Here is a 57,671-nt window from a genome sequence, read left to right as displayed (position 1 = left end):
AGCTTATGGCCATGATCTCCACCACCCGATTTCCAAATATTCTTAAGATTGAGATGTTTATCTTTTAATAAAGTTGGTCCTTTAGGAATATGCCTGAATCGCATAAAGTCACGAATCAGATCATACATTGACCAATCACTGCTTGACACATAGAAAAGGGGTCTTTCACCGTTTCCTGTCAATTCTTTATAAAAGTCAGAGACACCAGGAAGAGGTCTCCTTGTATAGGCATTCTTTGAGATTGAAAGCCAAAACTTTTTCCCAAGGTCTGTCGCATGAGAAATGATAATTGTGTCATCTATATCAGAGATAACTCCTTCTTCCTCATCAAACCTTTGGACGTTTTTACTGACCCATACCGGCTTATTTTTTTCGATTGGCTCAAGCACCCTCAAGTTCACATGTTCAGGAATTTCCAAATTGGGATTTTCCACCTCAATTTGTTTCTCAAAAACCCCATCCTCATCAGTTCTGACCTTCAGGTTTTTATCATGAAACTGGATCTCCACTAAAGCCTCCGGAATGCTTTTTACAGAATACCTACGAATGGTGGCTAGAATATTTTTTATCCAGGAATTCCTAGAAGTAGGCTTTTTTCGGCTATAAGAGGTCACTACTCGGCCTTTAACAAAAACCTGCTGCTTGTTTCCAAACGCCAGAAACGGTTCTACTCTAATTTTATCTTTAGAGCTAATCTGTTTTTGTGGGACAATTTCAGTAATCATACGATGAAAAAATGCAAAAAAAAGGCCTACAGGGTTTAGCCTTCGGTTTTGCTAAGTATGAAAAAGAAAAAAGCCATCCCGATTAAATCGAAATGGCTTTGAAAGAATTTTCAAAAAATCAGTGTTTCCAATCGTACTGATCCACTTGCTCAAGACATGCTATCAATAAAGAAATAGAATCAGCAATATCTTGCTTATGTGCCATCTCAATCACCTGATGAAGATGTCTAGTAGGAATGGAAATCGCTCCGGCAATTGCTCCTTGCTTCCCCATTCTTTGCACACCAGCTGTATCAGTTCCTCCAGCTGTCAGGATCTCGGGTTGCCATTTGATCTTTTCCTTATCCGCAGTCTGCTTCATAAATTCCACCATACGATAATCACAGATCGTCATTGCATCCATAATTTTTATCGCAGTTCCTTTGCCTAATTCTGTCACTTTCTCATGAGCCTGCGCCCCGGGCACATCAAAAGCAATCGTTGTATCCAATGCGATTCCAAAATCAGGATTGATGCCATGTGCCGCAACATTTGCTCCCCTCAGACCAACTTCCTCCTGTACGGTAAAAGTCGCATAAACATCGTAAGCAGGATTCTTTAAGTTTTTAAGTGTTTCGATCAAAATAAACACTGCCACTCGGTTGTCAATAGATTTACAGTTGACACAATCACCCATTTCTATCAATTCACGGTCTCTGGTCACTGGATCTCCGATAGAAATGTATTTCACCACCTCCTCTTTTGACATCCCCAAATCAATAAAGAAATCAGTCGTTTTTGGCAGCTTGGTTCTTTCTTCTGCAGACATCACATGGATTGGTTTGCTTCCCATCACTCCTACCAAATCCTTTTTCCCATGGACGATAACCCGCTGTGCTGTTAAAGTCTTAGGATCAAATCCACCCAAGGTATGAAATCTCAAAAATCCGTTATCATCGATATGAGTGACTATAAATCCGATTTCATCCATATGAGCTGCTACCATCACACGCTTACCATCAGGATTATTCTTACCCTTTTTGATTGCAATCACGTTCCCTAGATTATCAATCTTCACCTCATCGGAAATTGGACTTACTAATTCTACGACAAGATCTCTCACTCTCTTCTCAAAACCAGGAGCTCCGGCTATTTCACAAATTTCTTTTAAGAGTGCTACGTTTATATCCATTATTTATTCTTCTGTTTATTTTGAATTACAACACTAATTTATTCAACCGAATTTTCAAAAAGAGAAAAGGCACAAGGAATATTCCCTGTGCCTTTTTATTTCTATTCAAATAAAGTCTATTAATAAGCTCTAACTGTCTTGCCTTCCATAAAGTTGGCAAAGGATTTATTCACCACTCGAGTACCACCTGTAGTTGGATAGTCTCCAGTAAAATACCAGTCTCCAATATGGTTAGGGATACATTTATGCAGGTTATCTACAGTTTGGAAAATCACTTGAACTTCTGCTTTAATGTTATCTCCAACGACAATCTGAGCAACTTTATCAGAAATTTCATCATCAGTAAATTGACTGTAAACTTCTTTTACAAAGTTTTCATAAGAATTAGGATGGCTTAAGCATGACTCGTGGATTTTATCCAAGATATCTTCCATTTTCCTTTCCTTTAATAAAGCCAATGCTGCTCTGAAGGCAATAAACTCCTTCATTCTTGACATGTCAATTCCATAACAATCCGGGAATCGGATCTGTGGAGCAGAAGAAACGATGATGATTCTTTTTGGATTCAATTTATCCAATGTTGTCAAAATGCTTTTCTCCAAAGTAGTACCTCTCACAATACTATCATCAATTACTACCAAGGTATCCACACCTGGTTTCACAACCTCAAATGTCGTATCGTAAACATTTGCCACCATGGTATCGCGATCGTCATCATTGGTGATAAATGTTCTCAACTTCACGTCTTTGCTAACCAATTTTTCTACTCTTGGTCTGAAATTAAGCAACTCATCCAGCTCGCCCATATGTGGCTTGCCATCTAAGAAAACTTCCCTTCTTTTTGCGCTTAGATAATCTTCCAATCCCTCGATCATTCCCAAAAATGCTGTTTCAGCTGTATTTGGAATGTAAGAGAAGACAGTGTTTTTAAGGTCGAAATCAATCGCTTTTAAGATTTGCGGAATCAATGCTTTACCCAAATCTTTCCTTTCCTGATAAATAGCTGGATCAGTTCCTCTAGAGAAATAAATTCTTTCAAAGCTGCAGGATTTCTTCTCTCTTGCCGGCAAAATCTCTGATTCTGCATAGGATCCATCTTTATTGATCACCAAAGCATGACCTGGTTTGATCTCTTGGATGGATTTAAAATCAATATTGAAAGCGGATTTGATTGCTGGCTTTTCGGAAGCTACGACCACTACCTCGTCATCAGCATAGTAATAAGCTGGACGAATACCGGAAGGATCACGAACAACAAATGCAGAACCGTTACCGATCATTCCTGCCATCGCATATCCTCCATCAAAATCTCTACAGGATCTTCTTAGGATTCTAGCCACGTCCAACTCATTTTCAATGACGTTGGTAATCTGTTCGTTTGAATATTGGTGCTTGTATTTATCGAAAATTCGCTGGTTTTCCTCATCCAGGAAGTGCCCGATTTTCTCCATCACCGTTACGGTATCTGTTTTTTCTTTCGGGTGCTGTCCCAGCTGAACAAGCTTACTGAAAAGCTCCTCAACATTTGTCATGTTGAAGTTTCCAGCCATTACCAGGTTTCTACTTCTCCAGTTGTTTTGCTTTAGGAAAGGGTGACAAGTTTCGATGCTGTTTTCGCCATGTGTACCATAACGAAGGTGCCCCAACCAAACTTCTCCTGTAAATGCGATATTTTCTTTCAGCCATTCTGCATCAGAAAGTGCATCATGACCACCTATTTTTTTAGCTTTTTTGTACTTCTTGTTGATCTTGTCAAAGATGAAATTGACCGCTGAAGGTTCAATCGACCGGTATCTACTGATATATCTAGTACCGGGATCAGTGCCGATTTTGATGTTGGCGACTCCCGCGCCATCCTGACCTCGATTGATTTGCTTTTGCATTAAGACATAAAGTCTGTTAGCTGCATAAGCTGCTGTTCCGTATTTGTCAATATAATATTGAACGGGTTTGCGCAGCCTGATCATTGCTATGCCGCATTCGTGTTTGATGGCGTCACTCATGGATTTTGGCGAATGTTATTTTGATGGAGCAAAGTTACTAGATTTTAAAAGAATTTTTCTTCAAAAAAGTTCGATTTTAGGATTTTAAATTTTGTAAAACAGCTCATTTCAGGCAAAGCTTCCAATTAGCAGAGATAGACAGGTTTTTGCCCCACTTTTTAAGTTCTCTTAAGAACAACTTGAGGGTATTCTCCCCATCAATACACTTGATCTTAATCAAAAAAGTGGGTTTTTCGCCTATTTGAGCACTTGGCATAACCTTCGCACTAAGTTTTTCAGATTCGAAACAGAAAGGTTTTGAATTTAAGAGTCCGGACTCTAACTATTATATAACCATTTTACACTAAACCAACTTATTACCATGAAAAAGGTTCTTTTAATGTCCGCAATGTTAGTAACAGGTGCTGCAATGGCAACACCACAGTTTATGTTGAAAAACAGCACTCCAATGGAAGTGATCACTCAGCAAGAAAAAGTTAAAATCGAGGCTGAAGCGCTTCCTGATGCTGTAAAAGCTACCATCTCACAAAGTGAAGAAGTAAAAGCACTTCCAATCGCGGAAGCTTACCAAATCACTCAATTAGATGGCAAATTTCACTTCGAAGTCATTTTTGATAACGGTTCAGAAGAAAAATTGACCAAAAAATATGATCAAGAAGGGAACGAAATAAAAGACTAGTTGCTTAAACCCTTATATTTAAAAGCATCGGGCACCTGTCCGATGCTTTTTTCGTTAAACTTGTATTGTCAACCGTGATTTTTACATGAAACAGATTTTATTAGTCGAAGATGACTTGACCTATTCCAGAATCGTTAAGACTTTTTTGGAGAAAAATGGCTACGCTGTTGAAACTTGTGTCAAAGTCAAAGATGCCCAACAAACATTGGCAACCAATAGTTATGATTTGATCATTGCCGATTTTCGCCTTCCTGATGGAACTGGCATGGAGTTACTCCAATGGTCTAAATCTAAATTCCCTGCCACTCAGGTAATTCTGATCACCCACTATTCAGATATCCGGATTGCAATCAAAGCCATGAAACTTGGCGCTTTTGAATATATCACCAAGCCTATCAATCCAGATGAATTGCTGGCGACAGTAAAAGAATCACTCTCTGCCAAAAGCACCGAACCGTCGATTCCCTCCAGCAAGCCACAAAAAACTTCTGAATCAAAAGTTGCCAAAAGCAGCTATGTGGTCGGAAGTTCAGCCGAAGCAGAAAAACTTGAAAAACATATTCAACTCGTTGCCCCAACTGATTTAAGTGTTTTGGTGCTAGGAGAAACGGGAACAGGTAAAGAATTTGTTTCCAGAAGAATTCACGATTTATCAACTCGTAAGGATGGTCCTTTCATTGCAATAGATTGTGGAGCCTTGCCAAGAGAATTGGCTGGAAGTGAGCTTTTTGGTCATGTTAAAGGCGCATTTACAGGAGCTTTGGATCATAAAACGGGTCATTTTGAGTCCGCCAAAGGAGGTACGATTTTCTTGGATGAAATAGGCAACTTGAGCTATGAAGTTCAAATCCAATTGCTTCGTGCCATCCAAGAGAGAACGATCCGTAAAATCGGTGGCAATAAGGAAATACAAATTGATGTGAGAATCATTGCCGCTACCAATGACAACCTTATTATCCAATCTGGAGATGGGCATTTCAGGGAGGATCTTTATCACCGACTCAATGAATTCACTTTGCAAGCCATCCCCCTTCGAAGAAGGAAAGAGGATTTGGAAGATTTTGCACAGCAATTTTTAGAAGAAAGCAACGATAGACTCGGCAAAAATGTAGGAGGTTTCACTCCGGAAGTCTGGGAAATTTTCTTGGCTTATGACTGGCCTGGAAACCTCCGTGAACTAAGAAACATCATCAAACGAGCAGTGTTATTGACTGCTGGAGGATTGGTAGAAAAGGACGCACTTCCTTCGGATTTATACGAGCCTTCTAGTCAAATGGCAAGTGCCAGTTTTGGAAACACTTCTAATTCTGTCATGAACGAGGAGCTCCCTTCTCCAAAAGATTACAAATCAAAATGGGTGGAACAGGAGAAAGAACTGATCCAAAAAGTTCTGAACGACACCAAATTCAACAAGTCAAAAACTGCCAGAATTCTGAACATGGATAGAAAAACCCTGTACAGTAAAATGGAAAAATACGGACTGGATTAATTAACCTTCGATTAGTAGCTCTCTGGGGCATAAACCACCTCTGAGAGAGCTGCTAATAGGTTTTTCACCTCAATATCCAAAATATTTAAGACTTCGTCTAGGCCATTTTGAGTTCCCAGCTTCAGACTGTTTTCCACTTTTCTGGCCAGTTCCCCACTCGGACTTTTTATTTGGCCCAGTCTACTTCCGAGTTGATGGCAAATTTCCAATACTTCGTCCCATCGATCATTTAACCTGGCTTTTTTCAGCCTGGTCATGTCTTTTTGAGTGTCTTTGATAAGATCTTTCAAAATATCCAACAGGAGCTCTTCATCTCCCATACAGAATCGACGCATGTCTTTCAGATCAAAATGATCATGGTTTTCCACTGAAACCTCAGATGCGATTGGTTGTCCTTTAGTAGCCCGATCTGGGAAAATTCTACTCAAGCAAGCTACAAGTGCTTTCTCTTGGAAGGGTTTGAACAGCAATTCATTAAATCCTGCCTTCATCATTTTTTCTTTTTCCTCAACGAATACATTGGCGGTCATGGCAAGTACTGGAAGTGATTTATAGGAATCATATGTCCTGATAGATTTCACCACATCAAAACCAGAAAATTCAGGCATTTGAATATCAATTATAGCCAAATCAATATCGATTTCTTCAAATTCATCCCGGAAGAAAGCACCTCCTGGATAGGCAATAACATTGGCTCCAAAGTATGAAAAAATAGTCTCCAGATATCTCAAACCAACCTTATCATCATCCACCAATAAAACATTCTTGTCTTCCAGATCGATGAAATTCATTTCTGAAGTACTTGGTTCGGCCTCATGAGCCTCCACGGCCTTCATCGGCAACGTGATTCTAAATTGAGTTCCAACCCCAACTTCGCTTTTGGTATCAATGTCCCCTTTCATCAATAAGACCAATCTATGGACGATCGCCAATCCCAATCCTGTTCCGCCGAATTTTCTGGAAATAGAATTATCCGCCTGATCAAATTCCAAAAAGACTTTTTCCAACACTTCCTCACTCATCCCAATCCCAGTGTCCCTAATTTCCACAATTAGCTGATTTTCTGCCCATTCTACATTGACACTGATTGAGCCCTCTTGGGTGAATTTAAATGCATTGGATAAGAGGTTATTTAGTATTTGCTTCAAGCGCAACTGATCCCCTTCCAGCCATTTGTCTTCTGGAAGTTTCAAAGCCCAGTGAAAACCTAGCTTTTTCTCGTCTGCCTGTAACTCAAAGAATTTCTGAAGTGAACCAAAAAGATTGAATGGGTCAAAAGGTCGGTATTCCAACTTGAGCTTACCTGCCTCTAGTTTTGAAAAATCGAGTACATCGTCCACAATTTCCATCAAAGTTTGAGAGGCAAATCCGATCATTCTCAAATAAGACTGCTGGGCAGTGTCTAAGGTGGATTTTTCTAAAACTGATTGATACCCCTGAATAACATGAAGTGGGTTTCTGATTTCATGGCTCATATTGGCCAGGAACTCCTGTTTAGAACGAGCTAGCGCTTCAGATTTTTGCTGAGAAATCAACAGATTTTCCTGATAGCTTTTATTGAGTTTAATCTCTTTAAGAATAGAATATACCAGCAATGCAGAACCCAAAACTGCCAGAACCACAACCATCAGCAAGAAAAAAGTCACATCATTCGCAAGTAAGAAAGCTGCGTCGTTTTGGGAATTAGAATCCTCGATTACCCGCCTTTGAAGAGTTGTCAGTAAACTTTGTATAGTACCGATGATCTCACTCTGCTTTTGAGAAAGCTCAGTTTCCAGAGATGCCAACTTCTGTCTTTGGTAGGCTTCTTCACGATAAATTCTGCTGATGACACCTCGGATATTGTATAGGATACTATCTAAGGTAATAGGTTGTGCCTCTGTAGAGCGACTATTTTGCTTTTGAAGATTTCGGAGGTAATTCACCAGCTTATCCTCTTCTTTGGTGATTTCTTCCGGAGTTAATCTACCTACCTGCAATTCCTGCCCTTTTGGAAGTTCCTGCCTCGTTGCATTCTGCTGCTTGAGTTCTTCCAATATAATATCTTTAGGCTGGAGCGTTCGCAAAGGTTCTGTTTCCAGATCTGCTGCTCTTCTCCGAATTCCAAGCTCAACTTTCCGAAGAGCTTCTTGGGTAAAATTCCGATTCGCAAGATTGCTTTTCACCTCAAAAAGATCCATATATCCAGTCACCAAGGTGGCCAGATTCTCTCGGATGCTTTGAATATTTGACTTCTCTAAACTATCAGTAGCCCATTCATCTAGCTGGGCAAGTTTCTCATCCAATGACTTTAGAGTGGAGTCTTTCACCCGAAAATCTCCTTCTTCCCCAAACTGCTCAATTTGTGAAATCTGAAAAATCTCTGTTTGAAGTTCATTAAGAAGATTCAATTTCTGATTAGGTTCAGCCAATTCAGCAACTGTATCCACCAAACGATTGAGGGTATAATAAGTCAAGCCTGCCACCCCTATTAGGAAAATGGCGGCAAAGAAAAAGCCGATAACGACTTTTCTCGCGGTCTTGGAAGGAGGATTGACTTTTTTCATTCTATCCTCCAAAATTACCAATAATTATTCCAAGTATTAGAATTTCAGCAGTGTGTAGCCCTGAGGCACGTAAGTAGTGATGGTGGTCAAAGCTGAATGTGCAATTTCAATAAGCGGAGAAATATCACTTTTACTCAAACTTCTAGCCCGCATAGATTGGCCACAAACATAGATATCAACTCCTGCATCCTTCAGTGCCTGATAAACCGGCAAGTTTGGATTATCCACTTGATACCGCTTCTGGTACTCTTCATTGTTTAAGATCGTAAAAATAGCACCTCCATGGACCACAACTTTTACGTGCATATTTTCTTGAGGCACCCCGGCAAGTCCATGCAGGTTCATCAATCGGGCAACATTATCCACCCATCTGCTGATTTGCTTTGGATCATCTGCACCAGTAGACATGTCAACCATGATCTTGTATTCCAGGGTTGGATCCGGTCTTTCAGTTGCATCAGGAACTTCATAAATCCCACCGAAACCTTTTACCAAGGGGAATTGAGCAGATTGAGCAAATGTCAAATGGGTAAACAAGAGTGCGGCTGAGAAAAGAGCTGCTTTCAATAATCGATACATAGGAAATTTAATTTGGCCGAAAATGTAAGGAAAATATGGGGAGAGAAGAGGCCATTGGTGGAAAAAGTAAATAGAATTCTTCTATTGAGGTTTTGATTACTAAAAATACAATTCATAAAAGAGATAAAGACACCTTTGCCCTTCTCTTTATTATCTCTGCGTCCTTTGCGACTTTGCAGTAAAAAAAAGAACTCCGAATAATTGGGAGCCTTAATGAAAAAAAGCCCTGAATAACTTCAGAGCTTTTTTGTGCGCACGAGAAGATTCGAACTTCCACACAACTTAATGCACCACCCCCTCAAGATGGCGTGTCTACCAGTTTCACCACGTGCGCGGTTAGGGTCAGCAAAAGTAGAAATGTTGCCTATTCGAAGCAACCCCTACTCTACAGCTTTTCCAATTATTTTTAATTTTATCCGTAAACCTTCTTCTCTGCCGCCAACAAGGTGTTGTAAAGCAAAGATGCAATCGTCATCGGTCCTACACCACCAGGCACAGGAGTAATCGCTGAAGCTTTCTCGGCAACTTCCTCAAACTTCACATCGCCTACCAGTCTAAATCCAGACTTCTTGCTAGCATCTTCGATTCTGTGAATTCCCACATCAATCACCACTGCTCCTGGCTTCACCATGTCAGCCGTCACAAAATGAGGTTTACCCAAGGCCACAATCAAAATATCTGCAGATTTAGCAATCTCTTCCAGATTCTTGGTTCGGCTATGCGTCAAAGTCACGGTAGAATTTCCTGGATAGCCATTTCTAGCCATCAAAATACTCATAGGACTTCCCACAATATGGCTTCTTCCGATCACCACACAGTGCTTACCTGAAGTTTCGATTTCATATCTTTTCAAAAGCTCCACAATTCCATAAGGAGTTGCTGCTACGTAAGCAGGCCAGTTAAGTGCCATCCGACCAACGTTTGCAGGAGTAAAGCCGTCCACGTCTTTCTCAGGCTTAATCTTATTGGTTACTTTCTCTACAGAGATATGCTTTGGAAGGGGAAGCTGTACGATCAAACCGTCTATTTCTGGATTTTCGTTGATATCCTCTACTACCTTTAGCAACTCTTCCTCGGAAACTGTATCCTCTAAACGGACCAAAGTTGACTCAAAGCCACATTCACCGCAAGCTTTCACTTTTGCGCCTACATAAGTTTGACTTGCACCATCATTTCCTACTAGAATCGCAGCCAAATGAGGCGTTTTTCCTCCCTCAGCTTTTATTTCTGCCACTCGTGCAGCGATTTCAGATTTTATTTGTGATGAGGTAAGTTTTCCGTCGATTAATGTGGCCATGCTTATTTTCTTTTATTGTATCAAACTTCAACATTCGATGTTCGAAATTCGATATTCGAAATTTAGTGTTTAAAGATTTTTCTTTCCTGCTGTATCAATACTTTTTACAAAGATTGAAATCAGCTGATTACATTCATTTATTAACCTTTTTACGAAAGCCAAATCATGATGTAAACTAGATTTTGCAATTATTTTTAAGGCAACTCGGCTTTCTCTTAATTCTTTTAAAACAATTTTTAGCTTATGTATAAAATCTCGTCTGGATTCTCCTGATTGAGCTTCACCATAATTTAAAGCAGGAGATGTACCACTTCTAAGTAATTGACTACTCATGTGATTTCCTGCTTTAGAACTTACCATTGTATCAGTAAAAGAAATGATTTCTGAGGCAAAATCTATCAATCGATCTTCTAAATCAAATTTTCTTTCCATTAAACAAGATCAAAATAACTCAATAATAAAACTCATTTTATTCATAATTGTAAATAACAATGAATATCGAATACAGAATGTTGAATAATGAAGTTAATAAGATTTGTTTATCAAATTAATCTAGCTTCAGCACCGCCATAAACGCCTCCTGAGGAACTTCCACGTTTCCGACTTGTCTCATACGTTTCTTACCCTTTTTCTGCTTTTCAAGGAGTTTGCGCTTACGGGAAATATCACCACCATAACACTTCGCCAATACGTTTTTACGCAAAGCTTTCACCGTTTCTCTGGCAATAATTTTCTGCCCGATAGCTGCCTGAATGGCTATTTCAAACATTTGTCTAGGTACCAATTCTTTCAATTTCTCACAAAGTCTTCTTCCCCACTCGTATGCCTTATCCCGGTGAACGACCGCAGAAAGTGCATCGACAGGCTCACCATTCAACATCACATCCAATCTCACCATGTGTGAAACCTGGTATCCTATCAGTTCATAATCCAAAGAGGCGTATCCTCTGGATATGGTTTTCAGTTTATCGAAGAAATCAAAAACGATCTCTGCCAAAGGCATATCAAAAGTCAGTTCAACACGCTCCGCTGTCAAATAAACCTGATTCTTGATCTGACCTCTTTTTTCCATACAAAGCGTAATCACAGATCCCACATATTCTGCAGCTGTGATGATAGAAGCTTTAACATAAGGTTCTTCAATATGCTTCATCTTTGTCGGATCAGGCATATCAGAAGGCGCATTGATGGTTTGGTAGGTATCATTGGTCATGAGTGCCTTAAACTGAACGGATGGCACTGTAGTGATCACCGTCATGTCAAACTCACGCTCCAATCGCTCCTGGATAATCTCCATGTGCAACATGCCCAAGAATCCACAACGGAATCCAAAGCCCAAAGCCATGGAAGTTTCAGGTTCCCAAACCAAAGAAGCATCGTTTAGCTGAAGCTTCTCCATGGAAGCTCTCAACTCTTCGTAATCGGTAGTTTCTACCGGGTAAATACCCGCAAAAACCATCGGCTTCACGTTTTCAAAACCTTGAATTGCTTTCTCGCAAGGTCTCTTGATATGCGTAATCGTATCCCCAACTTTGATTTCCTTGGCAACTTTCACCCCAGAAATCAAATAGCCTACGTTTCCTGCAGACATGGTTTGTTGAGGAATTTGGTTCAGACCCAAAATCCCGATTTCATCCGCCTCGTATTCTCTTCCAGTATTGACAAATTTGATTTTATCACCTTTACTGAAGGTTCCATTAAAAATTCGGAAAATCACTTCCACTCCTCGGAATGGGTTATAAACCGAATCAAAAATCATCGCCTGAAGCGGAGCATCCGGGTCACCTTTTGGAGCTGGGATTCTAGTGACCACAGCTTTCAAAATATCATCGATACCAATTCCAGTTTTGCCGGAGGCTAAAATAATATCTTCACGGTCACAACCGATCAAGTCGATCACCTCATCTGCCACTGCTTCGGGATCTGCTCCAGGAAGATCAATTTTATTTAAAACCGGAATGATTTCAAGATCATGTCCCAGTGCCAAGTATAAGTTGGAAATAGTCTGTGCCTCGATCCCTTGTGATGCATCAACGATCAATAATGCTCCTTCGCAGGCAGCAATCGACCGGGATACTTCATAGGAAAAATCCACGTGCCCTGGAGTGTCAATCAGATTCAGTGTGTAAACTTCACCTTCATGAGTATATTTCATCTGGATCGCATGAGACTTGATCGTGATGCCTCGCTCCCGCTCCAAATCCATATTATCCAACAACTGATTCTGCATGTCACGGTCTGCGACAGTTTGTGTTTCTTGCAGTAATCTATCCGCCAGTGTACTCTTCCCATGATCAATATGGGCGATGATACAGAAATTCCTTATTTTTTGCATATCCATTCTGGGGGCAAAAGTAGTAAAAAATAGGCTTATCGCTTTTTATTTTTCAGCCTTTCTTGATCGGATGATTTTGGGTGATAAGATTTTAAAAAATGTTAAATATAATCCCGTGCTGGGGATTCATCAACCCAAGACTTCCCCAATTTGATCCTAGAATGACGCTGCAATTCACCAAAATTGGTTAAAACTTCCACAATTTTCACCATTTTTTACCCACTTTGAAATTAGTTCTCATTTGTTTCCCTCTGAAAACCAGCATATAGGCTTCATACATCATCAAAATAACCCATGGTATGATTATTTCTAAAAGGATATTGAAAACGAGTTTTATTTAGGATCAACACCTATTAAACATGAAAAATCGACCAATTATTATAAAAAAGATGAAAACCTTTTCTCCACTAGTACTGGGAATGTTCCTGAGTTTGGGATTTTTCAGTTGTGCAGAAGAAGAGGTAGAAGATGAAGGTATCCCACTTCCGGTATTGACTTTAACCGAAGAGCCTGCCGCGATTTCCTACAAGTATCTAGGCTCTATTGAAGGAGTTGAAAATGTGCAGATCAGACCTCAGGTAGAAGGGATTTTGGAGCAGATTTATGTCGATGAAGGACAATATGTCAATAAGGGCGATGTCTTATTTAAAATCAACAACCAACCTTATGTGGAAGATCTCAAGAATGCTTTGGCAAATGTGGACCTAGAAAAGGCGAAGCTAAGGAAGGCCAAAACTGAAATAGAAAGATTGAGACCATTGATCGAAAACGAGGTTATTTCCGAAGTAAGAATGGAAACAACCGTTGCAGATTACGAGGTAGCGCAGTCTTCTCTGGCAAAAGCGGAAGCCGAAGCGGCAAACATGCGAATTAACATGGGCTTTACTACAATCAAGGCTCCCGTGGATGGGTTGATGGGAAGAATCCCTAAATCTATCGGAAACGTGGTAAAGAAATCAGATTCAGAACCACTGACGGTTTTATCCAATGTGAGCGAGATCTATGTGTATTTCTCAATGAGTGAATCGGATTACCTCTACTTTGAACGAATGAAGAAAGATTCTTCATCCAGAAAAATGAATCCGGATGTGAAATTGGTTTTAGCGGATGGAAGTGTTTATGACAAAGTAGGGACGATTGATGCCAACTCTGGACAAATCAACCGTTCAACTGGTTCCATTACTTTGAGAGCACATTTTGAAAATCCTGATACACTTTTAAGAACAGGAAATACAGGAAAAATTTTGATGGAACAGATTTATCCAAATGCCATTTTGGTACCTCAGTCTGCGACCACTTCTATTCAGGACAAGAGATTCATTTTTGTCCTAAATGAAGACAATACTGTCAGACGTCAGGAAATCAAAATAGAAGGCAGAACCGGAAATGACTTTATCGTCAGCGGTGATGTCCTAAAAGCAAATGACAGAATTGTCACTGCCGGATTGGATAAATTAAGCGAAGGAGTTCTTGTGAAACCTTTGGAACAAGGCCGTCTCCTTACTCAAAATAATTAACCCAAAATAAATCTGAAACCGTCGTAGGTCCTATTGACTTGTGGCGGTGGTAAGCTTCACTTACCATGTTTTCCCCTCAGAAAATATCAGAGGGCTGGGAAATCTATTTCGTTTTCCCGAGAAATTATCTAGGTAAATCCTGATGAACTCATGATAAAAAATATTATTCAAAGACCTGTTTTAGCACTGGTTATCTCCATTCTTTTGGTTTTGGCTGGTGCAGCTAGCATGAGACTGCTGCCGGTGGAAAGATTCCCTGAAATCGCCCCGCCAAGTGTCAGCGTTCAGGTGTATTACCCTGGCGCCAATGCCGAAACCGTGGCAAATTCTGTCCTTCTACCTCTTGAGGAAGCTATTAACGGGGCAGAAAACATGAGTTACATCAACTCCACTGCCACCAACTCAGGCCGAGGAAGATCAACCGTTTATTTTGAGCCGGGCACAGATCCCAACGTGGCAGCGGTAGAAATACAAAACCGAATCTCAAAAGTGATGGAGCAAATTCCATCTGAAGTTAGAGAAGCGGGGATTGTCGTTTTAAAAAGACTGAAAGGGTCATTGATGACCATCAACATCTACAGCGAAAACGGCACCTATGACGAAACATTCCTGAATGCATATACAAGGATGAATATCAGAAGGGAATTAAAAAGAGTTGGTGGGATTGCTGAAGCTTCTATTTTAAGATCCCGTGATTATGCCATGCGAATCTGGCTGAACCCTGAGAAACTTGCGCTTTATGGATTGACTCCAAGAGAGGTTTTAAACGAAGTTCGGGATCAGAGTTTTGAGGCAGCGCCTGGAAGATTCGGAGAAAACTCAGAGGAAACTTTTGAGATTGTACTGAAGCATTCGGGTAGGTTTAGTGAACCGGAAGAATACGAAAACATCGTCATCAAATCAGAAGAAGACGGTTCTCAGTTGCGGCTTAAAGATGTGGCTAGACTGGAGTTTGGCGCTTCCAACTATGCCAGTGAAAACAAGCTGGATGGTAAATCTGCCGTGACCATTGACATCGTGCAGCAACAGGGTGCCAATGCGGTGGAAATTGACAAGGCGGTCCGTGAAATCATGGAAAAACAAGCCAAAGCTTTTCCGGAGGGCATGAAATACAAGATCACTTACAGTGTTCGTGATCAAATTGACGAATCCATGCATCACGTACAAAAGACCTTGATTGAGGCATTTGTATTGGTGTTTTTGGTTGTATTTATCTTCTTGCAGGATTTCCGCGCCACGATTATTACGGCAATCTCCATCCCGGTTTCCTTGATCGGTACTTTCTTTTTCCTTCAAGCTATTGGCGCGACGATGAACGTATTGAGTATGTTTTCGATCGTTCTTGCCATCGGAATCGTGGTCGATGATGCCATTGTGGTGATTGAAGCGATTTATGAAAAAATCCATGACCATGGCATGCATGTCATCGATGCGGTGAATTCCGCCATGTCCGAAATTACAGGTGCGATTATTTCCATTACCATTGTGATTGCTGCGGTATTTTTACCTGCAGGTTTCTTGGATGGACCGGTTGGGGTTTTCTACAAAGAATTTGCCTTTACCATCATATTCGCTGTATTGATTTCTGCTATTAATGCTTTGACTTTGGTGCCGGTTTTAAGTGCTTTGATCTTAGGCAAAGACAAAAAGAAGAAAGTCCAAAAAGACAATCTGATCGGGAAAATCAAATCTTCCAGAGGGGTATATAAATTCAAATTCTTCAAGACTGTAGGTCTAAGAAAATTCGATAAGGTATTTGACAAATTCACTGTACAATACCTGAGATTGGTAAAGTGGGCGATTTTAAGAAGATGGTGGACCATCGGTGGATTGGTCGTCGTGTCAGGATTGACTTTCTTCTTGGCTTCCTCTACTCCAAAAGGATTTATCCCTACAGAAGATGATAATTTCCTGATATTCTCCCTGACCATGCCAGAAGGTTCATCTCTTCACCGAACCAACCAACTTCTTCGAGAGGCAGATTCTTTACTTCATTTGGAACCAGCAGTGGCAAGTGTCAACACAGTATCCGGCTATAACATCGTGGATGATTCCGAAAGTGCTTCCACTGGTTTAGGTTATGTGAAACTGAAAGAAGTTTCTGAGCGAGGAGATATTTCAAATATCAAAGAAGTGGTCAAACACCTGACGAAGAAACTGAGTGTTTTGAACGAAGCCAAAATCAATATGTATCCAAGACCGACGGTTCAGGGATTCGGGAATTTTGACGGTGTTCAGATTGTCCTTCAGGATTATTCGGATGGGGATTTGGCTGAATTCGGCGTGCTGATCAATGAGTTTGTATCTGAGCTTTCCCGCCAAAAGGAAATCGAGAAAGCCTTCACCTCCTACAATACCAATTTCCCTCAATTTAAATTGGATATTGACTATGAAAAAGCAAAAGCGCTGGGCGTATCCGTGAAGGATATGATGTTTACCATCCAGTCGAATTTTGGTAGAACGAGAGTTGGGGATTTCAACCGATTCACCAGACAATACATGGTGTACATGCAATCAGACATTGAGTTCCGTGAAACTCCGGATGCGATCAATTCCATTATGGTCAAGAACAACAAAGACGAGATGGTTCCACTGAGTTCTTTTGTAAGACTGGAGCAAACCTACGGTCCTGAGACTGTTTTCAGATATAATTTATACAATGCCGCAAGGATTAACATTACGCCTGCCCAAGGTTACAGTACCGGTGATGTAATGAAAATGTTAGAAAAATTCAGCGAGGATAAGCTACCTGCTAATCTCGGTTTTGAATGGACTGGGATGAGTTTGGAGGAGAAAAAATCCGGTTCTGATACGACGATCATCTTTATCATCAGTATCATCTTGACCTATTTTATCCTCGCCGCTCAATACGAAAGCTTCTGGCTTCCGATGGCAGTGATCCTCTCTTTACCAGCTGGTATTTTAGGGGTTTTTGCCTCGATCAACCTTGCTGGAATTGATAATAATATTTATGTGCAGGTCGGGCTGATCATGCTGATTGGTTTGCTGGCGAAAAACGCGATTCTGATCGTGGAATTTGTCGCCCAAAAAAGAAGATCTGGATTACCTGTTTTTGAAGCAGTAATTGAAGCTTGCCAATTGAGATTAAGACCGATCATGATGACTTCCTTTGCTTTTACAGCAGGCTTGATTCCATTGATGTTTTCGGTAGGCTCTTCGGCGGAAGGAACCAAGTCTGTCAGTATTGGTACTGCCGGAGGGATGATTTTCGGAATTTCATTAGGCCTAATCTTCATTCCGGTTCTATCCTATGTATTCCAGGAATTGCAGGATCGATTCACTCTGAAAGTAAGTAAAAAAGTAGAAACAGCAGAACAATGAACCACGCGAAGAAAATAGTATACCTCTTTTTAATATTGGTGGCAGCGAGCTGCAAAGTGGGTGAAAACTACACTCGCCCTGAAACCGATTTACCGGAAGAGTTTTATGGAAGTGACAAGCTTCAGGACAGTGTTTTTGTAGGCGATAAACCAATTGCCACCATCAATTGGGAAGAATTCTTCCAAGATTCCATGTTAAACTCACTGATTGATTCTGCTTTGGTGGGCAATTTTGACATGCAGAAAACAGCGAAACAGATTGAGATTGCGAATGAAAGTTTTCTTCAGTCCAAAGCAAATTTCTTACCGAGCCTGAATTCTAATCCAGCTCGTTTTACCAGGGAATATTATTCAGAAAACTTCAATAATTACGGTTCGAATAGATCCAGAAGAAACCATCCTGATGGCGTCCCTACTTCTTTGTACACTGAAAACTTGGCCTATGCTGTGACGCTTCAGGCAAGTTGGGAAGTTGATATCTGGGGAAAATTACGCTGGCAAAAAGAGGCTGCACAAGCCAAATACATGCAAACTCAGGAATTCCGAAAAGCCGTTCAAACTGCCTTAGTTTCTGAGATTGCCTCCACCTATTTCAATATCCTGATGCTCAAATCTCAGCTGACAGTAGCGCAGCGGAATTATGACCTCAGCCAGAATACGTTGAAGATTGTGGAGCTCCAGTATGATGCCGGAGAAAACACTTCTTTGGCAATTCAGCAAACGAAATCACAGATGCTGAGAGCAAAAGCTTTGATTCCTCAGTTGGAAAAAGCTTACACCATTCAGGAGAATCGATTGAACAATCTATTGGGAAAGAATCCAGGTGCATTGGAGTTTACGGGGCTATTGGATCAATTAGCTTTGGACCATGAATACACCACTGGCGTGCCAATAGAGTTGATCCAAAACAGGCCAGATGTCGCAGCTTCAGAATACGAGTTGATCGCCACTAATGCCCGAGTAGGAATTACTCAAGCGATGAAATATCCCTCATTGACAATCAGTGCGGGTGCCGGATTGAATTCCATGGCTTTCGGTTCGGTCTTTGACCCGGTAGGTTCTGGATTTGCCTTGCTGAATGGGGCTTTATTCCAACCTATTTTTCAAAACAGAAAGCTAAAAACCAATCACAGAATTGCCATCAAGCAGCGGGAAATTGCAGAACTGGACTTCAGAGACAAAGTAAATACTGCAGTGATGGAAGTTTCCAGTGCTTTGGTGAATATGGAAAAGCTGCAGGAGGAATATGAAATCGCCCAAGAAAGGATGCGGACGACTACCAAAGGGATGACTGATGCATTTTTGCTATTCGAAAGTGGTTTTGCCAATTATCTGGAAATCATCAATGCGCAGGAAGATGCATTGCAAAACCAGTTAGAAGTGGTGCAATTGAAGATGCAATTGGCTTTGGCAAAAGTTGAACTCTACAGGAGTCTAGGTGGCGGCTGGCAGGTTGATGGGGAATGATCAAATAGATTTAATTAATTTTTTGGATAGTTAGAAATATAGATTGGGTCACCTTGAGCGGAGTCAAAAGGTCCTCGACTCCGCTCGGACTGACACTTCTTTAACCTAAACAAATCTATCAGGGAAACTCAGCGTGACAAAAACTAACCACCTACAAAGTAATCTTCCTTTTGAAACGGCTAAATACAAAAAACAATCTTTTCTTACCTTTGCCGCATGAAGTCAGTAGCAGAGAACAAGAGAGCCACCAATATTGCCGAATACATCATCTACATGTACCAAATGGAGGATCTGATCCGCTCCTATCAGGGAAATGCAGAGGAAATCAAAACCTTTGTAGTTTCTAAATATCCGGTTTCTGAAGAAGAAAGAGCTGAGATTTCAGATTGGTATCTAGCTCTTTTGGAGAAAATGAAAGAGCAGGACATCTTGGAAAAAGGGCATTTAATAGAGCTTAACCAACTGGTCGATTCATTGGCAGAAATCCATTGGAAACTATTAAAAACAGATGCCGGATATTTTGAGATCTATAACAAAACCAAGCCTTTTATTATTGAAGCCGTGATGCAGGCAGAAGGACAGGATTTGGGAAATGAAATTCAGATCTGCTTAAACGGTATTTACGGTTTGTTGCTTTGTAGACTTCTGGGTAAAAAAGTTTCTGATGAACAATTGAAATCAGCGGAAGCTTTCGGGGATGTGTTGAGCTATCTCAGTCGGTATTACCAAACCGTTCATTCTTTGCCAAAAAACTAAAATCACCCATTGAGCAATACTAGCATATTTATTATTGTCGGGATTTTGGCACTACACTTTGTGGTCGGAATTGGCTATTTGATTAATAAAATCAATGGAGGTAAAAAAAGAGATTAAATATTACTCTTAATACTTCATCCCAAAAACTCCCAAACGCTTCGATACCCATTATTCTTCTCAAAATACTGCAGTAATTGATCGAAAAATGGGTTTTGAGCTAGTGTACTGCTATCTCCGATAAGCACCAATTTGCGTTTTGCACGAGTCAAAGCCACATTCATTCGATAAAACAAAACGTTTCCGATGAACAATTGAAATCGGCGGAAGCTTTTGGAGATGTTTTGAGTTTATTAAGCAATAATTATCGAGTGAGGGAAAAGTTGTCCATGAATTGAGGGTAGAATTATAAGATTAGAAGATTAAGAAAATTTTAAGATTACTTCACCCCAAATTTCAATAAAACTGGTGTATCATAATCAGCCTTTTCTAAGATTCTGATTTCTGGAAAATCAGCCATGACTGTCTTCCATTTTTCATCAGAATTAACAAGTTCTGAAAGTTTCAATTTTGATATGTAAGCGAAGAAGGAATTTCCATCCACAGCAATAGGGCCAGTCAAATCCATCAAAAACTTTTCGCTATTACTTAAGTAGCTTTTTCCTGTGAGAATATTGTAAAATCCCATTCTAGGATCTACTACATATAATCTTCCACCCTTCTTTTTAGCATTCAGGTTAAAGAAGAAATAAGAATCGGTCTCTTCATAATATTTTGACAAAAAAGTGAGATTGCCAGTGGCTAGCTTTTCAAAGTATGCATTCAGTTCATGACGATCTTCCTCCGGCCAAAAGTCACCTGATGCTACAAACTTATATTTTGGAGTCAATTTCAAGTCATTACCCAAACTATACACCGTAGATGAGGCAGGTTCATTTACCAAAACCCCACCTGAATTAGACCTAGTCAAATTCCCTGAAATATGATGTAACCCAATTGGAAAAGTCTCTTTTGGGAATGGAAAGGCAGTTTTCAAGGTATCTCCATTAGAATCCAAAATACTTAAGTATTTGAAATATGGATTAAAGTAAGTAAGAGTCAAAACCGGTTTATCTCCAAGCAAAGCAATATGGTCCGCCTGGGTGTCCATTTTAAAGTTTCTTACAAAAGTCCCGTCAAGCTTATAAATTTTTACCTGCATATTCCCAGGACCAATCACATACAATTCCTCCTTCTTGGAATCATAGGCAAAGTTGTTAATCGCAGACATTTCAGTCGGCCCATCCCCCTTTTCTACCACATTGTTTATGAATTCGCCATCAGAGGTGAAGTTTAATATTTGACCAATTTTGACATCAAAGACTATGATGTTCTTCTTTGTGATTATTGCTTTGGTTATTTCAGCTGCATAGAAACCTTCTGGCGCATTCAATTCAACAATACTTTCCAACTGGAAAATATTCAAAAAATCTTCTTCCATAAAAGTTTCTGAATTGTCGATAGAAATCACAATTGACTCATTCTTATCAATCTTATTATTAGAATTTGGGGTACAAAAACAACATATCAAAACCGACAATATTGATAAACTTCTAAACAACTTCATTTAAGTAATTTTAATTTTCGGGATAAACATTGACCATTAACTATTTTTTTCAAACTCTAAATCTATAAATTCATCCCCAATTAACTAATTGATTTTCAATGCAAAAACTTCTTTTTTTAATCTCCCAAAAACTCCCAAACACTTCGATACCCATTATTCTTCTCAAAATACTGCAGTAATTGATCGAAAAATGGGTTTTGAGCTAGTGTACTGCTATCTCCGATAAGCACCAGTTTTCTTTTTGCACGGGTCAAAGCCACATTCATCCTCCGGGTATCTGCCAGAAACCCAATTTCTCCTTTTTCATTGGACCGGGTCAGAGAAATCAACATCAGATCCCGCTCCTGCCCCTGGAAACCATCTACAGTATCAATGGTAATAAAATCCGAAAAAGCTCTCAAATTCGGATACTCAAAACCCTCAAAAATCAAAGATCTTAGCAGCCGAACTTGTGCTCCATAGGGGGCAATCAAACCAATGGTCCACCCTTCTTGCTTAAAATTCCCGATTCCAATTCGCACAATCATCTCATTTAAATAACGACAGGCAAAAGCAGCCTCCTCAGGATTGCAGGTACTTAGACTTTCTGCTTCCTTTTGATCTAAATAACCCGCCCCTGCAGTATCAATCCATTCCAATTGTTGATCCTCTCCGGGAAAAGTATGCAATTTGGTATTCTCTGCAGCCTGAAGTTCTCCTTTGTAAAACTGTTTATTGGAGAATCCCATGATAACTTCCGGCATACGATATTGAACTTGGAGCATTTGCGAAGCCTGAGATTTTCTGGCAATCACTTTTTCAAAAAGGGTTTCGGCCAAGCCTTCCTGAGCCGCCTGATAGGATTTGATAGTTGGTGGAAGCTGGCAATGATCTCCAGCAAAAACCACTTTCTTGGCCTTCAAAATCGGGATCCAAGTGGCTGCTTCCAGCCCTTGCGCCGCTTCGTCGATAAAGACCACATCAAACTCCATCCCTTTCAAGCTGTAAGAAGAAGCACCCACCAGTGTACTTGCAAACACCTTGGTTTTTTGGAAAATATCGTACTGAATGTATTCTTCCAGTGACTTGGCTGCTTCACGAAGCCGAGATACTTCGGCATACATCAATTTACGCTGTGCCCTTTCCTCAGGTCCAAAATTCCGTTTGTATTGTTTGGCAAGTTTTAGGTACTGATCTGTTTCTTTGCGAAGCTTTTTCAGATCCCGGTAACTCGAGTGAAAAGCAGTTTTTGCATCCAAAGTCTGATTTAAAATCTTTTCTTCCACCCTCGCAGGATGACCGAGACGTAAGGTCTCTATTCCCCGATCGATCAGCTTTTCCACCAACAGATCCACGGCAGCATTACTGGGTGCACAGACCAAGATGGATTGCCCTGCTATAACCGCTTGTTCGATTGCTTCAATCAACGTGGTCGTTTTCCCCGTACCAGGAGGTCCATGTACCACCGCCACGTCTTTGGCATTGGTGATGAGTTGGCAGGCTTTATTTTGGGAGTCATTGAGATGAGATGCGTTACTTTGAGCTTTGTCAGAAAACTGCGGAGACTTTTCACCCAAAAGAATCTCTTTCAACTCCTCCACTCGTTTGTTTCCAGTAGAAATCACCCGCTTCAAGGCAAACTCCATTTCCCGATAACTTGCCTCATCAAAAAGCAAATCCACTCCCAAGCGACCTCCTTCCATCCAATCAGGTATCTCATCTACCTGAAGCGTCACGGTCATGGCATTATTACGGACAAAGTTGATCACCCCATTTACCCGGTGTTCTACACTTTGATAACTGTCTTGGGTAGTAAAAAATGACACGGATTTCCCGGAGGCAAAGGCAGAAGATTGATTGGAATCTGTCCTTTCAATCTCCACAAGGAGCCTTTCTCCCATCCCGATTTTACTTTTCTTGAGCAGTACAGGATGCCATGTAATTCCTTCCTTTTTCTTTTCGGCGATGGAGGAATTCAGAAATTTCTGCTTGTATTGGGCTAGGTCTTCCTGCCATTCCAGTTTCAAAAGTTTCAGTCCTTTCTTTAATTCCTCTGTGACTTTGTCCATCAATGCTTATTTTAGGGTCGAAACTAATCAAATCAGATTAAGTTTTCTATTCAAAAAAGAGGATGAATTATTTGGCTCACGCCTATCTTTCTTTTCATCAGGAAGAAATACTGGTTGGTAATTTCATTGGAGATTTTGTCAAAGGAAAAATGATGGTCAGTTTTCCAAAAGGAATCCGTCAGGGCATCCAGTTGCATCGAGAAATTGACAAGTTCACTGACTCCCATCCTTTAGTTCGTGCGGGTCAATCCTATTTGAGACCCATTTTCGGTCATTATTCTACTGTTATCACTGATATTTATTTCGACTATTTCCTGGGAAAAAACTGGAACAGATATTCCAATCAATCCTTAAAAGATTTCACCCAATCAGTGTATGAACAGGTGGGAGCCTATGAATCATACTTCCCTGACCGCTTTGGGAATTTGTTTTACTGGATGAAAAAAGACGATTGGCTTTATCATTATTCTACCATCGAGGGCATTCAAAGATCCTTGACAGGATTATCCAAACGCACTCGTTTTGATTCAAAAATGGAGCGGGCACATTTGTCTTTATTGGAAAGAGAAGATGAATTTGAAGTGATTTTCTTCGCTTTTTTCGAAGATTTAAAGACTTTTGCAAGGCAAAAAATGACAGAGATCCAAACACTCCATGATTCTGATTAAACCAAAACTTTCTACTTATTTTTCTTTAGGACTGCTTGTTCTGATTCTAATTACCGGTTTGGTTTTCATTTTAAGGGACTTTGCCTATGTTGGAAGTTTTGGAATTTGGTTTTACTTGATCGCAGCACCACTGCTCACACTAGTAATTTTGATGATTCTGGTCAAGCTATTGGCAGGATATCGGTTTATTGCTGCCGGAAAAGATCAAATCGTGGTAAAGCTTCCCATCCGTCGTTATGAAAAAACCTATCCTGTCAATCAGATTTTGGCTTGGGAAGAAGAAACAATCATAGCCAACAAAAAAGAGTTCAAACAATTGACAGTAGCTTTCTCTGATAAACAGTCTATTTCAGTCTCCAATCACGAGCATGAATCTTATAATCAGCTTGTCAAGTATTTATTGAAAAAAGCGCCGAAGCAACAAGTGAAAAACAAAAAAGCCTGAGAATTTCTCAGGCTTCATTTTATCGTGCAGTTCGGAAGTTTTTATCGTAAAGCTCCACACTTTCTTGGATGATTCGCATTGCGTCTTCTTTACCCAAGAAGTCTTCTACTTTCACTTCTTTGTTTTCAAGTTTCTTGTAGTCCTCAAAGAATCTGTGAACTTCTTTCATCAAGTGAGGTGGCAATTCGTCGATATCGTTGATATAATTTACAGATTGATCGCCAGCAGCTACTGCAATGATTTTATCATCTGCCTCACCACCATCTACCATTCTCATCACACCGATCACTTTTGCCTCTACCAAACACATGGAAGGAATATCGATCTGAGAGATGATCAGGATATCCAAAGGATCGTGATCTTCACAGAAAGTCTGTGGAATAAAACCATAATTAGCAGGATAATGAACAGCAGAGAACAATACTCTATCTAGGTAAAGCATTCCTGTTTTCTTATCTAGTTCATATTTTCCTTTACTTCCCTTTGGAATTTCGATCACGCCCATTACTGTTTCAGGAGCGTTTTTCCCGATATTGACGTCGTGCCAAGGATTAATCATATTGTTTGTTTTTGGTAATAAAAAGTGGTGTAATCACTATTGGACTGCAAAGATACAGTTTACCATTTAATTGACCGCTTTTCTTTCTTATTTCATGTTTGGCAAAGTGATCATAATACTTGTGCCTTCATCCAAAGCCGATTCAAGCTTGATTTTTCCACCCATTTGCTCCACAGCTTCTTTGACCATATATAGTCCCAGTCCTACTCCAACATTTTTTTGAGTAGCTCTCATAAATAAATTAAAAACTTCAGGATGATGTTTTTCATCTATCCCGATCCCGTTGTCTTCGACGCAAATCATCACGCTATCTTCCATGACGTCAACAGTCAGGCTGATATTTCTAGGACCAGGCTCTGGTTTTTGGAACTGGACTGAATTACTGAAAAGATTATTAAGGATTACACGGATCTTAGCATCGTCCGAGAAAAATTCGTGCTCTTGGTTTACCTGAATATCTAAGTGGAAATTTGACAAATCAAACTTGGCATGATAGGCTTCCATTTGTTGTTTGACAATCTCCTTGAAGTTGACCGAAGTAACTTTATGATCAATCTTGGTAGACCTATAGAAGTCCAGCATTTTATAAATGTAGTCGTCCAGTTTGACAGTAGCCGAATCTATCATTTCAAAATACTCCAATGCCTGAGGATCTTTCACTTCGAGTTTTGCGAGTTTAGAAACACCGGAAATACTCATGAGTGGCCCTCTCAATTCATGGGAAAGACTGTAAACAAACTGATTCATTTCTGAATGCAGTTTTTTCAGTTTTACATTTTTCTCTTTCAACTCCATTCGCATAAAATAGATATCTGCTGCGTTTTTAATGGAGTTTTTGATCTGCTCGATATTCCATGGCTTATCAATAAATCGATAAACCTCACCTTTATTGATGGCATCGATTACAGAGGCAATATCTGAATAGCCAGTAAGTAGAATTCTGATTGGGTCAGGGTTGATTTTGACCATTTGCTCAAAAAATTCGGTCCCTGTCATTCCCGGCATTCGCTGATCTGCAATCACCACATGAATTTCTTCTTCCTGTGCTATGCGTAACCCTTCTTCAGCATCAATTGCTGTAAAAATCTTAAAGTCTTTTCGAAGTGTCGCTCTAAAAGATTTGAGGTTATTATCCTCATCATCGATATAGAGTACGTGGATTTTATCACTCATATTTCTGGGTACTTTGATAAATAGGAAGGGTAATAATAAAAGTTGTACCCTGCCCCTGTTCAGTTTCTACTTCCAGGGTTCCTTTATGGTTTTCAATAATAGAATAAACAATAGAAAGACCCAAACCTGTCCCTTTCCCAACGGCCTTTGTAGTAAAGAATGGTTCAAATATACGTTGTTTTACAGATTCTGGCATACCAGGGCCATTATCCTCAATTTCTACCGTAACAGTCTCATTTGCATGGGCAATCGTTCGAATAGTTATATGTGGATCTTTAATCTCATCAATATGGTCTGTCAATGCATGAACTGCATTGTTAATGATATTCATAAACACCTGATTGATCTTTCCAGCCAGACATTCTACCATTGGCAACTCACCGAACTCCCTGACAATTCTGATTTTACCAGGAATGGTACTGTTGAGAAGAATAATGGTACTATTAATTCCATCATGAAGGTCCACTTTCTTCACATCCTGCTCATCTACTCTTGAGAAAATTCTCAGTCCTTTCACAATTTCAACAGTTCTTCTGGCGCCATCTTCCATACCCTTCAGCAGCTGATCAACTTCATCTAGCACATAATCCAGCTCTAAATCTTCCTCCAGATTTTTGGCTTTCTTCTTAGAATCATCGGTAAACTCTTTGCTTCCTGTTTCTCTATAAAATTCAATCACCTCCATGATATCCTTAATATCTCTTTTTAGAGGGGTAATATTCGAACTCACAAAGTTGATCGGGTTATTGATTTCATGGGCAATACCAGCAGTCAGCTGACCTAAAGATGCCATTTTCTCTTGGCTTACAAGCTGACTTTGAGTATTCTGAAGGTTTCTCAGTGCATGCTCTAATTCATCCGTTCTCAACTTCACTTTTTTCTCCAGTAAAGTATTCTGTTCCCTCACCAACATCTCATTTTCCTTTAAAACCTCGAGTCTTTCTGTTTGCTCCTTCTCTTTCTCTTTTTTGAGGATATTGATACGATCAGCAAGAGCAAATGATAACAAAATTACTTCTAAGGCAGAACCCAAAGGCATAATGTATGCCGTTAAATTATTAGAAGGAATAATTCCCATCTCACTAAAGACAAACAGAAAAATCCCTATCATAAAAATCGACCACGCAAGTAAGTAATAACGCGCTGGTCTGTAACCTTTTCTTAAAATCATGGATGCTGAAAACAACACAAACAGCACAACTATTGACTGAGTAACCAATAAAACCTGATAACTCAAGGTAATAGAAATGATTATTGCATTGATGAGTATAAAAGTATAGACACCATAAATGATATAAAACCCTTTGTCAATCTTAGGAATGATCGATTTTGAAAGCAAGAACACTCTCATAAACCAGATTCCAACAACACTAACAAAGGAAGAGAAAATCACGATAGAACGCTGGTTCATCCAATCCCATTCTGGCCAAAAAAGCTCTTGAGTATATCCCAAAATAGAGGCCTGAGCAAACCAAACCAATAAAGTGTGTAGAACATAAATAAAATATATCTTATCCTGAACTGAGAAATAGAGAAAAAGATTATAAAAGAATAATCCCAAAAACACACCAGTCAGTAAGCCAAAAAGTAAATCTTCAAACCCAAGAATATTCTCTAATGATTCTCTAGAGGAAACAAATCCAGTGAATATTTTTTTATCTACATTTTCGATTTTTATCAGGTAATAATCAGCGGTTATCTCTGAATTCTCAAATTCAAACACAATCTTTTTTGATTGAAATTCTCTTTCTTGAACACCTATAAGACGACCATTTTCATGTACCCGGATTACTTCTCCATTCTTAACTGAATAGAGAAAAACTTTATCCAATGAGGTTGAATTTAGGGTGAACGTAGGGTTCGGGAATTCATCCAAATAAGGTAATTCCAATTTCACCCAAAGTGCACTATTGTTAATCCCAAAATTGAAAGTATTACAATTGTTTGAATCAAAGTTCCCGTTTAAAATAATATCAGCAACTTGGCTATTATCTTCATCCAATAGATACGAAAAACATGTTACTTTTTTTGATTCATCTTCCTCTGCAAATGCATTTATTGAAACAGATAAAAACAATACAGTAACTACAAAAATTCTAAATATCATTTCTCCAATTATTATTCGTCAATAACAAATCATAATTCACTTCAAATTTACCTTTTGGGCCTTCTTCAATTTTAGTGAATTGAACTTTTTCTCTTAATTCAAAAATTCTTTCCCTTTCAGAGGCATCTGCTAAAGGTAAGTTCTTTGGATCTTTCATTACTATAGATGTAGCAACTAAATCTAATTTAGGATAAAAGAATGTCCCTGAATTTCCAATCCCAGATTCAATCTCAAAACCTTTTTGTAAAGATGGTTTTAAAGTATATTCAGCTACCAAAGCTAATAGAGAGCCTAAGTTAATTTGAGTAGCTATTGCAATACCTGCACGGATTAACAAAACAGCCCCAATACCATAGCCTGAAATACTTTTTGAATTCCACAATCCTGACACTTCACCAGTTCCAAGAGCAGAATAATCTTTGACCAATGAAAAAATCTTATGGTCAACCTGGGAAACTGCTTGTTCCATTGGTAGAGGATAATCAGGATGTGCAATATGAATTCTCAATCCTGAAACTACTTCTTCTGTTTCTGCTTCCTCCACAGTTACGACGTATACAAAAGGATTTTTGACCCAATCATTATTTGAGGAGGTAACTTTTGTAACTCCATATTGCTTTAATACATCAGAGTGACCCTGAACAAATTTCTGACATCGTTCTGGTTCATCTATCGCTCTAAATGCTTTAAAATTAAACATTTCAAATAATAATTAATGTTTCTGAAAGATCTCTTCTATATGATCTCACAGAGGGTTCCCCCGCTTTATTAACCCTAAACATAAAAATTTCTTGCTTATCCCCTTCTTTGTTGAATATAGTATTGAAAGATTTTTTTAAATCTAAGATTTCATTTTGCTCAATTTTTGTGAAACCAACATTTTTCTCATTCAAGAGTCGCTGAAAAATAAATAACATTGCAGAAACAGGCTGGACACTCAATCCAATCATATTGGCTTTTATCCAAATTCTTTGTAAAACCATCCCAGCCTTTAAAATATTTTGAGGGGTGTATTCATCAACTTTGATTAAGAATATACCAGAAGCAGTAGTAATTGTATCTTTTGAAATCTTTGTGAGTCCATAACCCATCAGATATTTCCTAAAAAACTTAACTGTCCGTGGATCTTTCAACAATCCCATAGCAGCCTTTTCTGTACCAGAAAGCTCCAATGTTGCCACATCGATTCCATCTTTCTTTTCTATTGCTTCTGCCTCTGTCCACCTTACCTCATTGATAAAATCAACTAATCCTTGATCATGGAAAAACCTCAAACGATCCATCCCTCCCACTACTTTAGCCAACTTAGATAAATCCTCCTCCTCCTCAGTCCACTCTACAAATACCCCATCTTCATCCGCTATTTCTAAAAGATCTTTCTTTTCTTTTTCACTCAAAAAATACCTTTTCTTGTTTTTTCTATTGGTACATCGCAGTGTTATGCCTTCTGCCAAATCAGAAAATCTAATTGGGAGTGCCTGTGGTTGTTTTGAAACAAAACGAATGCTAGCGACACAGTCTTCCTCAAATTCATGTATATGAATTTTTATCTCAATATCAATTCCCAGCTTGCCGGCGTGTAAGCGTAAATTTTCTAGTGCCGCCCCAAAAGCTATAAGTGATCCAGACCCTTTATAATCCAATAAAGAATGACTCCTAACTTTATCATGAAAAAGGTGTAAAACTCCCTTTTTGTCAAACACCCAAATCCAAGGCTGGATATTACCTCCCGACGGTGCCCAGTTTGCAATTTCTATTAACTCTTCAAGTTCTGATCTAGACAGTTGATAGGCTGACTGCAAAATGTCAGTAGGAAGCTTAAAGGAAAATTCACCAATTGATGGAAAATTTGGAGAATCAACTCCAATTTCCTCAGCCTCTTTTAAATGGAATAGCTGATCAAAATCCACATAAAACCTTCCTGATTTAACTTCTTCACCAAGTAAGAATTTTCTCGAAGCATGAGCAACCGAAGCACCACCTAAGAAGACCCCGGAAGCTAATTGCGGCCAACTGGTGATCGTTTGGCCAATTTCCAATAGCGAAACTTTCATCCTAGGCGAAAGGGTTTCTAGACCAGTAATTTTCAGGACGATAGATACTTTTTCTGTATTTGAAAGGTTTTTAAGAGATTCAATATTTACGCCTTTTAGCAAACCATGAAATAACTCTCTTTCTGGTTCTATATCGAACCTTTCAATATCCAACATCCCTCTATCTGATGTGTCCATCATAACAGCGATGCGGTTTTTCTTGGCTTTCTCCCTAAGCAAAACTTTTATATCCAGACTATCACATTCATCGATCAACAAATCCAACTTCCCTCCATCAAGCATAAAATCTTCTACATTTTCTGGAGTGATTCCTTCTCGATAGACTTTGACTTTTAAATAAGGATCTATTTCTGCAATTTCTCTCGCTGCCAAAATCACTTTCTCTACCCCTAGACTAGTTACACCTGCTTTTAATCTATTCAGGTTACTAAGTTCCAATGTGTCAAAATCCGCCAATCTTATCTCACCATACCCTCTTTCCAAAGTCATTGCTAAAGCAATACTTTGCCCCACAGAGAGACCTACTATCCCAACTTTTTTTGAACTCAGGGCCGCTTGTTCAGATGGAGTTATTTTAAAATTGTTTCGAAGAGTTCTGATTTTCACAAATTCAGGCTCACTAAGTATATGTACCAGAGTTTTTTTCCACGGAAAATAAACCCAGTTACCGAATGTATTCCGGTCTCTTTCTTTAAAAAATAATTCTATTCTTGCCTGCAATTCTTCAGAAGGCAAAGTACGATCTGGGTTCTCAGATTTAATCAAATCTGCAACTTGACTATCAATCGGATCTAAAATGGAAATAGAATCATTTTCAAAATGATCTTTAATTCTCAAATAATCCGAATCAATTGAAGGATTTAGAATTACCGGGACATATTGATCGTTTTGATCAATGGGAAATTTAAATGGCATTTGAACAGGTTGGGGTGATAAGCTCAGTAAAGATAATTCATTCAGTTTTATGTCAAATACATTCTTAATATTTTAAGTTAAAAACAGAATAATTACTTTTGGCGATCATTTGTAAGATTTATATCTATTCTATTTTCTTTGTTTTTTAAGCAAAAAAAAGATTATTTGTCTTTAGAATGAAGCTTATGTTATAGTTGACCAACGTATGGAAACCGAAAGGGAAGAAAAAATAAAAATTCTATATGTAGATGATGAAGAAAATAATCTTCAGGCATTTAAAGCGACATTCCGTAGAGATTATAAAATATTTTTAGCTATCTCCGCCCAAGAAGCCAGGGAATTATTAAAGGAACAAGAAGTTGATTTAATTATTACAGATCAGCGTATGCCAGAAGAAACTGGTGTGGAGTTTTTAGAAAGTATTATTCCTATTTATCCTAAGCCTATAAGACTTCTTCTGACAGGATATACTGATATCCAAGCAGTAATAGATGCCATCAATAAGGGTCAGGTCTATCATTATTTGACAAAACCATGGGAAGAAGATTACCTAAGAACTGTCATCAAAAATGCTTTCGAAATTTTCACACTTCGAAGAGAAAACGAAAAACTGACTGATGCGCTTATAAAAGCGAATGAACAGTTGGAATTTTTGTTAAGACAAAATCTCCTTTCTTAATCAATACCTAGCCGCCAATAGGAGTTGTAGCTCTTTGTGAGATAGTCCAAACTTTCTCCCCAAATAGGCATTGGTGAGACTTCCTCTATAAGTATATACTCCCCTTAAAAACCATTTATAATTAAATATCATTTCTTCAGCTCCGCCAAGATCGGCTGTCTGTAAAATGATAGGAGTAAAAATATTGCTTAGTGAATAAGAAGCTGTTCGGGCTACTCGAGAGGCAATATTAGGTACACAATAATGGATGATATCATGCTTTCTATAAACAGGCTGATCATGACTTGTCATTTTTGCCGTTTCAATACATCCACCCTGGTCAATGCCCACGTCAATGATAATGCTTCCATGCATCATATTAGCAACCATCTCTTCACTGACCACAATTTTATTTCTTCCTTTTTCAGCTCTTAATGCTCCAATCACTACGTCTGCTTCAGCCATAGCCTGGCTCAAACTGAAATTATCAATTGTGGAAGTATAAACCTGTTGCCCAAGCAACTGCTTAATCCTCCTCAATTTATAAATATGATTGTCAAATACTTTGATGTTTGCCCCAAGGCCCAAAGCTGTTCTGGCAGCATATTCAGCAACTGTACCGGCACCGATGATCACTACTTGAGTAGGTGGCACTCCTGTCACCCCACCCATGATCAATCCTTTGCCATTGTTGACACTTGACAGATATTCAGCAGCAATTTGCATCACTGTACTTCCAGCAATTTCGGACATGGCCCTTACAACTGGCATTCCACCTACCTTATCCTCCAGGTATTCGAAAGCAACAGCAGTGATTTTTTTAGCATTTAGAGCTTCAATAAACTCTTTACTTTGCCTACCAATTTGAAGTGCGGAAATCAGACAGCTCCCCTGAGACATATCCTCGATTTCCTCCAGAGTAGGTGAGTCAATCTTCAATACTATCTGGGCAGATAAAGCATCTTTTCTGGAACTTACAATTTTTGCCCCTGCATCAGAATAATCTTGATCTGAAAACTTAGCTTGTAATCCAGCTCCAGCCTCCAGTACGACATTCAGACCGTTATTCGACAAAATACCTACCGCTTCCGGAGTCAGCACAACCCTTTTCTCCTGGGAAGAAACTTCTTTAGGTATCCCGATTGTAATTGATTTTGAATCTTTTCTGACTTTGGAAGGAGATTCTTTTGGGATTAATCCAACTGCCGATAATTCACTTAATTCAGCTGACATCTTGTATATGTTGAAGCGTAATTTTTCTTTCTGTTGCCGAAAGAATTTCAATTGAAACTAAGAAATATTGATCAGGAAGGAATTCAGCAATTTTTTCTGCCCATTCCAGCCAACAATAATTCTGACTATAAAAATACTCTTCTATTCCAATATCCAATGATTCAGTAGGATCATCTAGTCTATAAAAGTCAAAATGATAAAATTCATCCCCACTGTCATTTTGGTATTCATTGACGATTCCGAAAGTTGGGCTACTGATCTGATCTTGAATATGGAATTCCTCAGCCAAAGCTTTGATGAGAGTGGTTTTTCCTGCCCCCATTTCCCCTTTAAAAATCCAGATCTTTTCGGAACCTGCCATTTCCACGACTTTCTTTGCGGCCGTGGAAATGGCATCGACTCCATATGAAAATTGAATCAATTCAATCCTATTTAGGTGATAAATGCACAATCGGTATGATCATTTCTTCCAAAGATACACCGCCATGCTGGAAGGTGTCTTTGTAGAAGTTTACATAATAATTGTAATTATTTGGATAGGCAAAGAAATAATCTTCCACTGCAAATACATAACTCGACGAGACATTTAGCCTTGGCAACTTAGCATCTTCAGGTTTTTTGATCTCAAACACCTTTCCTCCTTCAAAATTAAGATTTTTACCTTGCTTATACCTAAGATTTGTAGTGACGTTTTTATCGCCTATGATTCGATATGGTTTATTCACTCGCTTGGTACCATGATCAGTGGTGACAATCACATCTGCTCCGGCTAGCTGGATTTTTTTAAATAATTCAAATAGAGATGAATGTTCAAACCAACTCTTTGTAATGGATCTGTAGGCTGACTCATCGGGAGCTAGTTCACGGATCATTTTCATATCCGTTCTAGCATGAGACATCATATCCACAAAATTATAAACCAAGACATTCAGGTCATTCTGCAAAAGCTGATGGAATTGCTCTACGGCATTTTTCCCTTGATTTGCCTGCAAAATCTTTTGATAGGAGGATTTGATTGGCAATCTGTTTTTGTCCAGATTTATTTTCAACCAATCTTCTTCAAAATTATTTTTCCCTTCGTCGGAATCCTCATCTTCCCAAAGTTTAGGGTAAAAGCGAGCCATATCCGAAGGCATCATACCACTGAATAGCGCATTCCTGGCGAATGCTGTTGTAGTAGGAAGAATACTGTAGTAAGTATCTTTTTGCTCAATATTAAAATAAGGGGACAAAAGAGTCTCAATATCTTCCCATTGATCCAATCTAAGATTATCAATAACAATCAGAAAAAGTGGCTTCCCTTCCTTCACATTTGGAAAGACTTTTTGCTTCAGGACTTGATGGGAAAGAAGAGGTTTATCTTTATTTTTCTCCTCCATCCAGTCGATGTAATTATCCTTGATAAACCTTGCAAAAGAGGAATTGGCTTCGATCTTTTGGGTTTCCAACACTTCGATCATGCTTTTATTTTCAGTAGCATCAATCTGTAATTCCCAATAAATCAATTTTTTATAAATATCCGCCCAGTCCTGATGATCTTGTGCATCGCCAAAAGCCATGCTAATCTTCATAAATTCCTGTTGGTAATTCAGCGTAGTCTTTTCGTCTATCAATTGCTTATTCTGAAGCAATTTTTTGACAGAAAGCAGGATTTGATTTGGGTTGAGAGGTTTGATAAGATAGTCAGCGATCTTCCCACCAATCGCATCATTCATGATGTGTTCTTCCTCAGATTTGGTAATCATTACCACAGGAATTTGTGGTTTTAGAATCTTGATTTGCTGTAAAGTTTCCAGGCCAGTCATACCTGGCATCATTTCATCTAAAAATATTACATCAAAATTCTGGGCCTCCACTTCTTCGATGGCATCCACCCCTGAATTGACCGTAGTAATCTGATACCCTTTCTGCTCCAGAAAAAGTATATGGGGTTTCAGCAGGTCAATTTCATCGTCTGCCCATAGAATATTAAACTTTTGAGACATTTCAGGTTCCGTTTCTTTTAAAATTATAATTACTTTTGAGTCAATCAAAATAGGCCCAATTGAAAAGCCAAAAGATATTAAACGACCCGGTTTACGGATTTATCACAATCCCAAGCGAGTTGATTTTTACCATAATTGATCACCCATATTTCCAGAGGTTACGGAGAATAAAACAACTGGGTTTGACTGACTTTGTCTACCCGGGAGCACTTCATACCCGCTTCCACCATGCCATCGGCGCTATGCATTTGATGAGCATTACGCTCGATAATCTACGCATAAAAGGAACAGAAATCTCCAATAAAGAATACGAAGCTGCCCTTATTGCCATTCTACTGCATGATATCGGACATGGGCCATTTTCCCATGCTTTGGAATATAGCTTGCTGAAAAACGTTCATCATGAGAGTCTTTCGTTTTTGATCATCGAATTATTCAACCAAGAACTGGACGGAAAACTTGATTTAGTTTTAAGAATATTTAAGAATACTTACGAAAGAAAGTTCTTTCATCAGCTTGTGTCCAGTCAGCTGGACATCGACAGACTGGACTATTTGCAAAGAGATTGTTTCTTTACAGGGGTTTCGGAAGGAACTATCGGGGCAGACCGCATCATTAAAATGATGGATGTGAAAAACGATCAGGTGGTCATCGAAGAGAAAGGAATTTATTCCATTGAGAATTTCTTGAGTGCAAGAAGGCTCATGTATTGGCAAGTGTATTTGCACAAAACCACCGTCTCTGCGGAAAAAATGCTCATTAAGTTGATCGAAAGGGCAAAAATGCTTCGAAAAGCCGGAACAACTTTCACTATTACAGATGAGTTTGACTTCTTTCTCCAACAGGAAAACACTATTTCGGACTTTCAGCAAAAACCTGACATATTAAAGATGTTTTTGGAAATGGATGATCTGGATATCTGGGGAGCAGTGAAGCTTTGGAAAAAACATCCAGATTATGTTTTAAATAATATTTCAAATATGTTTCTGACGAGAGACCTGTTTAAAATTACGCTTACAAACGAGCAATTCAGTCCAGAAGAAATTGAAGAGATGAAAGCCAAAACGATACATAAACTTTCTATTCCTTCAGATGATATCGATTTTTTCTTCTCACATGGTGCTGTCAGTAACTACGGATATCTTGCAAAAGACCGAATCAATATCCTGACTAAAAAAGGGAAAGTAATCGATGTGGCACAGGCTGCCGATTTACCGAACATCAAGGTAATGAGCAAAATCGTGGAGAAACATTATGTATGTAAAGCCAAAAGCTTAAATTTAAATTACTAATACGTAACACCTGCATATGGAATTTACTTTAGGTCAAGTGGCCGCAATCCTTCAGGGGAAAGTAGAGGGAGATGAAAACCAAAAAGTCTTCCGGTTAGATAAAATTCAAGAAGGAAAAGAAGGTGGAATCAGCTTTCTTTCCAATGAAAAATATCAATCCTTTATCTATGACACAGAAGCTACTGCGGTGATCGTGTCAGAAAATTTCATTCCAACCAAAGCATTGAAAACCACATTAATCCGTGTAAAAGATGCTTATACAGGTTTTACAACCCTTCTTGAAGCTTACAGCCAATTCACAAAAGCAAGCCTCACGGGTGTGCAGGAACCAAGTTTTATAGACGAGTCAAGCAGTATCGGTGAAAATTGTTTTCGAGGAGCTTTCTCACATATTGGCAAACATTGCAGCATTGGTGATTCTGTTAAAATTCATCCGCAAGTATTTATTGGTGATCGGGTGAAAATTGGTAACAATACTATTTTGCATCCCGGTGTAAAAATCTGCTCTGATACGATTATTGGAGACAATTGCGAAATTCATCCCGGAGCAGTCATTGGAGCAGATGGATTTGGTTTTGCTCCCCAAGCTGACGGAACATATAAGGCAATTCCTCAAATTGGAAACGTTATCATCGAAGATCATGTTAGTATTGGTGCAAATACCACGATTGATTGCGCTACAATGGGATCTACTATTATCAAGAAAGGTGTGAAAATTGATAACTTGGTTCAGATCGCTCATAATGTTATTATTGGAGAAAACACAGTTATTGCCTCTCAGGCTGGAATTTCAGGTTCGACCGAAATAGGTAAAAGCTGTGTAATCGCAGGTCAGGCGGGAATAATCGGACATCTAAAAATTGCTGACAATACCACCATAGGTGCAAAAACAGGTATTATTAAATCGATTAAAATTGCCGGTCAGACAATATTTGGGTACATAGGAATGGACATGAAAAATTTCCTTAAAGCCTATTCTATTTTCAAAAACTTAGACGACATTGAAAACCGTTTAAGAGAACTTGAAAAAAAGCCGTAAATTCGCACCCTTAATCATCCTGAAAGTTTAAAATATCAGATGAAGGTAAAACAACATACCATCAAAAAGCAGGTAGAACTCTCCGGAGTTGGTCTACATACTGGAGTTATTTCCAATATGACATTCTTGCCTGCACCACCAAACCACGGAATTAAATTTCAGCGAGTTGATCTGGAGGGACGCCCGACAGTTGACGCTGATTGTGATCTAGTTGTGGATGTTTCCAGAGGCACAACTCTGGAGCAAAACGGAGCTCGAGTATATACAGTTGAGCATGTTTTGGCAGCACTGGTGGGAATGGAAATTGACAATGTTTTAATCCAGCTTGATGGTCCAGAACCTCCGATCATGGACGGATCCTCGATCCAATTCATTGAAGTTTTGGAGGATGCAGGACTTGAGGAGCAAAATGCACTTCGAAGATTTTTTGAGGTTGAGGAAAGCATCCAATACAAAGACCCTTCCCGTGAAGTGGAGATGGTCGCCCTTCCAACAGATAACTACAGAGTTACTGTTATGGTAGATTATAATTCTCCTGTTTTGGGAAGTCAACATGCTTCGATTACTGACATCAGCCAGTTCAAACCGGAGATTGCTTCTTGTAGAACATTCTGCTTCTTACATGAATTGGAGATGCTATATAACTCCAATCTGATTAAAGGAGGAGACCTCAACAATGCTATAGTGGTAGTAGATCGAGTGGTAGAAGAAAAAGAACTGGTTCACTTAGCTAAGATGTTTAACAAGCAGAAAGTGGAAGTGAAGAAAGAAGGCATTCTAAACAATGTCGACCTTCGATACAGAAATGAACCAGCTAGACATAAATTATTGGACGTAGTAGGAGATTTGGCTTTGGTCGGAAGACCGCTTAAAGCTCAGATCCTTGCAGCTCGTCCTGGCCATGCTGCCAATGTAGCTTTTGCAAAAAAACTGAAAAGAGCAATGGAAAAATCCGGCTCTTCTCACATTCCGCATTATGATCCGAAGCTACCTCCAGTAATGGACATCAATCAGATTAGCAATATTTTGCCTCACCGTTACCCTTTCCAATTGTTGGATAAAATCATCTATTTAGATGAAACGGTTGTTGCAGGTGTTAAAAATGTAACCATCAATGAACCATTTTTCATGGGGCATTTCCCAGGCAATCCAGTGATGCCTGGCGTAATGCAAGTGGAGGCAATGGCTCAAACAGGTGGGATTTTAGTTTTAAGTACAGTAGATGATCCTGAAAATTATTGGACCTATTTCTTGGGAATTGAAAGTTGCAAATTCAGGAAAATGGTTCTACCAGGAGATACTCTGATTTTTAAATGTGAACTATTGGCTCCAATAAGAAGAGGCATTGCCAAAATGCGTGGAGAGGCCTATGTTGGAAACACATTGGTCTGTGAAGCAGTGATGACAGCCAGTATAACCCGAAAAGAATCATGATCAGCCCAATGGCACACGTAGACCCAAAGGCGCAATTGGGTAAAAATGTCCATGTGGATCCATTTACGATGATCCATGAAAATGTGATTATCGGAGATGATACTTGGATTGGCCCAAATGTCACGATATTTCCGGGTGCAAGAATCGGGAAAAATTGTAAAATTTTCCCTGGTGCAGTAATCGCTGGAATCCCTCAAGATTTAAAATTTCAAGGAGAAGAATCTACTGTGATCATAGGTGACAATACTACTATCAGAGAGTGTGTAACGATCAGTAGAGGAACTGTTGACAAACAAACCACTGTCATCGGAAGTAATTGCCTATTGATGGCATACGTGCACGTAGCACATGATTGTGTGCTTGGAAGCCATGTGATCATTGCTAATTCTGTACAGATTGCTGGCCATGTATCTATTGACGATTGGGCAATAATAGGTGGATCAAGTGCGATCCATCAATTTGTGAAAATCGGTATGCATTCAATGGTCTCTGGTGGGTCGCTTGTTCGAAAAGACGTTCCTCCATTTACCAAAGCTGCGCGTGAGCCACTTTCTTATGCAGGCGTTAACTCTTTAGGCTTAAGAAGAAGAGGTTTCTCGAGTGAATCTATCGGTCATATTCAAGAAGTTTACAGGTATTTATTCCTTAATAGCATGAATAATAGCCGTGCTTTAGAAGAAATCGAGATCAATCTTCCTGCTACAAAAGAGCGTGATGAAATCCTTAATTTTATCAGATCCTCTGAGCGTGGCGTAATGAAAGGATACATTAACTGATGCAGTTCAAAATCCAACTTGAAGAAGCCTCAAAGCGCTTTCAATATGAGTGGATTTTCAAAAACCTGAATTTATCACTTGTATCAGGTGACTCTTTAGCAGTTACTGGTGGCAACGGCTCGGGAAAATCAACTTTGCTTAAATGCATCAGTGGCTCTATCCCCTTAACTTCAGGAAAAATAAATTACTCAAAAGAAAATCAGGAGATTCCAGAATCAAACTGGTTTTCTTCTTTGAGTATTGCGGCTCCATATATGGAGCTTCCAGAGGAATTCACTTTAATAGAATTGCTGAATTTCCATTTCAAGTTTAAGAACTGTTTATCCGGACTGAGCATAGATCAGATTATTTCAATTCTATACTTGGATCAACATTCCGAAAAACAAATTTCCCAGTATTCCTCCGGGATGAAGCAACGAGTAAAATTAGGTATTGCTTTATTCTCAGATGTAGATCTTATTTTTTTAGATGAACCCACTTCCAACTTGGATAAAAAAGGAATTCAATGGTATCAGGATTTAATAGAGAAATATCGATACAACAGGATTACTCTGATTTGTTCTAATGAGCCAAGAGAATACGAATTTTGTAATCAAAAAATAAATATCGAGGATTATAAGTAGCCTTTTGGTTTGAGTATACTTGTGTATATTTAGTCCCATATTTGATTTAATACATTTTATATGAAGTCCTCAAAAATCATTCTTCTAGCCATTTTACTTTCTTCTGCTTTTTTACAAGGATGCTGGAACGATGACCCTGATCCTGTTCAAAAGTCTGAAGAAGAATTAGCAATAGAAGCTTTGACTGGGACAGGAACTTTGACTTGGTCTGTTTCTGGAGGTGGAGCTGTGATAAAAGATGGAACAGCTGTCACAGATTTGTATAGTACTTTTGAGTTGACTTTGAGTGCCAATTCCAGTTCCAAAACGTACACGAGCAAAAACAGCAATGACCTTTTCACTAATGCAGGTACTTGGTCATTTGTTGGAACTAATTATGATAAAATCACTTTGAGCGGAACAAATCCTGCTTCTGATAGAGAGATTTCTTATACCAGAACAGGTGATAATCTAAAATTACTCTTTTCTATTCCTTTGCCTGGCGGACGAACAAATGCAGTCGTCGGCAATTACGAATTTGACTTATTGAAAAAATAACCAACAAAAAAAGAGGAACTTGAAAGTCCCTCTTTTTTTATTTTAACTTCACCAAAGTCACCCCAGCTCCACCTCTATCTGCATGTTCATCCTCCATTTTGCCAACTTGAGGCATATTTCTAAGTAGGTTTCTGGTAATATCCCTTAAAATCCCATCTCCTTTTCCGTGGACAATCCTTAGGTCTTTTACTCCAAACATAAAGCCTTCATCCACAAAAGTCTGGATCATCGACAAAACCTCTTCTCCTCTTTTCCCTCTTAAGTCTAAGTTTGGAGAAAAGTCCATCAGTTTTTCGTTGGTATTATACCCACTTCTTTTAGATACTGACTTCAATTCTTTTTTGACTTGAGTTTGAGATATCTTTTCCAATCTGGAAAGTTTCACATTGGACTTAAGCTCCCCGATGGAAATTTCGACTTCTTTATTTTTAATCTGAAGCACTTGAGCTACAGCCCCATTATCTTTTAATCTTACCCAATCACCCTCGCTAATCTTCCCACCAATTACTACAATCTCAGGATCCTTGACAGCCAATTTCTCAGGCTTCACTTCCTGTTTAAATTCCTCAAGTTCCTGGCGAGCCCTTTTGGTAGTTTCTTTATCGGCTTTATCCTCTTTGATTTGTCTAATCGTAGATTCAATTTTCTTATTCGTCTGATCTAATAAAGCCTTGGCTTCCAATTTAGCTTCCTGGAGATACCGTTTTTTGGTCAACTCAAGGGTTTCTTTCAACTCATTGTATTCCTTAAGCCTAGTTTTCAGTAGTCTTTCTTTTGCTTTGGCATCAGCCAAAAGAGAAGTGTACTGGTTTTTCTCATTCTCCAATTGAGTCAAAAGTCGATCATATCTAACTCTCTCCTCACCAATATTATCTTTGGCATACTGAAGAATTTCTTTAGAAATACCAATTTTGGAAGCAATCTCCAGAGCGAAAGAAGATCCTGGTTTCCCGATTTCAAGTTGGTACATGGGCTCCAATTTGTCCACATCATAACGCATCGCCCCATTAACCAAACCTTGGTTTTTATTGGCAATTTGCTTCAAATTACCATAGTGAGTAGTCACGATGCCGTACGCAGCTTGCTTATTTAATGCTAACAAAATCGACTCAGCGATCGCACCCCCAAACTGAGGTTCGGTACCGGTACCAAACTCATCTATAAAAAGAATGGTCCTTCTATTAGCAAATTGAGTAAAATGCTTCATGCTCATCAAATGAGAGCTGTAAGTACTTAGATCATTTTCCAGATTTTGTTCATCTCCGATATCGATGAAGAAATTGTCGAACAAGGAACTTTTAGAATCAGGATGGACAGGGATCAAAATCCCGCATTGAAGCATGTATTGAAGGAGTGCGACAGTTTTCAAAGTCACAGATTTACCCCCGGCATTTGGACCGGAAATCACAAGCAGTCGCTCATGTCCTCCCAATTTCACATCCAGAGGAGTAATTTTCTTTCCTTGTGACTTTAACGCCATCTCCAAAATCGGATGCCTCGCTCTTGTCCAGGTCAATTGTCTTTCCTTGGTAATTTCAGGCTTGACACTTTCTGTTTTCTGGGCAAATTTTGCTTTGGCACGGATAAAATCCATTAATCCCAAATAATTCGTCGCCTTACGAAGAGCAGGAATGGCAGGTCGGAGTTTATCTGTCAGCTGGGTGAGAATTTTGATAATTTCTCTCCGCTCCATATACTCCAAATCCCGGATTTCATTATTGATATCTAATGCCTCCTCCGGCTCCATAAAAACAGTTTGCCCAGTTGCAGATTCGTCATGGATAAACCCTCTGAGTTTACGCTTGTTTTCTGCAGCTATAGGAATCACCATTCTTCCTCCACGGATGGTCATTCCAGAATCTTCAGGGGTCAAGCCTTTTGCCCGCGCCTCCTTAAAGATCCTATCCATGACTTTACGAAGCCTGCCCTCTTCAAAAATTATCTGATTTCGGATCAGTTGGAGATCTCTACTTGCATTGCTTCTGATCTTTCCTTTTTCATCGATGATTTGTTCGATTGCCTTGAGTAAAGACAAATCCAAATCAATCAACAATCCGAGCAATTGACTTAATGCCGGATATTCCTCACCGAATTTCTGAAAGAATGATATACAACCTCTCAAGGTGGAAAGAGACAATTTCACCTCATGAAAATCCTCTTGATCCAAGTGTGCTCCCTCAAGTTTTGCTTTTTCGAGATAAGGATGAAGGTTGGTAAAATTGGACGAAGGAAAAGCCTCTCCAGATATTAGTATTTTATAAAATTCATCCGTTTGGTCAAGTAGTTTATTGACCAGATTGATGTCAGATGAAAAAGCAATTTTATCAACAAAACTCATCCCCAAAGGAGATGTACATTCTTCTTTGAGAAGCTCTTTTACTTTTACAAAATTTATTTTTTGCTCTAAATTAGCGGGGTATAACATTAGAAAATTTCTCCTTGATCTTTTTGTATTCCAGAAGTTTCTTTTGCGGCTAAAGAATCTAATATCCTTGAATACATTTCATCCATTACACCTGGAAATTGTAAATAATACCGCAAACTCTCAGTGAAAACTGAATCATCAACTTGATGTTTTGCGAATACTTCTTTTTCTAGGAGTTTATATAAAACCTGAGAAGAATCGTAAGAAACAGGGATTGCACTAGTGATTCCTTCCGTTAATTGTATATCTATCAGAACTTCAACCATCTTCTCTTCATCTAGAAGACCTTCTGGTTTATTGTTTTCTTTACATCCGCTTAGCAAGAAGATGCTGGCACAAATGATTAATAATCTATTCACGTCGCAAAATTATGGTTTTTTAACTGAAAAATTCTCTACCCTTCCTATAAGACAAATTTTATAATTCAACCATGTAATTTAACTTAGCCAGTTCAAATCACCCGAAATGAATCAACTATTCAGTAAACTTAGAAAATACGAGATCATGATCCGAAAGGTGGCCAACAATCACCTGCAAGGAGAATACCAATCTCTGTTTAAAGGTTCTGGTTTGGAATTCGATGATTTGCGTCCTTACCAATACGGAGATGACGTCAGAACGATCGAGTGGAAAGTTTCTGCAAAGGGTCATGGAACATTTGTAAAGACATTTCGGGAGGATAAAGATCAATGCGTTTATTTCTTATTGGATATTAGCGGCAGTCAGGATATTGGTCAGGTAGGAAACAAAAAGATCGACCAAGGAAAAATCATTGCGGGGGTTTTAACTCTTGCAGGAGTTTTTGATGGAAGTCAGGTTGCACTGATCAGTTATTCAGATCAAAAAGAAAACCTGATTTTACCTGCAAAAGGTCCGAAACAGGGAGTAAAAATGATCAGAGGTATTTTTGAACATGAAAACAAATCGATGAAAACAGATTTGAATTCGATGTTTACATTCGCCCTCAACCTGATCAAAAAAAGAAGCGTCATAATTGTGATTTCTGATTTTATCGATGAAGGGTATGAAAGACCATTCCGAGCTTTGGCTGAAAGACACGATCTCGTCGCAATCCAACTTACTGATCCAAGAGAATCCGCTTTGCCTGCATTGGGAATCATTCCGATTTATGATAAAGAGCGTGGAAAGACCACTTGGGTAAATACCGCATTTGGAAGTTTCTCAAAAAAGATATCAGAAACTTTTACCACAGAGCGTGAAAATCTGAAAGAAATCTGCAAGAAGAATCAGATCAATTATCTGAGCATAGACACCTCTCAGGATATTGTTGCTCCACTTTTAGAATTATTCAAGTACCGAAATAAAAGAATGAAACGTGGGTAAAATTAAATCAGTCCTTCTTTTATTTTTCATTCCTTTTCTTTCTCTGGCTCAAGAAGTCAAAGTAGATGGTTATTTTCTCCAGGATTCCGCAATGCTAGGAGAACGTGTAGGATATGTTTTAAAAGCAACCTATCCAGAGCAAAAACAGCTGATTTTCCCAGACTCTCTTTTTGACTACTCCCCTTTGGTATTGTTGGAAAAGAAAACCTTTATTTCCAATACGACCGAGGGAATTACCAGTGACAGTTCCATTTACTATATATCCAATTTCTCTCTCGAACCAAGTGTTTTCTTAACCTTGCCGGTTTATGAGGTTTCGAGATATGACAGCATTACCCACTACCCATTAGAGGCTGAACTCAAATTGAAATTGACTTTGGACAGCATTCCAGAGCAACCGACATTTCAGGAAAACAATGTGTACCAGCCACTGGAAAAAGAATTTAATTGGATGGTAGTTGGCGTATTGCTAGGTGGAATAATACTGGTATTACTCGTGTTTTACGTCTTGTTTGCGGATCGCATCAAACGAATGTGGAAAGACAGAAACCAGAAAAGACGTTGGAATCAGTTTGAGAAAAAATGGACTAAACAAACAGCTCTCCTTGCTCAAAGTCCTACTTTGGAACTGGCTGATCAGGTACAGGGTCTGTGGAAATCCTATATGGAAAGTTTGACCAATCTGCCTTTTCAAGAATGGACATCCAGTGAAATCGGTGAAAACTTAAAAGATCCAAAAGTATTTAAAGCATTGAGGTCAATTGACTTGATCATCTATGCTGGAGGGTCTGAAAAAAGTGAGGAGGCTACCACTTATTTACTGCAGGTAGCAAAAGAAAAGCATTTGGAAAAACTAAACGAGATAAAACATGCAAGAGCAACTAGCTGAGTTTTTTAGCATGTCATGGTTTTTGCCAGAGACCTTTCAGACTTATGAATGGGCAAATCTTTGGGCTTTAAACTTATTGTGGATCATTCCTGCGTTGATGCTTTTCAGGAAATTCGTCAAGTTTCTAAAAAATCCTGTTCTCGAACTTTCACTTCCAAAAAGAGCCGCTAAAAACAATCCTTGGACTTATTTAAGGTTAATTCCAACTGGATTTTTCTTCCTTTCTGTAGTAATGATCGTAATTGCTTTGGCAAGGCCACAGCGAAGCAATGAGCGTGTAGAACAATTTACAGAAGGTATCGACATCGTATTGGTGATGGATATTTCCGAATCAATGGATCTTCAGGATTTTACTCCTAATAGATTAGAAGCTGCAAAAGCTACCGCCGTGGACTTTATAAATGGGCGTTTTGGAGACAGAATCGGGATGGTGGTTTTTGCCGGGGAGGCTTATTCTTTGGCTCCTTTGACCAATGATTACAAGCTTCTTACCGAACTGATCAATGACATTTCATTTAATATGATGGAAGCAAAAGGAACTGCGATCGGCTCAGCCATTGCCTCTGCTACCAACAGGATGAAAGAATCGGAATCAGCATCCAAAGTTCTGATTTTGCTTAGTGACGGGGAAAGCAATGCAGGAAATGTAGATCCTCTTTTCGCTGCGGAACTAGCTTCTGCTTTGGATATTAAAATCTATACAATCGCCGTTGGCAAAGACGGTATGGTGCCTTACGGAACAGATTTCTTTGGCAGACCTCAAATGGTAGAAAGCTATTTAGATGAAACGACTTTAAGAGAAATTGCCAAAATCGGAAATGGGGAATTTTTTAGAGCTGCAGATGGAGGAACATTAAATAACATTTTCGAGAGAATTGATACCTTGGAAAAAGCAGAAATCCTTGAAAACAGATACAAGGAAACCTCAGATTATTATCGGATCTACCTTTTCTGGGCCATGCTTTTATTCTTTGTTTGGTTACTTCTCAAAAGCAGTTTCCTTAACAACTTCCTATTGGATTAACAGCTCAGGGACAAGCTATTTCAATTCAAACCTGATTTTAATCAGGATTTTGGCTTACTCTGATCACTAAAAGTCAACCCTTTTCAGCACACTTTTGTGTAAAGAAAAAAGGAATGGCACTATCACCAGAATTAATTCAAAAGTACAATCAACCGGCACCAAGATATACTTCTTACCCGACTGTGCCTTTTTGGGAAAACAACCTCAACGAGGAGAGCTGGAAAAATTTAGTAAAATCCGCATTTCAACAATTTGGTGAATCAGAAGGGATCACCCTTTATATCCACTTACCCTATTGTGAAAGTCTTTGTTCTTACTGTGGTTGTAATAAACGAATCACTAAAAACCATTCGGTCGAAATCCCATATTTAGATGCGATTCTACTTGAGTGGAACAAATACTTGGAGCTTTTTGGCACCAAGCCAAAGCTTGCTGGAATTCACTTGGGAGGAGGAACACCTACATTTTTTAAACCAGAATCTTTCTCTTATTTCTTGAGACAGATCATCGAAAGTTCAGAAGTCATGGAAGACGCTGAGTTTAGTTTTGAAGGTCATCCAAATAACACCTTCTTACAACATCTACAAACGCTAAATCAATTAGGCTTTGATCGTGTCAGCTATGGAATTCAGGATTTTGACCCAAAAGTCCAGCAAGCAATCCATAGAATTCAGCCATTGAGTAAGGTAATTGAAGCAACAGAAAATGCCAGAAAATCAGGCTACACATCCGTTAATTTTGATCTTATTTACGGCCTCCCGCATCAGACCTTAGAAACCCTTGGAGATACTTTCAAAAAAGTGGCATCTCTGAAACCAGACAGAATTGCATTTTATTCATATGCCCATTTACCTAGCGCTTTTCCAGCTCAAAAAAGTTTCGAATCCTTCTTACCAACTGATTTAAAAAAGAGGGAATTATATGAATTTGGCAAGAAACAATTACTCAAACTAGGTTACGAAGAGGTGGGAATGGATCACTTTGCACAGCCAAATGATCCGCTCAATATTGCGAAACGTGAAGGAAGTCTGCATCGAAATTTCATGGGATACACCACTTCTCCATCTAAAATTCTGATAGGATTAGGAGCTAGCAGCATCAGTGACATCCATCTGGGTTATGCCCAAAATGAAAAAAATATTGAGGCCTATAAAGAATCTATCAATTCCGGAAACTGGAGCATCATAAAAGGCCATCAATTATCTGAGGATGATATTCAAGTCAGAGAATTAATCATGGATTTGATTTGTCGTCAATTTGCAATGGTCCCTCTGGAGATTTGGGAACAATTAGGGGAACGTCAATTCTTCAATTTAAAAGAGATGGAATGGGAAGGTCTTCTAAAAATGAAAGGGCAGACTATTCAGGTTTCAGAAAATGGGAATGCCGTAATCAGAAATATCTGCATGCAATTAGACCTTAGGCTTCAGGCCAATAAATCCCAAAAAAGCATGTTTAGCAAAGCTATTTAACGACACATGGTAATTTCTACCTGTTCGGAACCATAATTGAACATTTCCAGATCGGGGCTGAATCCACCAAGACCAAGCCCTAATCCTCTAAAAATGAATATAATTCCAATCAGTGCACCTAAATATGGAATTGCTGATTGGATTTTTTCTCTTTTGACTATGGAAAAAAAATTTCCAGATATCATCAAAGCCAGCAATAAAGGAACGGTCCCCATTCCAAAGAAAAACATATAAGTCGCTCCCAAAAATGGGCTTTGTAATGCCAATGCTGCCACCAAAGCCATGTATACCATCCCACAAGGCAAAAGGCCATTGACCAATCCAGTGGTAAAATATGCTATTGGTTTTCCAGATCTAAGTTGTTTCCCTAAGGTTTGCTTGATCCAGTTTACAAACTTTGAAAAAAAGGAGATGGACAATATTCTTTCTGAGTTTTTAAAACTAATCGCTAAAACCAAAATCAGAATTCCCATTCCAATGGAAAGACCTTGCTGTACTCCCGCCAAGGCCAAAGAAAAACCCAAACTTCCCACAACAAGTCCTAGCATTGCATAGGTGAAGCTTCTTCCAAAATGATATAGAATCTTATTTCCGAGGAACTTATTTTTATTCACTCCTCCAACTGCCAAGGTAATAGGGCCACACATTCCAACACAATGGAAGGAACCTAGGAATCCTAATAAAAAAGCAGTCCAAAGCATATTAAAGATCTATTTTCTTCTCTTGGTAGAATTCAACACCATTTTCAGTCCAGTTCAATTGAGCTTTCCAATATCCTGACTTTAAATTACCAACTGGTATTTCTATTGCCCCTTGATTTTTTCCATCAATAACAACCTTTTGATCCAAGGATGCATCAGAAGGGCGGAAAAGGTGAAGCATCCCAATTGCTCCGGAAGGCAAATCCAGAATAAGAAGTTGATTTTGGCTATTTAAGCTGATCACATCTCTATTTTTATCTAAAGTGATCTGTTCTTTATCAATTTGCTCCTGGTAGGCAATTTCCTTTTCGTAATATCCTTCAGTCACTAATTCAATTCCTTCCATTCGAACTGAAATGACCACCATTGTCATGATGATGGCTATGAAGCCGAAAATCGAAAATAATATTCCTTTACCCCAATTCATTTTTAGATTTTTTATTTGTTAACAGGAGCCATGAAATTGGTCTTGATTTCACCAAATTCTTCTTCTCCGGCACTTAACTGTAATTCTACCTTTTCTTGCGTTACTTTCACATCTGCTTGATTTCTAACCAAGAAAAACCTTCCCTCGAATTTAGATTGAGGCTCCAATGTCCAATGAGTATCTCCAACGACTTCAAGTTCCATTCCTTCTGCCATTGGTTTTAATTGGACAGTCTGTGGCTCAAATGTTTTATTGATCAGGGTGATTTCGTATAGGTTAGAAACCTTTCCATCTTCTCTGGTCTGATAAGTCATCCCTGGAAACCTGGTTACTGTTCCATTGATGGGTTCTCTTGTCGCAATCAATGAAACAAAAGCCACTATCAAAATCAATAAAACCACCACATACGCTTTTACCCTTCCAGTGATCAGCTTCTGAAATCCATCTTTGATGCTATTTTGAGAAGCATATCTAATCAATCCTTTCGGGCGATCTACTTTGACCATTACCTCATCACATGCATCGATACAGGCAGTACAATTGACACATTCCATTTGAATACCATTCCGGATGTCAATACCAGTTGGACAAACCTGCACACAAAGGCTGCAATCCACACAGTCACCTTTCGGCTCTAATTCAGCTTTGTTTTTACGGATTGGGGCTCTGGGTTCCCCTCTCACATAATCATACATGACATTGATGGAGTTGTTATCCAACAAAACTCCTTGTAGCCTGCCATATGGACACACTACTAAACAAGCTTGCTCCCTAAACCAGGAAAACACAAACATGAATATTCCTGAAAATGCTACCAGTCCAATAAATCCTGCCATGTGAGCAGAGGGAGGCTGGGTTACTACTTCAATAACCTGATCTACCCCAATCAGATACGCCATTACTAGATGACCTATCATGAGTGAAATCAAAGCAAAAATAAAATATTTACTTCCTTTCTTTCTGATCTTTTCTCCATTCCAAGGAGCACTATTCAGCGCTCTTTGCTGATTGGCATCGCCCTCTATCCAATACTCAATTTTCCGGAAGACCATTTCCATAAATAATGTCTGCGGACATGCCCAACCGCAAAAGACCCTTCCAAAAATCACTGTGAAAAGAATCACAAAAACGAAGAAAATCAACAACAGAAAAATTAATAAGTAGGTATCCTGCGGCCAAAATACAGCTCCGAAAATAATGAATTTCCTCTCGAAAATATTAAACAACAGCCATGGTCTACCATCTACTTTAATGAAAGGTCCAGAAAATAGGATAGCCAAAAGTACCCAGGATAAATAAGTCCGGTACTTATAAAATAAGCCTTTTACTTTCTTCGGATATACCCAATTCCTTTTTCCGTCTTCCTGAACTGTTGCTAAAGCATCGCGAAAATTATCAGGATTCAGATGTGGATTTTTCTTGGCCATAACAGTGGTTAGTCAATGCCGGAAGAATTAATCTTCCGGCAATTAGTTTTATTCTGGATTCACAGCAGTGGTATCAGCGGGGCTGCTTTCGATCACCTCAGCCGGTGTGGAGCCTACCAATTCGCCTTGCGGGTCCTTTGGATTCGCTGGAGTAGTTCCTTTTAAGCTAAGTACAAAACTCGCTACTTGTTGGATCTCTTCCGGGCTCAATTGATCTTGCCAAGGCACCATCCCTTTACTAACCACCCCATATTTGATGACTGTAAAGACATCTTTGATTGAATTACCGTGAAGCCAGTATTCATCTGTCAGGTTTGGTCCGACTCCCCCACCACCGTCAGCAGCATGACAGGCTGCACAGTTTCCTTCGAAAATTGTTTTTCCGGAAGACAATGCTCCTGCCGACTCGTCAAAGATTGCTGTAGATTCATCAATACCTGCCACTGCATTTGCTTTACGCTCTTCAGCAGCAATTGATTCTATTCTCAACTCTTCTTCATATTCTTCGATACCGGTTTTTCCATATCCCAAAACAGAATAATTGATAAAATACCCTACTCCGAAGACAGCTGTTATCAAAAAGACATATTGAAGCCATGGTGGCATGAAATTATCCAGTTCGGTAATTCCATCGTAGGAATGATCTGTCATTTCCCTCTTCTCAACGGTTTCCTCTTCTACGTCACCGGTAATGAATTTCTCTTTGAAAGATTCCCACCAGCTTGGTTCTTCCGCAAAGGCCGGATTTTCCTTTTTGAAAACTGTTGTGATGAAAGACATCAAATAAATCACAAGGATCAACAGAAGGATAATCACTCCCAGCACCACTCCCAAAATGATAAGAAGTGTTAGCTGGTTCTTATCCATGGACATCAGTTTATCATAACTTGAACTTGCTTCCTGCGCGTATGCCGAAGAGGAAAGCACAAGTCCAATCAAAGAAACAAATAAGGTCAATATATTTTTCATGGCTCGTTCTTAGTTAGCTCATCTTCTTCCATTGGAAGAGACTTCATATGGTCGATATAGGATTTTGGTACTTTGATAACCCAGATAAACATGGCTACAAAGAATATCACAAAAATCAGCAGTGAAATCACTGGATAGATTTCTATGTTTTCGATAGATCTTAAAACTTCTTTATACATGGTCGATCAGTTTATTGGTTAGCAGTTGCTTTGATATCTGTACCTAGTCGCTGTAAGTAAGCTATCAATGCCACGATTTCTGTATTTGGCATTACCTCTACGCCTGCATCCTTTAGGTTCTCAGTGATTTTTGCAGCCTGAGACTCAAGGTCTGCAGTTGCCTTTTCATCATAGCCTTCTGGATAAGGTACTCCCAGTTTCTGAAGAGTTCGGATTTTTGAAGGCAAGTCTGAATAATCCAATTCATTTTCAACCATCCATGGATAAGGTGGCATCATGGATCCCGGTGACATAGATCTTGGATCTACCATATGGAAATAATGCCAGCTATCAGGATATTTACTTCCCACTCTATGCAAATCCGGTCCGGTTCGTTTTGATCCCCATAAGAAAGGTCGATCATACACAAATTCACCAGCTTTGGAATACTCCCCGTAGCGCTCAGTTTCAAATCGGAATGGACGAATCATCTGTGAGTGGCAACCCACACAGCCATTGGCGATGTAAAGATCTCTACCCTCTAATTCAAGTGGAGTATATGGTTTTACAGAGCTGATTGTTGGCACATTAGATTTCACCAAAATTGTCGGGATAATCTCGATAGCACCTCCTATTGCGATCGCAATGGTTGCCAAAACAGTAAAAAATACTGGTTTACGCTCCCATGCTCTATGCCAAAACTCACCTGCTGGCTTATAATTCGTAGCCAATGCCGGAGCTGAATCTTCTTCAGTTTCCTGAAATACTCCTTGCTGTGCAGTCTTCCACATGTTATAAATCATGATGATTGCACCGCTCAGATAAAGAAGACCTCCAAATGCTCTCAACATGTACATTGGTACAATTTCCACAACTGTCTCAAGGAAATTACCATATGCTAATCTGCCCATGTCATCAAATTCTCTCAGCATCAAAAACTGAGTCAATGCTGCAACATACATTGGTAGTGCATAGAAAATGATTCCTAAAGTCCCCATCCAAAAGTGGGTATTCGCCAATTTGGTAGAGTAAATCTTTGTTTTGAAAAGTCTTGGCCACATCCAGTATAACATACCAAATGTCAAGAACCCATTCCAACCCAAGCCGCCGATGTGAACGTGAGCTACAATCCAGTCTGTATAATGCGCGATTGCATTGACGTTTTTCAAAGAAAGCATAGGTCCTTCGAAAGTGGACATACCATATGCTGTCAATGCCACAACCATAAATTTCAATACAGGCTCATTACTTACTTTGTCCCATGCACCTCTCAGCGTCAAAAGTCCATTAACCATACCTCCCCAAGAAGGCGCTATCAACATCACTGAAAAAGCCGTTCCCAATACTTGCGCCCATTCTGGCAAAGCAGTATAAAGTAAGTGGTGTGGACCTGCCCACATGTAAATGAAGATCAAAGACCAAAAGTGAACAATAGATAGTTTATAGGAATAAACTGGTCGATTAGCTGCTTTCGGAAGGAAATAATACATCAGTCCCAAAAATGGAGTTGTTAGGAAAAACGCAACTGCATTGTGACCATACCACCACTGAACCAGCGCATCTTGAACGCCAGCATAGGCCGAGTAACTTTTAAAGAATGAAACCGGTAAAGCAAGGGAATTAAAAATGTGCAGCACCGCAACTGTCACGAAAGAGGCCATGTAAAACCAAATGGCAACATACATGTGACGCTCTCTTCGAGTTAGAAGTGTTCCGATCATGTTCGCTCCGAAGGCCACCCAAACCAGAGCAATTGCAATATCGATTGGCCATTCTAATTCAGCATATTCCTTAGAAGTTGTAAGGCCTAAAGGAAGCGTAATTGCTGCTGCCAGGATTATTAATTGCCATCCGTAGAAATGAAACCAGCTTAGGGTTTTATTCCACATTGGTGTTTTTAGCAATCTCGGCATGGAGTAATAAACCCCAGCAAAAATTGCGTTTCCCACAAATGCGAAAATAACCGCATTGGTATGCAGAGGTCTTATCCTGCCAAATGTGGTATAGGGATTACCCAAATTGGCTTCCGGGAGAAATAACTGGGTGGCGGCAATAACCCCCACCAGCATCCCAACGATGCCCCAAATAATGGTGGCAGTTCCAAAATACTTGACAATTTTATTGTCGTAATGGAACGTTTCTAAAGTAGAATCATTCATAGGACTTAGGTTTTGTTGGTTGATCTTTTTTTACTTTTTTTTTCTGACTTTCAAATAAAATCCTGACAGAGGGAGTATAATCATCATCGAACTGACCATCTCTCATTGCTTTAAAAAACAGGTAGAGAAAAGTGACTGCCATGACTAAACTTATTGCGATCAATAGAAAGATTACTTCCATTTCAGTCTTTTTTAAGTTTGATTAATCCTTTTTTCAATGCCACCAAGTTGGTCGAAACCGTGGTGAAGATGACGACTGTAATACTGCTTAGTGGCATCAGTATTGCACAAATCACAGGACTTAATAAACCCTGAACAGCCAAGCTTATTCCGATCAGATTGTAAGCAAAACTCAACAGGAAACTGATCTTAATAATCGTCCTGTTTGATTTGGCAAAGGCTAAGAATTCAGGAATTTTGGATATTACTGAAGAGTCAATGATTGCATCGCTTGCTGGTGAGAAATGACTCACTTGCTCCGTCACAGCTATACCTACCTCGCTTGCCTGCAATGCGCCAGCATCGTTTAAACCATCCCCAACCATCAAAGTATGTTTCCCATTTCGGGAAAGGTTCTGAAGGTATTCCAACTTATCATTCGGGCTTTGATTGAAATTGAAATTGATTTGAGGGCCCAGATTGCTTCTTAAAGAAAGCTGTTCGTGGCTTTGATCTCCAGAAAGCAAATGGAGTTCATAGGATTTCGCCAATTCCCTGATCATCGGAGGTGAACTTTCTCTAAGACCAGATTGGATATGAAAGTATCCGATTTCATGATTAGCAATACTTAGAAAAACCAGATTACCATCAGAAATTTTTATAAGTTTCTTAGAGCCAATAAATTCTTGGGAGCCCAAGCAGATACATTCACCAAAATAAAAGGCTTCAAGACCTTTTCCCTTGATCTCTTTGAAACCGTCGATTTTCAAAAACGATCTTGTACCTAACCATTGGTTAATTCTATTGCTTAATGGATGTGATGATTTTGAAACCAAAGATTTTAAAACATCTTTTGTCTCATCGGTTAAGCATTCTCCATGAAAATTAATTGTAGCATTTGCAGGAGAAGTTAAAGTCCCTGTTTTATCAAAAACCAGGGTATCGACCTGCGCCATTTTCTCTACTACAGAAGCATTTTTCAGATAAAGCTTTCCTTTACCAAATATCCTTAATGTATTCCCTAAAGTGAATGGAGTGGACATAGCCAATGCGCAAGGACAAGCCACTATTAAAACTGAAGTGAATGCTTTAACTGCGAGAGATAAATCCTCAAAACTCCAGAAAAGAAATGCTACGAAGGCTACTGCAAGGACTGTCCAAGTAAATACTCCACTTACTTTATTTGCCAATGGCTCTAAATTCCCTGTCTTTTCTTTTTCAAACGCATCATTGTTCCACAAATCAGTCAAATATCCCTGAGAAGGAGATTTCTGTACAGTTAAAAGAATTGGTTCTCCGATTTGTCTACCACCTGCATAAATTACCTCTCCTTTCTTTATAGAAACAGGAATTTCTTCCCCAGTCACAAAGCTGTAATCGATATAGGCAGATTGATTTAACAATATTGAATCTGCAGGTATTAACTCCTGGTCTCCAATCAGAATAACATCCCCAATCGATAGTTTAGAAATAGGTACTACATTTTCCTGGTCTTGAACCAATTTGGTCACTGCCATAGGAAAATAGGATTTGTAATCTCTATCAAATTCCAAGGTGGCAAATGTCTTTTGCTGATAAACTTTCCCTAGAAGTAAAAAGAAAATCAGTCCCCCTAGACTGTCCATAAAGCCAGCATTTCCAGAAAAAAATATCTCCCATAAAGAATAAAGGAAAAGCGCTATAATGCCCAGAACTATTGGAACATCCATGTTTACTTTCTTTTGCTTCAGGGAATTCCAAGCCGAGAGGAAATAACTATTAGCAGAGTAAATTATTACCGGTAATGCTAAAAGGACATTGAGGTAATTAAACAATCCTTTAAAACCTTCACCAAGGAGCTTAGTTTCTGAAAAATATTCAGGTAAGCTGAACAACATCATGTTTCCAAAGCAAAACCCGGCGACAGCTAATTGGGTAATTAATTTATTGTCGATAGAGGGGTTTGAAGTTCCTCCTTCGTCGGAAAGCTTAATCTTAGGCTCATAGCCGATGGTTGATAATAAGACGACTAATTCTTTGAGAGATATTTTATTTGGATTGTATTTGACCTGGACTTTCTTTTTAATAAAGTCAACCCGGCTGGAGATAACGCCAGAGTTTATCTGCATGAGATTTTCCAGCAACCATATGCAGGAAGCGCAATGAATTATTGGAATAAAAAAAGTTACATGACATTCCTCTTCATTCTTAAAATCTAAAAGTTGGTTTTGAACATCCAAGTCTTCCAGAAAATCAAACTTTTGAAATTTAGAGGATTTAAGTTTTTGTGATTCACCTGGAAATTCCTCCAAGTCATAATAACTGCAGAGTCCATTATCTGAAAGAACTTCATAGACAAGCTTACATCCTTGACAACAAAATGATTTTTCCTCCAATACAATTGGTGACTCTGTACATGCCTCACCACAGTGAAAACATTTTGTCAAAGATTCCGGATTTGGATTAACAATCATGTCTCAAATTTCTTCTAAAAAACATAGTTTAACTACCATAAAAGGATGATAAAAATCAGTAAACAACATGAGTTATAGGGATAAGTAAAAAGATAAATTTTCATCCCAAACACCTTGATTATAAAAGTTAAAAAGAATTTTGGATAAATCAGACTGATATAGCTTACTAATTACCAACAGGTTACAGTTATGATGAACTGCGTAAGACCAAAAATCACCGACTTTAGAAAAGTTTAATTTAATAAAGGAGGTCTCATGAGTTGCTGCACTAATTTTTTGAATAACTTCCTCTTCTTCTTTCTGACGCGATTTTGGAATAAAACTGGGGGATATAATTGTAGCCTTACTTTGAGATATGAGTTGGCCAAAAAGTTTTAAAAACTGATCAATTAAAGTTACAGATGAAGAAGACCCATCATAAAAAAACAAAACATGATCAAGAGAAAAATTCGGCACATATAATAAAACAGGAACTGAACAAGGATCCTTTTCTAATTCTCTTGGGATTGGATGATCTAATAACCATTTCAATACCAAATTAAGATTTACGGTAATTAAGGATGGTGAATCATATATCGAAGAATGAGGATTAGAATTCACACTCGGATCAAAGCCTGAACTCAAGCTTTTTGAATGGAATTCTTTCAGGATTTGAGGTGGTAATTGAAACCTATTGAAATGGATATTTTTTGTTTCCATCATTAAAACTTTCCTCAAATGTATTGTCAGAAATAGAGGAACCTCATGATAATTCCCAGATCAAAAGATGATAAAAATCAACTTTGCGGAAAAACTAGTAGGAGGTAGATAAAGAATGAGGGAAGAATTAAAAAAACTCCCATTATGTTTATTCAGCCAATAGAAAAAAAAGAAGCTTCAGATACCAAAATATTGTTCTGGATAATACCAATAATAAAAGCTCTCAAAAAGTAAAGTGCAAAAAAAAGCCAGCAGGATCTGCTGGCTTGAATAATGTGGCGGCGACCTACTCTCCCGGGTGTAACCCCAGT

The 57,671-nt window shown here is 39.0% G+C and carries 48 protein-coding genes and 1 tRNA gene (1 of these 49 running past the window's edge); 19 read left to right on the top strand and 30 right to left on the bottom strand.

Annotated elements, in window-relative coordinates:
• The 3 genes from FHS59_RS14625 to FHS59_RS14615 all read right to left on the bottom strand — a co-directional run.
• Positions 1–725: the 5' portion of a phosphatase domain-containing protein gene (locus tag FHS59_RS14625; protein ID WP_184496165.1), read on the bottom strand. The gene continues 271 nt to the left of window position 1, outside the view; the window shows 725 of its 996 coding nt (coding positions 1–725); it begins with the start codon at positions 723–725; its stop codon lies off the left edge, out of view.
• A 118-nt stretch (positions 726–843) separates the two neighbouring features.
• Positions 844–1,896 (bottom strand): M42 family metallopeptidase, encoded by a 1,053-nt coding sequence (locus tag FHS59_RS14620; protein ID WP_184496164.1) that lies wholly within the window; start codon positions 1,894–1,896, stop codon positions 844–846.
• A 119-nt stretch (positions 1,897–2,015) separates the two neighbouring features.
• Positions 2,016–3,899, bottom strand: a complete 1,884-nt coding sequence (locus tag FHS59_RS14615) for an amidophosphoribosyltransferase (protein WP_184496163.1) — start codon at positions 3,897–3,899, stop codon at positions 2,016–2,018.
• Positions 3,900–4,260: 361 nt separating this feature from the next.
• Here FHS59_RS14615 and FHS59_RS14610 point away from each other — a divergent pair, with 361 nt between their 5' ends.
• Positions 4,261–4,578 carry a hypothetical protein gene (locus FHS59_RS14610; protein ID WP_246388477.1) on the top strand — a complete coding sequence of 106 codons (318 nt, stop codon included), beginning with the start codon at positions 4,261–4,263 and terminating at the stop codon, positions 4,576–4,578.
• An 85-nt stretch (positions 4,579–4,663) separates the two neighbouring features.
• On the top strand, positions 4,664–6,067 hold the full coding sequence (locus tag FHS59_RS14605; RefSeq protein WP_184496162.1) for a sigma-54-dependent transcriptional regulator: 1,404 nt from the start codon (positions 4,664–4,666) through the stop codon (positions 6,065–6,067).
• Between the two features lie 11 nt (positions 6,068–6,078).
• On the opposite strand, the gene FHS59_RS14600 is transcribed toward FHS59_RS14605, so the two are convergent.
• From FHS59_RS14600 to lepA, 6 genes are all read right to left on the bottom strand, one after another.
• Positions 6,079–8,613 (bottom strand): ATP-binding protein, encoded by a 2,535-nt coding sequence (locus FHS59_RS14600; protein WP_184496161.1) that lies wholly within the window; start codon positions 8,611–8,613, stop codon positions 6,079–6,081.
• A 36-nt stretch (positions 8,614–8,649) separates the two neighbouring features.
• Positions 8,650–9,192 (bottom strand): DsrE family protein, encoded by a 543-nt coding sequence (locus FHS59_RS14595; protein ID WP_184496160.1) that lies wholly within the window; start codon positions 9,190–9,192, stop codon positions 8,650–8,652.
• Between the two features lie 250 nt (positions 9,193–9,442).
• Positions 9,443–9,526: transfer RNA gene (locus tag FHS59_RS14590), tRNA-Leu, on the bottom strand.
• Between the two features lie 78 nt (positions 9,527–9,604).
• On the bottom strand, positions 9,605–10,489 hold the full coding sequence (locus FHS59_RS14585; RefSeq protein WP_184496159.1) for a bifunctional 5,10-methylenetetrahydrofolate dehydrogenase/5,10-methenyltetrahydrofolate cyclohydrolase: 885 nt from the start codon (positions 10,487–10,489) through the stop codon (positions 9,605–9,607).
• A 69-nt stretch (positions 10,490–10,558) separates the two neighbouring features.
• Positions 10,559–10,921 carry a four helix bundle protein gene (locus FHS59_RS14580; protein ID WP_184496158.1) on the bottom strand — a complete coding sequence of 121 codons (363 nt, stop codon included), beginning with the start codon at positions 10,919–10,921 and terminating at the stop codon, positions 10,559–10,561.
• A 115-nt stretch (positions 10,922–11,036) separates the two neighbouring features.
• Complete coding sequence (gene lepA, locus FHS59_RS14575; protein WP_184496157.1) at positions 11,037–12,830, bottom strand: translation elongation factor 4; 1,794 nt, start codon at positions 12,828–12,830, stop codon at positions 11,037–11,039.
• A gap of 383 nt (positions 12,831–13,213) precedes the next feature.
• Between lepA and FHS59_RS14570 the strand changes: the two genes are divergently transcribed.
• The 4 genes from FHS59_RS14570 to FHS59_RS14555 all read left to right on the top strand — a co-directional run bounded on the left by FHS59_RS14570 (position 13,214) and on the right by FHS59_RS14555 (position 19,905).
• Entirely contained in the window at positions 13,214–14,341 is a 1,128-nt protein-coding gene (locus FHS59_RS14570; protein ID WP_246388475.1) for an efflux RND transporter periplasmic adaptor subunit, read from the top strand.
• A 150-nt stretch (positions 14,342–14,491) separates the two neighbouring features.
• Entirely contained in the window at positions 14,492–17,683 is a 3,192-nt protein-coding gene (locus FHS59_RS14565; RefSeq protein ID WP_184496155.1) for an efflux RND transporter permease subunit, read from the top strand.
• Positions 17,680–19,149: an efflux transporter outer membrane subunit gene (locus tag FHS59_RS14560; protein ID WP_184496154.1), complete on the top strand. Its 1,470-nt coding sequence runs from the start codon at positions 17,680–17,682 to the stop codon at positions 19,147–19,149. Before FHS59_RS14565 ends, FHS59_RS14560 begins: the two co-directional genes overlap by 4 nt.
• A gap of 216 nt (positions 19,150–19,365) precedes the next feature.
• Entirely contained in the window at positions 19,366–19,905 is a 540-nt protein-coding gene (locus FHS59_RS14555) for a DUF4924 family protein (RefSeq protein WP_184496153.1), read from the top strand.
• Between the two features lie 436 nt (positions 19,906–20,341).
• Here FHS59_RS14555 and FHS59_RS14550 read toward each other — a convergent pair whose 3' ends face one another.
• Together FHS59_RS14550 and FHS59_RS14545 are read right to left on the bottom strand one after the other, a co-directional pair.
• Positions 20,342–21,508, bottom strand: a complete 1,167-nt coding sequence (locus tag FHS59_RS14550) for a 6-bladed beta-propeller (RefSeq protein WP_184496152.1) — start codon at positions 21,506–21,508, stop codon at positions 20,342–20,344.
• A gap of 116 nt (positions 21,509–21,624) precedes the next feature.
• Positions 21,625–23,556: an AAA domain-containing protein gene (locus FHS59_RS14545; RefSeq protein WP_184496151.1), complete on the bottom strand. Its 1,932-nt coding sequence runs from the start codon at positions 23,554–23,556 to the stop codon at positions 21,625–21,627.
• A 62-nt stretch (positions 23,557–23,618) separates the two neighbouring features.
• Between FHS59_RS14545 and FHS59_RS14540 the strand changes: the two genes are divergently transcribed.
• Together FHS59_RS14540 and FHS59_RS14535 are read left to right on the top strand one after the other, a co-directional pair.
• Positions 23,619–24,224, top strand: coding sequence for an acyl carrier protein phosphodiesterase (locus FHS59_RS14540; RefSeq protein WP_184496150.1), 606 nt, complete (start codon positions 23,619–23,621; stop codon positions 24,222–24,224).
• Positions 24,211–24,669 (top strand): hypothetical protein, encoded by a 459-nt coding sequence (locus FHS59_RS14535; protein ID WP_184496149.1) that lies wholly within the window; start codon positions 24,211–24,213, stop codon positions 24,667–24,669. The genes FHS59_RS14540 and FHS59_RS14535 overlap by 14 nt, the downstream gene beginning before the upstream one ends.
• A gap of 19 nt (positions 24,670–24,688) precedes the next feature.
• Here FHS59_RS14535 and FHS59_RS14530 read toward each other — a convergent pair whose 3' ends face one another.
• The 5 genes from FHS59_RS14530 to FHS59_RS14510 all read right to left on the bottom strand — a co-directional run bounded on the left by FHS59_RS14530 (position 24,689) and on the right by FHS59_RS14510 (position 31,477).
• Entirely contained in the window at positions 24,689–25,228 is a 540-nt protein-coding gene (locus tag FHS59_RS14530; protein ID WP_184496148.1) for an inorganic diphosphatase, read from the bottom strand.
• 87 nt (positions 25,229–25,315) lie between these two features.
• Positions 25,316–26,401 (bottom strand): hybrid sensor histidine kinase/response regulator, encoded by a 1,086-nt coding sequence (locus FHS59_RS14525; RefSeq protein WP_184496147.1) that lies wholly within the window; start codon positions 26,399–26,401, stop codon positions 25,316–25,318.
• Entirely contained in the window at positions 26,394–28,508 is a 2,115-nt protein-coding gene (locus FHS59_RS14520; RefSeq protein WP_184496146.1) for a sensor histidine kinase, read from the bottom strand. The genes FHS59_RS14525 and FHS59_RS14520 overlap by 8 nt, the downstream gene beginning before the upstream one ends.
• Entirely contained in the window at positions 28,498–29,208 is a 711-nt protein-coding gene (locus tag FHS59_RS14515; RefSeq protein WP_184496145.1) for a hypothetical protein, read from the bottom strand. The genes FHS59_RS14520 and FHS59_RS14515 overlap by 11 nt, the downstream gene beginning before the upstream one ends.
• A gap of 1 nt (position 29,209) precedes the next feature.
• Positions 29,210–31,477, bottom strand: coding sequence for an Rv1355c family protein (locus tag FHS59_RS14510; protein ID WP_184496144.1), 2,268 nt, complete (start codon positions 31,475–31,477; stop codon positions 29,210–29,212).
• A 205-nt stretch (positions 31,478–31,682) separates the two neighbouring features.
• Between FHS59_RS14510 and FHS59_RS14505 the strand changes: the two genes are divergently transcribed.
• Positions 31,683–32,156 (top strand): response regulator, encoded by a 474-nt coding sequence (locus FHS59_RS14505; protein ID WP_184496143.1) that lies wholly within the window; start codon positions 31,683–31,685, stop codon positions 32,154–32,156.
• On the opposite strand, the gene FHS59_RS14500 is transcribed toward FHS59_RS14505, so the two are convergent.
• From FHS59_RS14500 to porX, 3 genes are read right to left on the bottom strand one after another with little or no spacing between them, the layout of a single operon-like run.
• The gene (locus FHS59_RS14500; RefSeq protein ID WP_184496142.1) at positions 32,157–33,368 is read right to left on the bottom strand and encodes an alanine dehydrogenase; all 1,212 of its coding nucleotides are present in this window, start codon (positions 33,366–33,368) and stop codon (positions 32,157–32,159) included. It abuts the gene before it with no gap.
• The gene (gene tsaE, locus FHS59_RS14495; RefSeq protein ID WP_246388472.1) at positions 33,358–33,789 is read right to left on the bottom strand and encodes a tRNA (adenosine(37)-N6)-threonylcarbamoyltransferase complex ATPase subunit type 1 TsaE; all 432 of its coding nucleotides are present in this window, start codon (positions 33,787–33,789) and stop codon (positions 33,358–33,360) included. Before tsaE ends, FHS59_RS14500 begins: the two co-directional genes overlap by 11 nt.
• Positions 33,790–33,796: 7 nt before the next feature.
• Entirely contained in the window at positions 33,797–35,353 is a 1,557-nt protein-coding gene (gene porX, locus FHS59_RS14490) for a T9SS response regulator signal transducer PorX (RefSeq protein WP_184496141.1), read from the bottom strand.
• A gap of 59 nt (positions 35,354–35,412) precedes the next feature.
• On the opposite strand from porX, the gene FHS59_RS14485 reads away from it, so the two are divergent.
• The 6 genes from FHS59_RS14485 to FHS59_RS14460 are packed head-to-tail and all read left to right on the top strand — an operon-like array spanning position 35,413 to position 41,054.
• Positions 35,413–36,645: an HD domain-containing protein gene (locus FHS59_RS14485; protein WP_184496140.1), complete on the top strand. Its 1,233-nt coding sequence runs from the start codon at positions 35,413–35,415 to the stop codon at positions 36,643–36,645.
• 16 nt (positions 36,646–36,661) lie between these two features.
• A complete protein-coding gene (gene lpxD / locus FHS59_RS14480) occupies positions 36,662–37,684 on the top strand; it encodes a UDP-3-O-(3-hydroxymyristoyl)glucosamine N-acyltransferase (RefSeq protein WP_184496139.1) in 1,023 nt (340 codons plus the stop codon).
• Between the two features lie 39 nt (positions 37,685–37,723).
• A complete protein-coding gene (locus FHS59_RS14475; protein ID WP_184496138.1) occupies positions 37,724–39,118 on the top strand; it encodes a bifunctional UDP-3-O-[3-hydroxymyristoyl] N-acetylglucosamine deacetylase/3-hydroxyacyl-ACP dehydratase in 1,395 nt (464 codons plus the stop codon).
• Positions 39,115–39,894 (top strand): acyl-ACP--UDP-N-acetylglucosamine O-acyltransferase, encoded by a 780-nt coding sequence (gene lpxA, locus FHS59_RS14470; RefSeq protein WP_184496137.1) that lies wholly within the window; start codon positions 39,115–39,117, stop codon positions 39,892–39,894. Before FHS59_RS14475 ends, lpxA begins: the two co-directional genes overlap by 4 nt.
• On the top strand, positions 39,894–40,517 hold the full coding sequence (locus FHS59_RS14465; protein WP_184496136.1) for an ABC transporter ATP-binding protein: 624 nt from the start codon (positions 39,894–39,896) through the stop codon (positions 40,515–40,517). The genes lpxA and FHS59_RS14465 overlap by 1 nt, the downstream gene beginning before the upstream one ends.
• A 60-nt stretch (positions 40,518–40,577) precedes the next feature.
• Positions 40,578–41,054: a hypothetical protein gene (locus FHS59_RS14460; protein ID WP_184496135.1), complete on the top strand. Its 477-nt coding sequence runs from the start codon at positions 40,578–40,580 to the stop codon at positions 41,052–41,054.
• 37 nt (positions 41,055–41,091) lie between these two features.
• Here FHS59_RS14460 and FHS59_RS14455 read toward each other — a convergent pair whose 3' ends face one another.
• Both FHS59_RS14455 and FHS59_RS14450 read right to left on the bottom strand, forming a co-directional pair.
• A complete protein-coding gene (locus FHS59_RS14455) occupies positions 41,092–43,479 on the bottom strand; it encodes an endonuclease MutS2 (RefSeq protein WP_184496134.1) in 2,388 nt (795 codons plus the stop codon).
• Complete coding sequence (locus FHS59_RS14450) at positions 43,479–43,838, bottom strand: DUF4296 domain-containing protein (protein ID WP_184496133.1); 360 nt, start codon at positions 43,836–43,838, stop codon at positions 43,479–43,481. Before FHS59_RS14450 ends, FHS59_RS14455 begins: the two co-directional genes overlap by 1 nt.
• 106 nt (positions 43,839–43,944) lie before the next feature.
• On the opposite strand from FHS59_RS14450, the gene FHS59_RS14445 reads away from it, so the two are divergent.
• The 4 genes from FHS59_RS14445 to hemN all read left to right on the top strand — a co-directional run bounded on the left by FHS59_RS14445 (position 43,945) and on the right by hemN (position 48,208).
• Positions 43,945–44,823: a DUF58 domain-containing protein gene (locus FHS59_RS14445; RefSeq protein ID WP_184496132.1), complete on the top strand. Its 879-nt coding sequence runs from the start codon at positions 43,945–43,947 to the stop codon at positions 44,821–44,823.
• Complete coding sequence (locus FHS59_RS14440; protein ID WP_184496131.1) at positions 44,816–45,712, top strand: hypothetical protein; 897 nt, start codon at positions 44,816–44,818, stop codon at positions 45,710–45,712. The genes FHS59_RS14445 and FHS59_RS14440 overlap by 8 nt, the downstream gene beginning before the upstream one ends.
• Positions 45,693–46,736 (top strand): vWA domain-containing protein, encoded by a 1,044-nt coding sequence (locus FHS59_RS14435; protein WP_184496130.1) that lies wholly within the window; start codon positions 45,693–45,695, stop codon positions 46,734–46,736. The genes FHS59_RS14440 and FHS59_RS14435 overlap by 20 nt, the downstream gene beginning before the upstream one ends.
• Before the next feature lie 113 nt (positions 46,737–46,849).
• Positions 46,850–48,208 carry an oxygen-independent coproporphyrinogen III oxidase gene (gene hemN / locus FHS59_RS14430; RefSeq protein ID WP_184496129.1) on the top strand — a complete coding sequence of 453 codons (1,359 nt, stop codon included), beginning with the start codon at positions 46,850–46,852 and terminating at the stop codon, positions 48,206–48,208.
• Here hemN and FHS59_RS14425 read toward each other — a convergent pair.
• The 9 genes from FHS59_RS14425 to FHS59_RS14385 all read right to left on the bottom strand — a co-directional run bounded on the left by FHS59_RS14425 (position 48,205) and on the right by FHS59_RS14385 (position 57,360).
• Positions 48,205–48,909, bottom strand: a complete 705-nt coding sequence (locus tag FHS59_RS14425) for a sulfite exporter TauE/SafE family protein (protein ID WP_184496128.1) — start codon at positions 48,907–48,909, stop codon at positions 48,205–48,207. The genes hemN and FHS59_RS14425 overlap by 4 nt on opposite strands.
• Before the next feature lies 1 nt (position 48,910).
• A complete protein-coding gene (locus FHS59_RS14420; RefSeq protein WP_184496127.1) occupies positions 48,911–49,336 on the bottom strand; it encodes a FixH family protein in 426 nt (141 codons plus the stop codon).
• An 11-nt stretch (positions 49,337–49,347) separates the two neighbouring features.
• Complete coding sequence (gene ccoG / locus FHS59_RS14415) at positions 49,348–50,763, bottom strand: cytochrome c oxidase accessory protein CcoG (RefSeq protein WP_184496126.1); 1,416 nt, start codon at positions 50,761–50,763, stop codon at positions 49,348–49,350.
• Between the two features lie 48 nt (positions 50,764–50,811).
• Positions 50,812–51,732 (bottom strand): cbb3-type cytochrome c oxidase N-terminal domain-containing protein, encoded by a 921-nt coding sequence (locus FHS59_RS14410; RefSeq protein WP_184496125.1) that lies wholly within the window; start codon positions 51,730–51,732, stop codon positions 50,812–50,814.
• Complete coding sequence (locus tag FHS59_RS14405) at positions 51,729–51,911, bottom strand: cbb3-type cytochrome c oxidase subunit 3 (RefSeq protein ID WP_184496124.1); 183 nt, start codon at positions 51,909–51,911, stop codon at positions 51,729–51,731. The genes FHS59_RS14410 and FHS59_RS14405 overlap by 4 nt, the downstream gene beginning before the upstream one ends.
• An 11-nt stretch (positions 51,912–51,922) precedes the next feature.
• Entirely contained in the window at positions 51,923–54,049 is a 2,127-nt protein-coding gene (ccoN, locus tag FHS59_RS14400; RefSeq protein ID WP_184496123.1) for a cytochrome-c oxidase, cbb3-type subunit I, read from the bottom strand.
• Positions 54,042–54,230: a cbb3-type cytochrome oxidase assembly protein CcoS gene (gene ccoS, locus FHS59_RS14395; protein WP_184496122.1), complete on the bottom strand. Its 189-nt coding sequence runs from the start codon at positions 54,228–54,230 to the stop codon at positions 54,042–54,044. Before ccoS ends, ccoN begins: the two co-directional genes overlap by 8 nt.
• Position 54,231: 1 nt before the next feature.
• The gene (locus FHS59_RS14390) at positions 54,232–56,634 is read right to left on the bottom strand and encodes a heavy metal translocating P-type ATPase (protein WP_317168200.1); all 2,403 of its coding nucleotides are present in this window, start codon (positions 56,632–56,634) and stop codon (positions 54,232–54,234) included.
• A 99-nt stretch (positions 56,635–56,733) separates the two neighbouring features.
• Entirely contained in the window at positions 56,734–57,360 is a 627-nt protein-coding gene (locus tag FHS59_RS14385; protein WP_184497492.1) for a hypothetical protein, read from the bottom strand.
• Between the last annotated feature and the right edge of the window lie 311 nt (positions 57,361–57,671).

The sequence above is a fragment of the Algoriphagus iocasae genome (assembly GCF_014206875.1).
Classification (GTDB): domain Bacteria; phylum Bacteroidota; class Bacteroidia; order Cytophagales; family Cyclobacteriaceae; genus Algoriphagus; species Algoriphagus iocasae.
The sequence above is the reverse complement of the archived record's forward strand: the minus strand, read 5'-3'. Positions and strand labels throughout refer to the sequence as shown.

Excerpts from the sequence above, each read along its gene's own strand:
- porX (WP_184496141.1), bottom strand. The coding sequence starts at position 35,353 with ATGTCTCAAAAGTTTAATATTCTATGGGCAGACGATGAAATTGACCTG.
- FHS59_RS14600 (WP_184496161.1), bottom strand. The coding sequence starts at position 8,613 with ATGAAAAAAGTCAATCCTCCTTCCAAGACCGCGAGAAAAGTCGTTATC.
- FHS59_RS14435 (WP_184496130.1), top strand. The coding sequence starts at position 45,693 with ATGCAAGAGCAACTAGCTGAGTTTTTTAGCATGTCATGGTTTTTGCCA.
- ccoN (WP_184496123.1), bottom strand. The coding sequence starts at position 54,049 with ATGAATGATTCTACTTTAGAAACGTTCCATTACGACAATAAAATTGTC.
- FHS59_RS14525 (WP_184496147.1), bottom strand. The coding sequence starts at position 26,401 with ATGAGTGATAAAATCCACGTACTCTATATCGATGATGAGGATAATAAC.
- FHS59_RS14530 (WP_184496148.1), bottom strand. The coding sequence starts at position 25,228 with ATGATTAATCCTTGGCACGACGTCAATATCGGGAAAAACGCTCCTGAA.
- FHS59_RS14520 (WP_184496146.1), bottom strand. The coding sequence starts at position 28,508 with ATGATATTTAGAATTTTTGTAGTTACTGTATTGTTTTTATCTGTTTCA.
- FHS59_RS14570 (WP_246388475.1), top strand. The coding sequence starts at position 13,214 with ATGAAAACCTTTTCTCCACTAGTACTGGGAATGTTCCTGAGTTTGGGA.
- ccoG (WP_184496126.1), bottom strand. The coding sequence starts at position 50,763 with ATGGCCAAGAAAAATCCACATCTGAATCCTGATAATTTTCGCGATGCT.
- FHS59_RS14465 (WP_184496136.1), top strand. The coding sequence starts at position 39,894 with ATGCAGTTCAAAATCCAACTTGAAGAAGCCTCAAAGCGCTTTCAATAT.
- FHS59_RS14565 (WP_184496155.1), top strand. The coding sequence starts at position 14,492 with ATGATAAAAAATATTATTCAAAGACCTGTTTTAGCACTGGTTATCTCC.
- FHS59_RS14460 (WP_184496135.1), top strand. The coding sequence starts at position 40,578 with ATGAAGTCCTCAAAAATCATTCTTCTAGCCATTTTACTTTCTTCTGCT.
- FHS59_RS14615 (WP_184496163.1), bottom strand. The coding sequence starts at position 3,899 with ATGAGTGACGCCATCAAACACGAATGCGGCATAGCAATGATCAGGCTG.
- FHS59_RS14455 (WP_184496134.1), bottom strand. The coding sequence starts at position 43,479 with ATGTTATACCCCGCTAATTTAGAGCAAAAAATAAATTTTGTAAAAGTA.
- FHS59_RS14515 (WP_184496145.1), bottom strand. The coding sequence starts at position 29,208 with ATGTTTAATTTTAAAGCATTTAGAGCGATAGATGAACCAGAACGATGT.
- ccoS (WP_184496122.1), bottom strand. The coding sequence starts at position 54,230 with ATGGAAGTAATCTTTCTATTGATCGCAATAAGTTTAGTCATGGCAGTC.
- FHS59_RS14540 (WP_184496150.1), top strand. The coding sequence starts at position 23,619 with ATGAATTATTTGGCTCACGCCTATCTTTCTTTTCATCAGGAAGAAATA.
- FHS59_RS14410 (WP_184496125.1), bottom strand. The coding sequence starts at position 51,732 with ATGAAAAATATATTGACCTTATTTGTTTCTTTGATTGGACTTGTGCTT.
- lpxA (WP_184496137.1), top strand. The coding sequence starts at position 39,115 with ATGATCAGCCCAATGGCACACGTAGACCCAAAGGCGCAATTGGGTAAA.
- FHS59_RS14620 (WP_184496164.1), bottom strand. The coding sequence starts at position 1,896 with ATGGATATAAACGTAGCACTCTTAAAAGAAATTTGTGAAATAGCCGGA.
- FHS59_RS14580 (WP_184496158.1), bottom strand. The coding sequence starts at position 10,921 with ATGGAAAGAAAATTTGATTTAGAAGATCGATTGATAGATTTTGCCTCA.
- FHS59_RS14595 (WP_184496160.1), bottom strand. The coding sequence starts at position 9,192 with ATGTATCGATTATTGAAAGCAGCTCTTTTCTCAGCCGCACTCTTGTTT.
- FHS59_RS14445 (WP_184496132.1), top strand. The coding sequence starts at position 43,945 with ATGAATCAACTATTCAGTAAACTTAGAAAATACGAGATCATGATCCGA.
- FHS59_RS14545 (WP_184496151.1), bottom strand. The coding sequence starts at position 23,556 with ATGGACAAAGTCACAGAGGAATTAAAGAAAGGACTGAAACTTTTGAAA.
- FHS59_RS14500 (WP_184496142.1), bottom strand. The coding sequence starts at position 33,368 with ATGTCAGCTGAATTAAGTGAATTATCGGCAGTTGGATTAATCCCAAAA.
- lepA (WP_184496157.1), bottom strand. The coding sequence starts at position 12,830 with ATGGATATGCAAAAAATAAGGAATTTCTGTATCATCGCCCATATTGAT.
- FHS59_RS14420 (WP_184496127.1), bottom strand. The coding sequence starts at position 49,336 with ATGAATTGGGGTAAAGGAATATTATTTTCGATTTTCGGCTTCATAGCC.
- FHS59_RS14555 (WP_184496153.1), top strand. The coding sequence starts at position 19,366 with ATGAAGTCAGTAGCAGAGAACAAGAGAGCCACCAATATTGCCGAATAC.
- FHS59_RS14505 (WP_184496143.1), top strand. The coding sequence starts at position 31,683 with ATGGAAACCGAAAGGGAAGAAAAAATAAAAATTCTATATGTAGATGAT.
- FHS59_RS14510 (WP_184496144.1), bottom strand. The coding sequence starts at position 31,477 with ATGCCATTTAAATTTCCCATTGATCAAAACGATCAATATGTCCCGGTA.
- FHS59_RS14535 (WP_184496149.1), top strand. The coding sequence starts at position 24,211 with ATGATTCTGATTAAACCAAAACTTTCTACTTATTTTTCTTTAGGACTG.
- FHS59_RS14405 (WP_184496124.1), bottom strand. The coding sequence starts at position 51,911 with ATGTATAAAGAAGTTTTAAGATCTATCGAAAACATAGAAATCTATCCA.
- FHS59_RS14560 (WP_184496154.1), top strand. The coding sequence starts at position 17,680 with ATGAACCACGCGAAGAAAATAGTATACCTCTTTTTAATATTGGTGGCA.
- FHS59_RS14605 (WP_184496162.1), top strand. The coding sequence starts at position 4,664 with ATGAAACAGATTTTATTAGTCGAAGATGACTTGACCTATTCCAGAATC.
- hemN (WP_184496129.1), top strand. The coding sequence starts at position 46,850 with ATGGCACTATCACCAGAATTAATTCAAAAGTACAATCAACCGGCACCA.
- FHS59_RS14425 (WP_184496128.1), bottom strand. The coding sequence starts at position 48,909 with ATGCTTTGGACTGCTTTTTTATTAGGATTCCTAGGTTCCTTCCATTGT.
- FHS59_RS14385 (WP_184497492.1), bottom strand. The coding sequence starts at position 57,360 with ATGGAAACAAAAAATATCCATTTCAATAGGTTTCAATTACCACCTCAA.
- FHS59_RS14585 (WP_184496159.1), bottom strand. The coding sequence starts at position 10,489 with ATGGCCACATTAATCGACGGAAAACTTACCTCATCACAAATAAAATCT.
- FHS59_RS14610 (WP_246388477.1), top strand. The coding sequence starts at position 4,261 with ATGAAAAAGGTTCTTTTAATGTCCGCAATGTTAGTAACAGGTGCTGCA.
- FHS59_RS14475 (WP_184496138.1), top strand. The coding sequence starts at position 37,724 with ATGAAGGTAAAACAACATACCATCAAAAAGCAGGTAGAACTCTCCGGA.
- FHS59_RS14550 (WP_184496152.1), bottom strand. The coding sequence starts at position 21,508 with ATGAAGTTGTTTAGAAGTTTATCAATATTGTCGGTTTTGATATGTTGT.
- lpxD (WP_184496139.1), top strand. The coding sequence starts at position 36,662 with ATGGAATTTACTTTAGGTCAAGTGGCCGCAATCCTTCAGGGGAAAGTA.